Here is a 53,247-nt window from a genome sequence, read left to right as displayed (position 1 = left end):
CGTGGTTCCAGGCCTCTGGTCCCTGGTTTCGACAGGCTCAACCACCGGAACTCAGGGCTCAGGGCTAGACGGGCTCGACTACCGGGGGCTCTGGGTTCTGGGCTCGACGGGCTCGAGCACCGGGGTGGGAGCCTTCGGGTGGCGGTGCATCGGGTCTCGGCAGGCTCGAGCACCGGGACGGGAGCCCTCGGGGCGGGCTGCTCCGGTGATGGGCGACGGAGAGGCGTAACTTGGGCTGCATGAGCAGCGTCATTGAGACTCGAGGACTGGAGAAGCGATTCGGCCGAGTTCGGGCCCTCGACGGACTCGACCTCACGGTCGCCCCCGGCGAGGTGCACGGCTTCCTCGGCCCGAACGGGGCCGGCAAGTCCACCACCATCCGCGTGCTGCTAGGCCTCTACCGTCCGAGCGGGGGAACCGCCGCGGTCTTCGGCCAGAATCCCTGGACGGATGCCGTCGCCCTCCACCGCCGCATCGCCTACGTCCCCGGCGACGTCAGCCTGTGGCCCAACCTGTCCGGCGGTGAGGCGATCGACCTGCTCTGCCGGTTGCGCGGCGGAACGGCGGATGCCGCTGCCTACCGGGCCCGCCGTGCGCACCTCGTCGACGCCTTCCAGCTCGACCCCACCAAGAAGGGCCGCACCTACTCGAAGGGCAACCGGCAGAAGGTCGCGCTGATCGCGGCCCTCGCCGCCCCGGCCGACCTGTTCATCCTCGACGAGCCGACCTCGGGCCTCGACCCGCTGATGGATGCCGTCTTCCGCCGGGAGCTGCAGGCGGCGACGGCGGATGGCGCCGCCGTTCTGCTCTCGAGCCACATCCTCTCCGAGGTGGAACACCTCTGCGACCGGGTGAGCATCATTCGGGCCGGCCGCACCGTCGAGACCGGAACGCTGGCCCAGCTGCGCCACCTCACCCGCACCGAGGTCGCCTTTGCGAGCACCGGCCTGACCGACGCCGACCTGGCCGGGCTGGCGGCGCGCATCCCGGCGGCCCACGACCTCGTGGTCGGTACCGGCGTCCCGCAGACCGCCACCACGCATGTCGGCACCGCGCGTGCCGGCACCGCTCGGGCCGGCGTCGACCGGGTGAGCTTCACGGCCGACAGCGACGCGCTGCCCGAGGTTCTGCCCGTTCTGGCCGAGCTGCGGGTGCAGGGTCTGACCGTCGCTCCGCCGTCCCTGGAGACCCTGTTCCTGCGCCATTACCGAGAGGATGCCCCGGCGCTGGCTCCGGCGCCCCTGCCGTCGACCGGACCTCACCTGTGATCCGCCGACGGCCTGGTCCGACGGAGGCCAGGTGAACACCCTCTTGCCGCTGCTGCGACTACGCATCCGCCGCGACCGGGTGCAGCTGCCGATCTGGATGGCCGTGTTCTTCGGGCTCGCCGCGTTCGTCGTCGTCGCGGTCGACTCGAGCTTCGGAACGACCGCCGACCGCCAGGCGCTGATGCGGATCGCGGTCGGCTCACCGACCATCCTCATCTTCCGCGGGGAGCCGCAGGGAGCGGATGCCGACGCGGTCGCTTTCTTCCTCATCTTCGCGTTCCTCGCCACGCTCGTGGCCTTCATGAGCACGTTCCTCGCCGTGCGCCACACCCGCGCCGAGGAGGAGTCGGGCCGCTCCGAGCTGATCGCTGCGACACCCGCCGGCCGGCTGATCCCGCTGCTGGCGACGGCGCTGCACGGGATCGCCGCGGCCCTGGCCGCGGGGGTGGCCGTCACGCTGGGCCTCCTCACCGCCGGTCTGGATCCCGCCGGTTCGATCACGTCCGGGGCCGCGGTCGCCGGTACCGGGATCGCCTTCCTCGGCGTCGGGCTTCTGGCCGGCCAGGTGATGCGCACCTCCCGTGGCGCGAACGGCCTGGGCGCGGCGCTCATCGGCCTCGCCTATACCCTGCGGGCCTTCGGCGATGCCGGCGGCACCGCATCCGCCGACGGGCTGAGCATGACCAGCGCGTGGCCGAGCTGGCTGTCGCCCATCGGCTGGGGCCAGCAGACGGCGGCCTTCACCACGAACCGTACGGCTCCGCTCCTACTCGACCTGCTCCTCGCGGCCGTGCTCCTCGCGGTGGTCGTGCTGCTGCAGTCGCGGCGCGACCTCGGCTCGAGCCTGATCGGCGAGCGGCCCGGTCCCGAGCACGCTCCGGGCACACTCGCCGGATCGCTCGGCCTGGCCTGGCGGTTGCAGCGGGCGCCGATGATCGGCTGGGCCCTCGTCGGCCTGGTCCTCGGCATCCTCGTCGGGACTCTGGGAGAAACCGTGGTCGAACTGGTCGAGTCGAGCTCTCAGATCGGCGACACGCTGGCCCGGATGGCGGGCGGCCGGGCGTCGATCATCGACCTGTTCACGGACACCATCTTCGGCCTGGTGGGCGTGATCGCTGCGGCGGCGGCAACCCAGGCGATGATCCGAATGCGTCAGGAGGAGGTCAACGGTTCCGCCGAGCTCCTGCTCGCCCTGCCGCTTCGCCGCGGCCGTTGGCTCGTCGACTACCTCCTCGTGGGCACCGGCGCCATGGCGCTGGTGCTGCTCGTGGCCGCCGGGGGCGCCGCGGCCGGGCTTGCCTCGTCGTCGGAGGCCGGTACCGCCGGCACCACCGATACGGCCGACCGGGTGGCCAGCGCCGTGGCCTCCGGGCTGGCCCAGGCGCCGGCCGCGTTGCTCGTCCTGGTGATCGCCGCGCTGCTCTTCGTTTTCGTGCCGCGGCTCAGCACCGGCCTGAGCTGGGGTGTGCTGTTGGGCGCGGCGTTCATCGGCGAGTTCGGCGAGCTGTTCGGCCTGCCCGACTGGCTGCTCACCCTGTCGCCGTTCACCCACACGCCGACGATCGGCGCCGCCGACGTCGAATGGAGCGGAGCCTGGTGGATGCTCGGCGTCGCCCTGGCCGGCGCGGTCGTGGCCGGGGTGGGCATCCGTCGCCGCGACCTGGCGCTGTAGTCGAAACGGGCTCGACCACCGGGTCTCGCCAGGGTCGACCACCGTCAAGTGCGAATAGGGTGGAGGTATGACTGACCAGGGGACCGCATCCGGAATCGACCGCGACGAACTCGACCTGGAGGTGCGTCCGCAGGACGACCTCTTCCGCCATGTGAACGGCAAGTGGATCGCCCGCAGTGAGATCCCGGCCGACAAGGCCCGCTGGGGCTCGTTCTACCTGCTCGCCGAGGAATCGGAGAAGGCCGTGCGAGAGATCATCCTCGAGGCCCGGACCGCCGCTCCCGGCACCGAGGAGCGCAAATTCGGTGACCTCTACGCGAGCTTCATGGACGAGACCCGCGTCGAAGAGCTCGGAGCAACCCCGCTCGCCGCCGACCTCGCCACCGTCGAGGCCGTCACCTCCCTCCCCGAACTGCTCGGCACCCTCGGCCGTCTCGAGCGCGCGGGCGTGTCCGGCGCCTTCGGTCTCTTCGTCGACAACGACCCGGGAGACCCCGAGCGCTACCTCGTCTTCGTCGAGCAGGGTGGGCTCGGTCTCCCCGATGAGTCCTACTACCGTGACGAGAAGTTCACCGCGATCCGCGAGTCCTACCAGGCGTTTCTGACTCGGATGTTCGGCCTCGCCGGCCTCGCCGCCGCCGCCGGCCGCGCCGAGCGCGTCTTCCTGCTCGAGACCGAGCTTGCCACCCACCACTGGGACAAGGTGCGCTCGCGCGACAGCGAGAAGACCTACAACCTCAAGACCTGGGGCCAGGTCACCGCGCTGGCCGCCGGCGTCGACCTGCACCTCTGGCTCGACGGGCTCGACGGCCCGGCCGGCGCTCTCGATGAGGTCGTCGTGCGCCAGCCCAGCTTCGTGACCGGCCTGGCCGAGATGCTCACCGAGGACCGGCTCGAAGGCTGGAAGGACTGGTTGCGGTGGCAGATCATCCGTTCCAGCGCCGCGTTCCTGTCGAGCGAATTCGTCGAGTCCAGCTTCGACTTCTATGGCCGCACCTTGACCGGCACGCCCCAGCTGCGCGAGCGCTGGAAGCGCGGTGTCTCGCTCGTCGAGGGAGCGCTCGGCGAGGCCGTCGGCCGCATCTACGTCGAGCGTCACTTCAAGCCCAGCGCCAAGGAGAGCATGGACGTGCTCGTGGCCAACCTGGTCGAGGCCTACCGGCGGAGCATCACCGAACTCGACTGGATGACCGCGGAGACGCGCGCCCGGGCACTGGACAAGCTCGCCACGTTCACGCCCAAGATCGGCTACCCCGTCAAGTGGCGGGACTACTCGACCCTCGCGGTCGACCCGGCCGATCTGATCAAGAATGTACGTGCCACGAGCGAGTTCGAGTTCCAGCGGGAACTGGGAAAGATCGGCAACCCGCTCGACCGCGACGAGTGGTTCATGACCCCGCAGACGATCAACGCGTACTACAACCCGGGCTTCAACGAGATCGTCTTCCCGGCCGCCATCCTGCAGCCGCCGTTCTTCGACGACGCCCGCGATTCCGCCGCCAACTACGGCGCGATCGGCGCCGTCATCGGCCATGAGATCGGCCACGGCTTCGACGATCAGGGCTCCAAGTACGACGGCACCGGGTTGCTCACCGACTGGTGGACCGAGGAAGACCGCACGGCCTTCGACGAGCGCACCCGCTCCCTGATCGAGCAGTTCAACGCGCTCGCCCCGAAGCAGATCCCCGACCACCGCGTCAACGGTGCACTCACCATCGGCGAGAACATCGGCGACCTCGGTGGCCTCTCAATCGCCTGGAAGGCCTACCTGATCTCGCTGGACGGCCAGGAGCCGCCCGTGATCGACGGCCTCACCGGTGCCCAGCGATTCTTCCTCTCCTGGGCTCAGGCCTGGCAGCTCAAGATGCGCGACGAGGAGGCCCTCCGCCTGCTCTCGATCGACCCGCACTCGCCCAACGAATTCCGCTGCAACCAGATCGTGCGCAACATCGACGAGTTCTACACGGCGTTCGGCGTCACCTCGGACGACGCTCTCTGGCTGGACCCGGAGAAGCGCGTTACGATCTGGTGACCTCAGCGCAACCGTGACAACGCCGTGCGACCGCAACGTCGTGTGGCCGGGGTCCAGCATCCCGAATCAACGTAAGGACCTGACGACTGTGGCCATGCCATCCCAGGATTCAGAGCGTCGGTCACGCCACTCGTCGGCGCGCCGCGGCAAGCACGGCGGCGCGGATGCGACGGCGAACTTCGGCCGCGGGTTCCAGGCGCTCGGCGACCTCGCCGTCGACGGGGTGCAGGTGTCGGCCCGCGCCACCGATCTGGCCACCGGCCGGGTGCTCTTCTCCGTGGACGACCACGTCGTCATGCCCACGGCCGGCATCGGCACGGTGCTCCTGCTGATCGAGGTCGCCGCCAGGCTCCGCGACGCCGACTTCGGCGCGTTCACGATCCTCGACCGCACCGTGGCCGATTCGGTTGCTGGGTCCGGCCTCTGGCAGCACCTGCAGGCACCCGCACTGCCCGTCGCGGACCTCGCGGCCCTGATCGGCAGCGCGAACGACAACCTGGCCACCAATGTGCTGCTCCGCGCGGTCGGTCTCGACGCCGTGCGGGCCCGCGCCGAACAGCTCGGACTCAACCGCACCGCCCTGCTCGACCTCGTTCGCGACCGGCGCGGGCCCGATAACGCCCCGCAGCTCTCGGTCGGCAGCGCCAAGGAACTCACTTGGCTGTTCACGGCGCTCGCCCGTGGTGAAGTCGTCGACGCGGAGGCGAGCGAACGCGTCATCGGCTGGCTGTCACTCGGCACCGACCTGTCCATGGTCGCCAGCGCGTTCGGGCTCGACCCGATCGCCCACCGATCCGGCGACCACGGCCTCCTGCTGGTCAACAAGACCGGGACGGATGCCGGAGTGCGCAGTGAGATCGGCATCCTCCGCGGCCCACGGGCCGGGGTGACCTACATGGTTTCGATGTCCTTCGCCGACACCCGCCTCTCGTCCCGGCTCGCGGTGCTCGACGGGATGCGTGCGGTCGGCCTCGACCTCCTGGAGTACGTGCACTGACCGGCGTCGCCCGCGCAAGCACCCAAACAGAACTGCCCCCGCGACGGAATTCGTCGCGGGGGCAGTTCTGCGTGGTGGCGCAGCCGGTCAGCAGCACCGACCCTGGGGGTTGATGTCCTGGCGGTCGGTCTGGTCGCGCCAGAATTCGCGTTCCGTCATCATCCGTGGACCGTCGCAGACTGCGGCATCCGGGTCATGATGAGTGTCCCGGTGGGCGTCACGCAGGGCCTGGTGGTGGGCCTTGTACTTGTCGTACGCGTCGTCACCCATGACCCCCCTCATGAACCAGGCGAAGCCCTTCGCGCCCTGGCGAACACTGGCGAGGAGACTCATCGGCGAGTCGTCTTCCCTGCCTTGTCCAGCTTGGCCTGGGCGAGCTGGGCGTCCCAGCGTGTCGCCAGCTTCTTCTCCTCCGGGGTGGCCATGAAGCCGGACGGGGCGAACATCTGCGATGCCACCGCGTCATCCTCGTTGGTGCCGAAGCTGCGCGACTTGTAGGACTTCCAGGTGGCCTGAACGGCGGTGATCATCACGATGATGGCCAGCACGACGAACAGGATCGAGAGCACGCCCTGCACCATCGTGTTGCGCACGACGGCCTCCATCGCCTCGACGGTCTTCGCCGTGCCGAAGCTGGTGAGTCCCTCATCCAGCGCGTTGGAGAACGCGCGGTTCTGGGCGAAGTAGCCCACGGCGGGAACGGTCGAGAAGATCTTCAGGAACGACGCGTAGATGGTCACGACGGCGGCGAAGGTCAGCGGCAGGGCCACGATCCAGAGGTACTTGAACAACCCGCGCTTGGCCACGATCGCCAGGCAGACGGCCAGGGCGATGGCTGCCAGCAGCTGGTTCGCGATTCCGAACAGCGGGAACAGGGTGTTGATGCCGCCGAGCGGGTCGGTGACGCCCATTACGAGCACGGCACCCCAGGCGGAGACCATGATGCCGGTCGTGACCCAGGCACCCAGGCGCCAGGAGGTGTTCTTGAACTTCGGGAAGAAGTTGCCGAGGCTGTCCTGCAGCATGAACCGGGCCACGCGGGTGCCGGCGTCGACGGCGGTGAGGATGAACAGCGCCTCGAACATGATGGCGAAGTGGTACCAGAACGCCATCATGCCTGAGCCGCCCGCGACCTGCTGCATGATGTTGGCGAGGCCGACCGACAGGGTCGGAGCGCCGCCGGTGCGGGACACGATGGTCTCCTCGCCCACGTTCTTCGCGGTCTCGGTGAGCATCTCGGGGGTCAGGTTGACGCCGGTCAGGCCGAGGCTGTTCACGAACGTGACAGCACCCTCGACGGTGCCGCCGGTCAGAGCCGGCGAGGAGTTCATGGCGAAGTAGATGCCGCGGTCGATCGACAGCGCGGCGACGAGGGCCATGATGGCGACGAACGATTCCATCAGCATGCCGCCGTAGCCGATGAACCGGGTCTGGCGTTCCTTCTCGATCAGCTTCGGCGTCGTGCCGGAGGCGATCAGGGCGTGGAAGCCGGAGAGGGCGCCGCAGGCGATGGTGACGAAGAGGAACGGGAAGAGCGAGCCGCTCACCACGGGGCCGCCGCCATTCACGAACTCGCTGGTGGCCGGCACCGTGATCTCGGGGCGGACGATGATGATGGCGATGGCCAGCATCCCGATCGTGCCGATCTTCATAAACGTGGACAGATAGTCCCGGGGGGCCAGCAGCAGCCAGACCGGGAGGATGGCCGCCACGAAACCGTAGACGATGATGCCGATCGCGAGAGGCAGCGGGTCAACGGCGAAGAAGGTCGAGCCCCACTCGGTGTCGGCGATCATGCCGCCGCCGATGATGGCGGCCAGCAGCAGGATGAAGCCGATGATGGAGACCTCGGTGACCGCGCCCGGACGGAAGAAGCGCAAGTAGACACCCATGAACAGGGCGATCGGGATGGTCATCCCGACCGAGAAGACGCCCCAGGGGCTGTCGGCGAGGGCGTTGACGACGACGAGGGCGAGGATGGCCACGATGATGACCATGATCGCCAGGGTCGCGACGAGGGCGGCCGTGCCGCCCACCTTGCCGAGCTCGTCCCTGGCCATCTGGCCCAGGGAACGTCCGCCGCGGCGCATCGAGAAGAACAGCACCATGTAGTCCTGCACCGCGCCGGCGAACACGACGCCGACGATGATCCAGATCGTGCCGGGCAGGTAGCCCATTTGGGCGGCCAGCACGGGGCCGACGAGCGGTCCGGCGCCGGCGATCGCGGCGAAGTGGTGACCGAAGAGAACACGGCGGTCGGTGGCCGCGAAATCCTTACCGTCGGCCTTGTACTCGGCCGGTGTCGCGCGCCGGTCATCGGGGTGCAGCAGGTGCTTCTGGATGTAGTTGGAATAGAAGCGGTAGCCGATCAGGTACGTGCAGATGGCGGCGAACACGAACCAGATGGCGTTGACGGTTTCGCCGCGAACCACGGCGAGCATCACCCAGCTGAGACCGCCGAGCAGCGAGATGCCACCCCAGATAGCTATCTTCAGGGGGCTCCAGTGGGCCTCTTCGGCATCGTGCGTGGTCTGATCGAGAGCAACGGGCAACAGGAGGGGATCCCGGTCCAACTCCTCACCCCGCTTCGGCGAATCGTGTGGCGTGCGGGGCTTGGTGCCCATGATCTCTCCTTCGAGGTGCCCCGCAAGGACTGCGGAATTCCTTAGCAAGGCTAACAGCTTGGCGGCAGTTTCCGCGCGGACGCCTAAAATGGACTGAGCGCCGGGCGGTTTCCGTCTGTTCGTGCTTTCCAGTTCTTCCGCCCCCTCGACCATTGGAGCCCCGTGGCCGCCCTCTCCCGCCTCGATTCCGTCATCGCCCTTGCCCGCCATCGCGGGTTTGTGTTCCAGGCCGGTGAAATCTACGGTGGATCCCGGTCCGCCTGGGACTACGGGCCACTCGGCGTGGAGCTCAAGGAGAACATCAAGAAGCAGTGGTGGCGCTTCATGGTCACCAGCCGCGACGACGTCGTCGGCCTCGACTCCTCGGTGATCCTTCCCCGCAAGGTGTGGGAGGCATCCGGTCACGTCGAGGTCTTCAGTGACCCTCTGGTCGAGTGCACGAGCTGCCACAAGCGCTTCCGCGCCGACCACCTCGAGGAGGAGTTCGAGGAGAAGAAGGGTCGCCCGCCTGAGGGCGGCATCGACGGGATCCCCTGCCCGAACTGCGGCAACCGGCACATCTGGACCGAACCGCGCGCCTTCTCCGGCCTGCTCAAGACCTACCTCGGCCCGGTCGACGACGAGGCCGGCATGCACTACCTGCGCCCCGAGACCGCGCAGGGAATCTTCGTGAACTTCGCCAACGTGCTGCAGGCTGCCCGGATGAAGCCGCCGTTCGGCATCGGCCAGATCGGCAAGAGCTTCCGCAACGAGATCACCCCGGGAAACTTCATCTTCCGCACCCGCGAGTTCGAGCAGATGGAGATGGAATTCTTCGTCGAGCCGGGTACGGATGAGACGTGGCACCAGTACTGGATCGACCAGCGGATGGCGTGGTACACGGGCCTCGGGATCAACATCGACAACCTGCGCCTGTTCGAACACCCGGCCGAGAAGCTCTCGCACTACTCCAAGCGCACCGTGGACATCGAATACCGCTTCGGTTTCAGCGGCAGCGAATTCGGAGAGCTCGAGGGTGTCGCCAACCGCACCGACTTCGACCTCAGAACGCACGCGGAGGCATCCGGCAAGGATCTCTCCTACTTCGACCAGACGAAGAACGAGCGCTGGGTTCCCTATGTGATCGAGCCCGCGGCCGGACTGACCCGCTCGCTGATGGCGTTCCTGGTGGACGCGTACCACGAGGAGGAAGTGCCCAATGCGAAGGGCGGCGTCGACAAGCGCACCGTGCTGAAGCTCGACCCGCGCCTGGCGCCGATCAAGGTCGCCGTGCTGCCCTTGTCCCGCAACGAGGCGCTCTCGCCGATGGCCAAGTCCCTCGCGGCGCGGCTGCGCGAGTCCTGGAACGTGGACTTCGACGACGCCGGCGCGATCGGCCGCCGCTACCGCCGCCAGGACGAGATCGGCACCCCGTACTGCGTCACCGTCGACTTCGACTCCCTCGAAGACCAGGCCGTCACCGTGCGCGACCGCGACACCATGGCGCAGGAGCGCGTGTCGCTGGACAAGCTCGACGCATACCTCGCCGTGCGCCTCCGCGGCGCCTAGCCGAGGCTGCTGCTCGCTGGCCTGCCGATGGCAGCCGGCGGGCTGCTCTGTGCCGCGGTCGGTGCTGATCGGGGCCGCCGGCCACGTACGCGTTCGGGCGTGGCCGGCAGTTTCTGTGTATAACTCTTGCACTTTCTGCCGTCCCGGCCGCATGCCCGTGTGTTTCTGCGGCGCAGCTCGTCGCCGGCGACGAATTGCAGGAGTTATGCGCGCGCCCGGCAGCGGAACGGCACGGGTCCGGGCTGACCGGGTGCCGCTGGGCTGCCGGTGGGGCTAACTCAGGAGAAGTCCCGCGGGTGAGCCTCGGCGACCCCGGAACGACGGCACGGCGGTGGCCGGGCGCACCGGTTCTCCTGAGTTAGCCACACGGAGGCAGCGAAACGGATGCCTGGAGCGGCTACGCGAGTCGCCGGGCGAGTTCAGCGGCGGTGATCGTCCGCGGTCAGGATGCCGCGGGGCCGATATCGGCGACCGTGTCCGCAGACCCGGCGGCGGGAAGCTGAACCTGCACGCCGAAGAGGGCATCGAGCCCGGTCAGGAACGCGGCCTGCTCGCCCGCCCGGGCCAGCTCGCGGGAGCGCACCATCGGGGTGTGCAGCAGCACGCCGGCCAGGTGACGCAGCGCCGCCTCAGTCTGTTCGCTGTTGTCGCCTCGGTTGCGGGCGCGTTCGATCTCGCCGTCGAGGAGGTCGAAGATGTAGCTGCGCAGGGCCACGACGGCCGGGGCGAGGCTTTGCTCTTCGGCGACCGCGGAGAACTTGCGGGCGGCTCGGCCCACCAGAAGGCGGGCGTCGCTGGTGGCGTTGAGCTCCTCGAGCGGCGCGTGGATGCGGATGGTCTCGAGGTCGAGCAGCTCCACGCCGGCCAGGTCGGTGACGTCCGGGTCGACGTTACGGGGCAGGCCCAGGTCGATGATGAGCCGGCGCGGGATCTCGGACGGGGCATCCGTCACCGGACAGGAGGGGAGCATGAGCGCTTCCGTGGCCGGAAGCTGCAGGGAGAGCGCCAAGCCCGAGTGGAGCAGGGCCGCATCGATCACATGGGTGTCGGCGGTCGTGCAGGTGAGGATCAGGTCGGCCTCGGCGGCTTCGATGGCGAACTCGGCCTCGGCGACGGGGGTGATCTGGTGCGAGGTCGCGAACTTCGCGGCGCGGCCGGACGGCGAGTACACCCGCACGTTCTCGGCGCCGAGGTCGCGCAATGCGGCGAGGGATGCCCCCGCGTAACGGCCGGTGCCGACCAACAGCACGCGGGTCTGGGCCCAGTCCGTGATGCGGCTTTCGGCCAGCTCGAGGGCCAGACGCACGAGCGAACGTCCCGCGGCGCCGATGCCGGTACGGTTCTTGACGCCTCGAGAGGTCTGCGAGGCGCGCTGAAAGAGGCGCTCGAGTTCGGGACTGGTGGTGCGGGCGAGCCGGGCCTGCTCGAGCGAGCGGCGCACCTGGCCGGCAATCTCGCCCTCGCCGACGACCACCGACTCGAGGCCGCTCGTCACGGCGAAGAGGTGTTCGGCCACGCCGCTGCCGTGCACGAGATCCAGGGTGTTCCGCAGAACGTCGACGGCCACGCCGCTACTCGCGCTGACGCCGTCGATGGCGGCGTGCACGGCCTGGAGAGGAGAGGAGCCCACGGGCTCGTCGAGGTCGAGGTAGGCCTCGAACCGGTTGCAGGTGGCCACGACAACGGCGCCGACCAGAGTCGGGTGCCGACCGAGAATGCCACCGGCGGTGTCGTTCGCACCGACAGACAATTTCTCCAGCACGTCGAAGCTGGAGTTCTTATGGCTGGCGGACAGACAGATCAACACTCAACGAGTCTACGACCTGAGGCTGAGCGCCCGAATCGCCCGAATGTCGGAAGTTTGACAGAATCAAACCAATGAACCTCGACGCGCAACACCCACTCGCAACCGGACTCACCGCCGATTCTCGCCTTATCCGCGCCTACCAGGGCACCCGGCCAGACGCCACCCCCGTCTGGTTCATGCGCCAGGCGGGCCGTTCGCTGCCCGAGTACCGGTCGCTGCGCGTCGGCACGCGCATGCTGGACGCCTGCCTCGACCCGGAGATGGCGAGCGAGATCACGCTGCAGCCCGTGCGCCGGCACAACGTCGACGCCGGCATCCTCTTCAGTGACATCGTCATCCCGCTCAAGCTCGTGGGCGTCGACGTCGAGATCGTCGCGGGCACCGGCCCGGTCCTCGGCACGGCCGTGCGCACGGCGAAGGATGTCGCACAGCTCATCGAGCTCGACCCGGCCGTACTCGATGAGACACTGGCCCCGATCACCGCCGCGGTCGCACGCACCGTGGCCGAGCTCGGCTCGACGCCGCTGATCGGCTTCGCCGGCGCCCCGTTCACACTGGCGGCCTACCTTGTGGAGGGCGGCCCGTCGAAGGACCACATCCATGCCCGCACGCTCATGCACGCCGACCCCGACGCCTGGGCCGCCCTGATGGACTGGACGGCCGAGGTCACCGGGCGATTCCTGCGCGCGCAGGTTCTCGCCGGCGCCAGTGCCGCCCAGCTGTTCGATTCCTGGGCCGGCGCGCTCTCGCTGGCCGACTACACGCGCTTCGTTGCTCCTGCCTCCACCGCGGCGATCGCCCATGTGCGGGACCTCACTTACGACGAGGGTGCCGCGGGCACGGATGTCGCACACACGGATGCCGACGACGCGGACGCCGCATCCGTGCGCCGCAACGTGCCCGTCGTGCACTTCGGTGTGGGCACGGGTGAGTTGCTCAAGGAGATGCACGCCGTGGGTGCCGACGTCGTCGGAGTCGACTACCGGGTGCCGCTCGACGAAGCCAACCGGCGCCTCGGCGGGCTGGTTCCGGTCCAGGGCAACGTTGATCCGGCGCTCCTCGCCGCACCGTGGCCGGTGCTCGAAGCGCATGTGCTGGACGTGCTCGAGCGCGGGCGCACGGCACCGTCCCACGTGCTCAACCTGGGGCACGGCGTTCCGCCGATGACCGACCCGAACGTGCTGACCCGACTGGTGGCCTTCGTGCACGAGGTCACCGCGGTCTTCGCCGACGCGACCGGCTCCGTCCCGGAAGCCCCGGTCAGCGCGCCGTCCGCGTCCTGACAACCGCACGAAGGCTCGGGGGAAGCGAATGAAGGACGTCATCGTCATCGGCGGAGGGGTGGCCGGTCTGATCGCTGCCCGAGCCTGCGCCCGGGTCGGGCTCAGCGTGACCGTGCTCGAAGCCACCGGCGTGCCGGGCGGAGCGCTCGGTAGCCACGAGGTGGCCGGCCTCACCCTCGACAGCGGTGCCGAGAGCTTCGCCGTGCGGCGCAATGCGGTGGCCGAGTTCATCGCCGACCTCGGCCTGTCCGACGAGGTCGTCGCGCCGAACCCCGCCGGCGCGTGGCTGCAGCTGCCCGACGACCGTGTGCCGGGTGGTTCGATCAGCGTTCCGCTGCCCAAGGCCGGCGTGCTCGGCATCCCCGGTTCCCCTCTCGCCGACGACGTGCGCCGGGTGATCGGCTGGAGCGGCGCTTGGCGCGCCTACGCCGACCGGCTCATGCCGGTGCTGACGATCGGCCGGGAGCACAGCCTCGGCGAGCTCGTGCGCAAGCGGATGGGACGCCGGGTGCTCGAACGGCTCGTCGAGCCCGTGACCGCCGGGGTCTACTCGTCCTCGGCCGACGACCTCGAGATCGACGTCGTGGCCCCGGGCCTCAACTCCGCCCTCACGGTGACCGGTTCGCTGTCCGGAGCCGTGCTGTCGTTGCGCTCCGGCGCCCCGGCCGGCTCAAACGTGGCCGGGCTCCGCGGCGGCATGTCCCGGCTCGTGGCGGCCCTGGTCGCCGACCTAGCGCACTTCGACGCCGAGATCGTGACGGATGCCCCGGTCACCGCGCTCCGCCGCTCCGGCACCGAGGACGCACCTACCTGGACGGTCACCTGCGCCGCGCCGCCCGCGGACGCCCCGGACGCCCCGGATGCTCCGGCAGCGGCGACCACCCTCGCCGCGCGGTTCGTGATCATCGCGACCCCCGGGGCGCAGGCGCTCGCCCTGCTGGCCGATCTGAGCCCGGCCCATGCGGCGCTCGCCGAACTCGACTGGCCGCAGCCGACGGCCATCGAACTGGCCACGATCGTCATCGACGCACCCGAGCTGGACGCGCACCCGCGCGGCACCGGTGTTCTGGTTGCGGCCGCGACCCCCGGGGTCAGCGCCAAAGCGCTCACGCATGTGACCGCGAAGTGGGAATGGCTGGCCGCGGCCGCCGGACCGGGCCGACACGTCATCCGTCTGTCCTATGGACGTGCCGGCCAGGACAACCCCACCGCCGGTCTGCGGGATGACGAGCTGCTCGCCCTGTCCCTGGCGGACGCCCGCACCATCCTGGGCGTCGACCTCGATGCGGCAGCGGTGCGCGGTTTCGCCCGCACGGTCTGGGGCGATGCCCTCTCGCCGGCGACCGTCGGTGCGCCCGAGCGGGTCAGCCAGGTGCGCGAGATCGTGACCGCCACCCCGGGGCTCGAACTCACGGGTGCGTGGCTCGCCGGAACAGGACTGGCCTCGGTGATCCCGGATGCCGTCGCCGCCGCCTCCCGCACCCGGCACGAGGCCCTCGGCATCTGAAGCACGGTCACCGGAGCGGGCGCCGATCAGTCACCTGATCAGTGGCCCGATCCACGGGTCACCCGCCGCGCCCACCTGACTCCATCCCTAATGGGGGATACTCTGAGAGATACGTGCATCTTGAGGAATGGAGTAACAATGCGGGGAAAGCTTCTGTTCATCACGGGCGGACTCGTCGGGTACGTCCTGGGCGCTCGCGCCGGACGCAAGCGCTACGACCAGATCGCGGCCGCCGCAGAGAACCTGTGGAACGCGCCGCCCGTGCAGCGCCGAGTAGACGAGGCCCGCGACTTCGCGCTCGAGCGGGTCGGGGATGTGCCGTCGGCACTCCTCGCGACCGGCAAGAAGCTCGTCTCCGCCGTGCAATCCAAGTCGCGCGGGACCCGCTACACCGTGCCGACGCCTGCCGCAACGCCGGCCGCAACGCCTGCCGCAACGACACCGGCCGCAACGACGCCGGCCGCGACGCCTGCCGCAACGACGCCCACCGACGACACCGCCGCCAAGTAATCGCCGCGACACTCCCAACGAAGGGGACTCTGTGAGAAACAGCGACTTCAATCCGAAAAGCCGGAAATCGACATTCGAGCTTCTCGGTGAGCTGCCCGGTCAGGTCATCGCCCTGGTCAAGGCCGAACTCGACGCGGCCAAGGCGGAATTCGCCGGCAAGGCCAAGAACATCGGGCTGGGCATCGGGCTGTTCGTTGTGGCGGCCGTGTTCGTGTTCTTCGCCGGCATGGTGCTGGTCGCAGCCGCGGTCATCGCGCTCGACCTCGTACTGCCGCTCTGGCTCGCGGCCGTGATCGTGGCGCTCGCCCTGCTGCTGTTGGCGCTGCTGTTGGCGCTGATCGGCAGAAACCGGGTGAAGGTCGGCACGTCATCGGATCCGGACGGCGTGACGGAGAGCATCCGTCGGGACGTCGATGCCCTTAAGGGAGTTGGCAAGTATGAGCACTGAAGTGACCCAGAAGACGAATGAGGCCGTGAGCGGGAGCGCCGTCGCGGTCACGGGCGAGGTGGTCAAGGCCGTCTCGCTCTCCAAAGCCGAGCTGCGGGCCGAGGCCGCCCGGGCCCGCACCGAGCTCGCGCAGACTCTCGACGCGATCGAGTACAAGCTCAACCTGCCCCGGCAACTGCGCGTGCGTTCCCGCCTGGTCAACGTCCGCTTGCGTGAACTCGGCGAGAAGAACCCCCTCGCACTGGCCGGCATCGTCCTGGGTGCGGCCTCGGCCGCCGTGGGTGCAATCTGGCTCGGTGTCAAGGTCGTGCAGCGCCGCTGAGGTCCGGTAGGACCGGCCGTCGGCCGTGCAGTTTTGGCTCTCGCAGCAAAGAAGTAGAGACTAGTAGTTATGACTCACCCGGCTGCCGGAGAGGCAGTAAACCCACCTCACTCCACCACCTCTGCCGAGACCCACGGAATGACCGACGCGCCAGGCGCATCACCGGAGGGTTTCACCCTGTTCGCGGTTCTGCGCAAGGACCCGAGCAACCCGGACGACCTCGACGGCCACGACGTGCCCCGAGCCGTGCTGGAGCTCGACGACGTCGTATCCCTCGTTGAGGCCGAGGGCGTCACCCTGCGCGGGTTCTACGACGTCTCCGGACTCCGCGCCGACGCCGATGTGATGATCTGGACCCACGCGCCGGACGCCGAGACCCTGCAGTGGGCCCACCGCCAGCTGCGTCGCAGCCGACTGCTCAAGAGCCTCCTGCCGACCTGGAACGCCATGGGCGTGCACCGCGACGCGGAGTTCAACAAGAGCCATGTGCCCGGGTTCCTGCGGGGGGTCGAGCCGAAGGCCTGGCTCACCGTCTACCCGTTCGTGCGCAGCTTCGACTGGTACCTGCTGCCGGAGGTCGAGCGCAGCGCCATGCTCGCCGACCACGGTCGCAAGGGCGCGGCCTTCCGCGGCGCCATCGCCAACACGGTCTCCTCGTTCGCGCTCGGCGACTACGAGTGGCTGCTGCCGATCGAAAGCGACGAACTCACCGAGCTCGTCGACCTGATGCGCGAACTGCGCAACACCGAGGCGCGCCGCCATGTGCGCGAAGAGGTCCCGTTCTACACCGGCCGTCGCATCTCGACGGCCGAACTGGTGGAGGTTCTGCAGTAATGACTACCTATGACGCCATCCTGCTCGCCGGTTTCGGCGGCCCCGAGGGCCAGGACGATGTGATCCCGTTCCTGCGCAACGTCACCGGCGGACGTGGCATCCCCGAGGAGCGCCTCGAAGAGGTCGCCAAGCACTACCGCCACTTCGGCGGTGTCAGCCCGATCAACGACCAGAACCGCGTGCTCCGCGCCGCGCTCCAGGCCGAGCTCGAACGCCGCGGCATCGACCTGCCCGTGCTCTGGGGCAACCGCAACTGGGCACCGTACCTGCGCGACACCATCAGCGAGGCCAACGACAACGGCCAGACTCGGCTCCTGGCCATCGCCACCAGTGCCTACAGCTCCTACTCCGGCTGTCGCCAGTACCGCGAGGACTTCGCCGCCGCACTCACCGCGACCGGGCTGGAGGGTGTGGTGCACATCGACAAGGTGCGCCAGTTCTTCGACCACCCCGGTTTCGTCACCCCGTTCGTGACCGCACTCCGGAAGGGGCTCGCGGACGTCGAGGCTCAGGTCCCCGGCATCGACCTGGCCACCGAGGTCGAGATCCTGTTCTCGACCCACTCGATCCCGATGACCGACGCCAACAAGAGCGGTCCGGCCGACCGCGGCTTCGGTGAGGGCGGCGCCTACGCGGCGCAGCACCTGGCTGTCGCCCAGAAGGTCATGGTCGGCGTGGACACCCCGTGGCAGTTGGTCTTCCAGTCCCGCAGCGGCCCGCCCAGCATGCCGTGGCTCGAGCCCGACATCAACGACGCCATCGCCCTGCTGCCGGAGCGGGGCATCCGTGCCATCGTCATCGTGCCGCTCGGCTTCGTCAGCGACCACATGGAGGTCATGTGGGACCTCGACAACGAGGCCACCGAGACCGCCGGGGAACTCGGCCTGGTGTCTGTGCGCGTGCCGACGCCCGGTGTCGACCCTGCCTTCGTCAGCGGGCTCATCGACCTGGTCGAGGAGCGACTGAACGACACCCCCGCCGAGGCTCGCCCGCACGAGACCGATCTGGGTCCCTGGTACGACGTATGCCGCCCCGGGTGCTGTGAGAACGTGCGCCTGGGCTTCAAGCCGGCCGTTGCCGGGATGGCTCCGTGAGCCTGATCCGTATCGGAACCCGTGGCAGCGCGCTTGCCCTGGCGCAGACCACAGCGATCGCGAACCGCATCGCGACCGCGTCCGGCTCCGAGGTCGAGATCGTCACGATCACGACTCACGGCGACACCTCCCGCGAGTCGCTGTCGTCCCTGGGCGGCACGGGCGTTTTCGCCAGCGCCCTGCGCGAGTCGCTCCTGGCCGACGAATGCGACGTCGTCGTGCACTCCTTCAAGGACCTGCCGACGGTCGCCTACCCGGGTCTGCGCATCGGGGCCACCCCGAAGCGGGCGGATGCGCGCGACGTGCTCTGCGCCCGCGACGGTCTTAACCTGGCCACGCTGCCCGACGGCGCGCGGGTCGGCACCGGCTCACCGCGCCGGGCCGCCCAGCTGCGGTCCCTGCGCCCGGACCTGGATGTCGTGGACATCCGCGGCAACGTGGAGACCCGCCTGGGTCGTGTTGCCGAGGGTGACCTCCACGCGGTCGTGCTCGCCGCCGCCGGCCTCAGCCGTCTGGCGCTGCTCGAGTCCGTGGACGGTGAGTACCTGGAACTGTCCGACTGGCCGACCGCACCGGGCCAGGGCGCGCTCGCGCTCGAGGTGCGCGACGGGAAGCTCGACCGCACCCTCGCCACGGCCCTCACCGCGATCAACCACGCGACCAGCCAGGCCACCGTGATGGCCGAGCGTTTGGTGCTGGCCCGGCTCGAGGCCGGCTGCGCGGCGCCGATCGGCGCCATGGCCGCGATCGACGACGGGCTCCTGTTCCTCACCGCCACGGTGTACAGCCCGGATGGCTCCCGCAGCGTCGTGAGCTCCCATGCGGCGACCCCCGACTCGCATTCCATTGCGCACCTGGCCGAGGCCGCGCAAGATGTGTCTGACCGTGTTTCGCATGACCTGCTCGCCGGCGGCGCTGCCGACTTCGCCCCGATGAAGGTGACTTCGTGATGAACTCGCGCTACAAGACCAAAACCAGCCTCGCCAAGCCGCTCACCGGCTGGCGTGTGCTCGTGCCGCGCGGCGGCCCGTGGGGCGACCACGTCGCCGCCGACCTGCGCTCCAAGGGCGCTCAGCCGATCGTGGCCCCCATGATCAACTTCGCCCCGACCGATGACGCCCCCGCGCTCGAGGCCGCCCTGGCGCGCCTCGCGGCCGGCGATTTCGACTGGATGACCGTGACCAGTGCCACGACCGTCGACGTCCTGTCGTCGCACCGGGCGCTCGTGGCCGCGTCCACGCGCATCGCGGCGGTCGGCGAGACCACCGCTGCGGCCCTGACCGCGGCCGGATACCGGGTCGACATCGTGCCCTCCGAAGACAACTCCGCCCGCGGACTCCTCGAAGAGTGGGAAGCCGCCACGTCGGGCCAAGTGCCACTGCGCATCCTCACCCTGCGTTCGGAAATCGCCAAGCCGCTGCTGACCGAAGGACTGCGCCGGATCGGCCACGACGTCGAATCGGTCGTCGCGTACCGCACCATCGGCGTGCCCGTGGACCAGCGGGTCGTCGCGGATGTCGCGGCCGGCACGGTGCAGGCGCTGCTCGTCACCTCCGGAAGCGTGGCGCAGCAGGTGCAGGACCAGCTCGGGCCGATCCCCGCATCGATTGTGGTGGCCTGCATCGGGCCGCGCACGGCGAAGGATGCGGCGGCCATCGGCCTGCGCGTCGACGTCGTGGCCGACTCACCCAGTGCCGAATCGTTGATCCAGGCTCTGGTCCACGTCGCCCAGACCCGCTGACGGTTCACGCGTCCAGCCCTGCGACGTAGGGTTGACTGGTGATAAACCCCGTCATCCGCCCGCGACGGTTGCGCACCACTCCTGCGCTCCGTCGCCTGGCCAGCGAAATCCGTCTGCATCCCTCCGAACTGGTTCTCCCGATGTTCGTCCGGGAGGGCAGCGGCGACCCGATGCCGATCCAGTCGATGCCCGGGGTGGTTCAGCACACCATTGACAGCGCCCGGCGGGCGGTCAACGAGGCCGCGGAAGCCGGCATCGGCGGGGTCATGCTCTTCGGGGTGCCGGCCGTGCGCGACGCTGTCGGATCCGGGGCCACCGATCCCGACGGCATCCTCAACGCGGCCACCCGCGCGCTGGCCGACGAGGTCGGCGACGCCCTCGTCGTGCAGACCGACCTCTGCCTGGACGAGTTCACCGACCACGGCCACTGCGGCGTGCTCGGCGCCGACGGCAGCGTCGACAACGACTCCACTCTCGAGCGATACTGCGAGATGGCTCTCGTGCAGGCGGCCTCCGGCTCGCAGCTGCTCGGCCTGAGCGGAATGATGGACGGTCAGGTTGCCGCCGTGCGCCAGGCACTCGACCTGAACGGCTACGTGGACACGGCCGTGCTCGCCTATTCGGCCAAGTACGCGTCGGCCTTCTACGGTCCCTTCCGCGACGCCGTGGAATCTACCCTCGAGGGTGACCGGCGCAGCTACCAGCTCGACCCGGCGAACCGCCGGGAGGGCGTGCGCGAGGCTCTGCTCGACATCCAGGAGGGTGCCGACATCGTGATGGTGAAGCCCGCCATGAGCTACCTCGACGTGCTGGCCGAGGTCGCTGCCGTCAGCGACATTCCGGTCTGGGCATACCAGGTGTCCGGTGAGTACGCGATGATCGAGGCCGCGGCCGCGCACGGCTGGATCGACCGCCGCCGGGCCGTCGAGGAGTCCGTTCTCAGCATCCGTCGCGCCGGAGCGGATGCCGTGCTCACCTACTGGGCGGTCGAACTGGCCACCTGGCTGAACGAAAGGCAGGCCCGATGATGTCCCGCAACGACGATCTCTTCGCCCGCGCCCAGCGCGCCATCCCCGGCGGCGTCAACTCGCCCGTGCGCGCCTTCCGCTCGGTCGGCGGCACCCCGCTGTTCCTGGTCAAGGCGAAGGGCGCCTACGTGACCGACTCCGACGGCCGCGAATACGTCGACCTGGTCAGCTCCTGGGGACCGGCCATCCTCGGCCACGCCCACCCGGAGGTCGTGCAGGCGGTGCAGGATGCCGCCGTGCTCGGTCTGTCCTTCGGCGCCTCCACCCCCGGCGAGACCATCCTGGCCGAGCTGATCGAGGAGCGCGTCGGCGCGGTCGAGAAGCTGCGCCTGGTCTCGACCGGCACCGAGGCCACCATGACGGCCATCCGTCTGGCCCGCGGGTTCACGGGTCGTGACCTGCTGATCAAGTTCGCCGGGCACTACCACGGCCACTCGGACGGGTTGCTGGCCCAGGCCGGGTCCGGTCTGGCCACGCTGGCGCTGCCCGGTTCGGCCGGGGTGACGGCGGCGACGGCCGCACAGACCCTCGTGCTGCCCTACAACGATCTGGATGCCGTGCGGGTCGCCTTCGAGGCGCACCCGGGCCGGATCGCGGCCGTGATCACCGAGGCCGCGGCCGCGAACATGGGAGTCGTGGCCCCCGACGCCGGTTTCAACGCTGCGCTCACCGCCCTCGCGCACGAGCACGGTGCGCTCCTGATCATCGACGAGGTCCTCACCGGCTTCCGAGTGCACCCGGCCGGCTACTGGGGGCTGGACACTTCGGGGTCGGGCCAGGCGGACTACACGCCGGACCTGTTCACCTACGGCAAGGTCATCGGCGGTGGCCTGCCGGTGGCGGCCCTCGGCGGTCGCGCCGACGTGATGGACTTCCTGGCGCCGAACGGCCCGGTCTACCAGGCCGGCACGCTGTCCGGCAACCCGGTGGCGGTCGCCGCCGGCATCGCGACCCTGCGGGCACTGGACGAGCGCGTGTACGAGCACATCGACGCCACCGCACTGGTGCTCTCCGAGGCCGTTTCCGCCGCCTTCTCGGCCGAGGGCGTCGCGCACAGCGTGCAGCGGGCCGGCAACCTGTTCAGCTTCGTGTTCGGTGCCGAGGCCGCGGCCAGCGCACCCCGGAACTACGCCCAGGTGCAACGCCAGGAGGCCTTCCGCTACGGACCGTTCTTCCACTCCATGCTGGACCAGGGCGTTTCCCTGCCGCCGTCGGTGTTCGAGGCCTGGTTCGTCTCCGACGCCCACGACGAGAGCGCGGTCGGTTGGATCCTCGACGCCCTGCCTGCCGCAGCGAAGGCCGCGGCAGCCGCCACCCCACAGGCGTGACCCACAGGCGTGACCCACAGGCGTGACGCGCGGGCGTGACCCGGCACAGCCGGGAGTTATTCCTTTGTGCGGTTCCGACAAACCGATTTCGGTCCGGAACAGGCAGACTAGACGCATGGCTTCCTTGCACGTTCACCCCGACCGGCTGGAGATCCACCTCTCGAAAGCGGAGAAGACCCTGGCCCTGCGGCGCGACGACATCGTCGTGCCACGGGAGAACATCCGTTCGGTGACGATCACGGACGACCCGTGGATCTGGATCCGCGGGATCCGTTCGCCCGGGCTGGGTCTGCCGCTGGTGGTCGCGGTCGGCACCTGGAAGTTCCACGGCGGCAAGGACTTCCTGGCGCTCAAGCGCAAGCGCCAGGCAGTCGTCATCGACCTCATCGACGACGAGTTCTCCCGGGTGCTCCTGTCCACCAGCCACGCCCCGGACCTGATCGCGTCCCTCAAGCTCGGTGCGTGACCGACCCGCCGGTTGACCGACTCGGTGTCGTTCGGCCCCGAACTCACCCGTGACCTCGACGGGCGCGTGCTAGCGGCGCACGTCGACGACGGTCCGACCGTGCACGGTGCCCGCGAGGATGCCGGCAGCGGCGTCGAAGGCCGCCTCCAGCGGAATGACCTGGGTGAGGTGGTCGAGCAGGCTCAGGTCGAGGTCCGTGGCCAGCCGGCGCCAGGCCTCCTCGCGCTGGGGGAGCGGGGCCTCGACCGAGTTGATCCCGATCAGGCTGACGGCGCGCAGGATGAACGGCATGACCGTGGCGGGGAGGTCGGCTCCCTGGGCCAGGCCGCAGGCGGTGACCGTTCCGCCGTAGTTCGTCTGGGCGAGCACGTTGGCAAGGGTGACGCTGCCGACCGAATCGACGGCCCCGGCCCAGCGCTGGCCCTGCAGCGGCTTCCCGGCCTCGCTGAGGGTGGCGCGGTCGACGAGTTCGACGGCGCCGAGCCCGCGCAGGTAGTCGCCGAGCTCGTCGATGCGGCCGGTCGACGCGTGCACCTGGTAGCCGCGGGCGGCGAGCAGCACCACCGCGACACTGCCGACTCCGCCGGCCGCGCCGGTCACCAGCACGGTGCCGGATTCCGGCGTCACCCCGCCGCGTTCGAGGCCGATCACGGAGAGCATGGCGGTGAAGCCGGCCGTGCCGATCGCCGCGGCCTGAACGGCGCTGATACCCTGTGGCAGCCGGACCAGGAAGTCTCCCGACACGCGGGCCCGCTCGGCCAGCCCGCCGTGGTGGCTCTCGCTCAGGCCGGCCCCGTTCAGGATGACCGGGTCTCCGACCGACCAGCGCGGGTCGGCGCTCTGCTCGACCGTTCCGACCAGGTCGATGCCGGCGATCAGCGGCCAGGCGCGCACGACCCCGGGGCGGCCCATCAGGGCCAGGCCGTCCTTGTAATTGATGCTCGAGTAATCGACCGCGATGGTGACGTCGCCCGGCATCAGGAAGCCGTCGTCCACCACGCGGAGGGCCGCGCTCTGTGCCTTCTTGCCCTCGGCGTTTTCGGTGCGGTCAACCACGATGGCCCGGAACTCAGTCTCAATACCCATGCGTCGAGACTACGTGGGCGCCCGGGTCACCTGGCCCGTGGTCAGGTGACGTCGCGCTTCCAGCTGACCGCATTCCCGATCACGGTCGCCGCGACCGCGTAGGCCAGGAGCACCAGCCCGCCCTGCCACCACTCGAGCATCGCAGCCGGGGAGCCTCCCGGTGCGGCGAGGGTGAAGAAGCTCGCGCCGACCAGGGCGTCGGAGGCGGCGCCGGGCAGGTAGTTGCCGATGCCCTGCGTCACCTCGGTGAACAACGACGCGAAGCGCAGCAGCGGTTCGACGAACTGGGTGAAGGCGAGCACGATGACGATCGACGCCACCTGGCTGGGCACGAGCACGCCGAGGCCGACCCCGATGGTCGACCAGACGGCCATGGCGAGCACCGTGCGGCCGAACAGCGCCCAGGTGGCGCTATCGGCCAGCAGTGGGTCGACGTCGAACGCGTTGATGACGAGCGCGCCGACGCCGACGGATGCGAGCAGCGCGACGACCCCGAAGAACGCACCGACCACGAAGAGAGTGACCGTCTTGGCGCCGAGCACCTGGGCCCGCCGGGGATTGGCGAGGAACGTGGGGGTGAGGGTCTGGTGCCGGAACTCGCCGGTGGTGGACAGAGCCCCGAGCAGAACCGGGAAGACATAGCCGACGGATGACGCGAAGCTGTAGATCAGGGGTGGGAGGCTGCCGAACCCGGCGAGTCCCTGGGATCCGGTACCGGCGGCATCCGGGCTGATCACGCCGCTCTCGATTCCCGCGAACAGTGCCGCGAGGCCGCCGGCGAGCAGGGCGATGTAGCCGAACATCACCGCGGCGAGGACCCACCACATGCGCGTTGTGCCGAGCTTGGCGAACTCGGCGCCGATGGCGCGGCTGAAGGAGGTCATCGTGACTCGCCTCTCTCTGTGCTGCTATTCCCGGTCCCGGTCCCGGTCTCGTTCACGAGGGCGAGGAAGGCATCCTCGAGCCCTTTTCTCTCACGGTGCAGGGCGCTGAGTTCCACGCCCGCCGAGAACGCGATGTGCCCGATCAGGGCCGCGTCGGGAGCGGCGGCGAGCAGCCCGGTGCGCCCGACGGAGAACTCGATGCCGGCCCGGCCGAGGGCGGCAGCGAGAGCCGGGCGGTCGGGGGAGTCGACCAGGATGCGCGGCGCCGCCTCGGTCTCGAGGCTCGACAGGGTGCCTCGGTGCACGAGGGCCCCGCCCGCGATGATGATCACGTCGTCGACGCTCTGCTGCACCTCGGACAGCAGGTGGGAACTGACCAGGACCGTGCGACCCTCGTCGGCCATGGACCGGAGGAAACCGCGGATCCACTTGATCCCTTCCGGGTCGAGGCCGTTGATCGGCTCGTCGAGCACGAGCACGCCGGGATCGCCGAGCAGGGTGAAGGCCAGGCCGAGCCGCTGCCGCATGCCGAGGGAATAGCCGCCGACGCGCTGGGAGCCGTGCGCACCGAGTCCGACCGTGTGCAGCACGGCGTCGATGCGCGCGGCGGGCAGGCCCGCGGCGGTGGCGTAGACCGCGAGGTGGTTCCGGGCGGTGCGGCCGGGATGGAAGCTGGCCGCCTCGAGGGCGGCCCCGACGGTCTGCAACGGCCGCGGCAGGTCCCGGTAGCGGATGCCGCCGATCGTCGCCGTGCCGGACGTTGGCGCGACCAGCCCGAGCAGCATGCGCAGCGTGGTGGTCTTGCCGGCGCCGTTGGGGCCGAGGAAGCCGGTGACCCGGCCGGGCTCCACCGTGAAGGACAGCCTGTCCACCGCGGTGACGCTGCCGAATGTCTTGGTGATGCTACTGAACTCGATGACCGCGCCGACCGGCATCCGTTCCCCCTCCGTTGCTGAGGATCCCGCGCTGGTGATCGCACGCCGGAATCTGGCTCCAGCCTAGGGCGGATGCCGCCCGTCGCCCGTCAGCCGCGGAGGAAGTCGCGCAGCGCGCCGAGCAGCCGGGCCACCTCGTCACCGGTGCTGTACGGAGCGAGGCCGATCCGCAGGCCGCCACCGTCGCCGAGCCCGAGGTGCCGGTAGGCTTCGAGGGCGTAGAACGAGCCGGCCGGGGCGAGGATGCCGCGCGCCGCCAGGTAGCGGGACGCATCCGCGGCGTCGTGGTCGGCGAACGTGACCAGCACGGTCGGCGTGCGCACCGCGGCCCGGGAGTGCAGTCGTATCCCAGGCAGCTCCGCCAGGCCGGCCTCGCATTCGCCTCGCAGGGTCTCCTCGTGGTGCTCGAGGGCCCGGGAGGAGCGGATCAGGCGGTCCCGCCGGGAGGTCCCGGCCGAGCCGCCGCCGCCTTCGCCGCCGTCCTCGCTCCCGCCCCCGCTCCCGGCGCCGCCACCCTCGCCGAGACCGGCGAGGAAGTCGACGGCGGCCGTGACCCCGGCCAGCGTCTCGTAGGGGAGAGTGCCCAGCTCGAACCGCTCGGGCACCTGGTCGCTCGAGGGCGCCAGCTTGTCGGGATGGATCGATTCGAGCAGGGCGGGGGCGGCCGCGAGGATCCCGCAGTGGGGACCGAAGAACTTGTAGGCCGAGCAGACGAAGAAATCCGCCATGGCGCTCCGGAACCCGGTGACGGCGTCCTCTGCGTTCTGCTGGGAGGGACTTCCGGTTCCCCGGATCGAGAGCGGCCGGTCCGGGTCGACGCGATCGCGGCCCCGACGCACAGCGGGGTCTGGGTGCCGCCCGGGCCGTCGAAGAAGGCCGTGCCGGTGGCGAGGGCGGGAAAGTCGGGTCGGATCTTCTGCGCATCAAAGGTCACACTGCATCCACTCACAGCCCCGCAGCGCGCCCCGGGGAAGCGGCCTGTGCACGGCGGCCGGTTTTAGGGCGTGGCCTTCGCGCGGGCCCGCGCATCAGCCTGGGCGTGGTCCGCGCAGGCCGGGGCCTCCGCGGCGACGCAGCCCGGGCAGACGACGAGCTGTTCCCGGCAGGAGACATCCCGGCAGTTGAGCATGTTCTTCGTCGGCTCGCCGCACACCAGGCAACGCCCGATCACGGCGGTGTGGTCGCTGAAGTCCAGGGACATCCGCTGGTCGAAGACGTAGAGCGAACCGTTCCAGAGGCCGTCGTCGCCGAAGGCCTCGCCGTAGCGCACCACGCCGCCGTCGAGCTGGTAGACCTCGCCGAAACCGCGCTCCGTCATCAGGGAACTGAGCACCTCGCAGCGGATGCCGCCGGTGCAGTAGGTGACGACGGGCTTGTCCTTGAGGTGGTCGTACTTGCCGCTCTCCAGCTCGGCCACGAACTCACGGGTGTTGGCGACATCCGGCACGATCGCGTTCTGGAAGCGGCCGATCCCGGCCTCGAACGCGTTGCGGCCGTCGAAGAACACGACGTCGTCGCCGCGCTCGCCGACGAGGGCGTGAAGCTCGGACGGGGAGAGCTTGGCGCCGCCGCCGACCACACCATTGGCGTCGACCCGCAACTCGCCGGGCGCGCCGAAACTCACGATCTCGTCCCGCACCTTCACGACCAGCCGAGGGAAGTCGAGGCTCAGGCCCTGCTCGTCGAGCCCGGTTCCCTCGCTCCACTTGACGTCGAGGTGCTTGAACGGGGCGTAGTCCCGGGTCTTGCGCAGGTAGCGCTTGATCGCGGGCAGGTCGCCGCCGACGGTGCCGTTGAGGCCGTCGGCGGAAATCAGGATGCGCCCACGCAGGCCCAGCGATTCGCAGAGGTCCCGCTGCCAGAGGCGCACGGCCTCGGGGTCGGCCAACGGGGTGAAGACGTAGTAGAGCAGGATCTTCGGAATGGCCACTGCTTCATTTTACGGAGTTCGCCGGCCGGGATCCCGCCGGAGGATCCCGCCGGCCGGGATCCCCCCGGTTGGAATGCCTCTGGGTGGTACCCGGGGTGGCCGGGTGGCTAAGCTTCTGGCAACCAATTGGAGGCCCCGTGGCCCAGAACGACCCTCTCTCCCGGTTCGGCGCAGTTCCGCTGTTCGTCCTGACCAGCACGGACATGACCGACGGCGCGCCCCTCTCCGCCCCGCAGTACGGCACCGCCTCCGACGGCCGGAACATCTCCCCGCAGCTGGAGTGGTCGGGATTCCCGGCCGACACGAAGAGTTTCGCGGTGACCATGTACGACCCGGATGCCCCGACCGGTTCCGGATTCTGGCATTGGGCCGTCTTCAACCTGCCGGCCGGCTGCGCGGCGCTGCCGGCTGATGCCGGCGCTCCGGGCGGGCGGCTGCTGCCGACGGATGCCGTGACCCTGCCCAATGAAGGGCGCCAGTCGGCTTTCGTCGGCGCGGGCCCTCCGGCCGGCACCGGCACGCACCGGTACCAGTTCATCGTGCACGCGGTCGATGTGCCCCGGCTCGACATCGATCCGGACTCCACGCCGGCCGTGCTGGGGTTCAACCTGCACTTCCACACCCTGGCCCGCGCGGTGCTCGAGGCCACCGGCGTGCACGGGGGAGCCGCCCTTAACCCCTGAGCCATGTCATCCCTAACCTGAGGTCTTCTCAGGTTGTTCACGGGCGGGCCTCCTACGGTTCTCGGGTGATCCAGAACTGCGACCCAGCCCGATGAGCCACCCGTCCCAGCCTCAGAAGCCCATCCAGCCGCAGGAGCACCGGGAAACCAGCCTGTCCCGGGTTCCGGTCTGGGCGTGGCGGGCGCTGATGCACCGGATCTCGACCGGCGAGCTGCACCGCTTCAACGCGGAGCCCATCGACGCCGTCGACTACCACTTCGACCTCGACTACGTGGGTGACGGCATCCGTGACCATCGCCTGGACGTGCTGGTGCCGCACGAGGCGCCGGGGCCGCTGCCGGTCTACGTCTATTTCCACGGCGGCGGCTGGACCTCGGGCGACAAGGCGCCGTTGACCAAGTACGCGGCCAGCCAGGCGGTCGACGGCATGATCGTCGTCAACGCGAACTACCGGATGGCGACACGTTTCCAACTGAAGCACATGCTGGACGACGGGAACGAGGTGCTGCGTTGGGTGGCGCGCCACATCGAGGAGTTCGGCGGCGACCCTCGCCGGATCGTGTTGGGCGGGGATTCCGCCGGCGGCCACATCGCGGCGCTTCTGGCCGCGTCGGCGTTCGACCCGGTTCTCGCGTCCTACTACGACCTCCGTCCCCAGGTGGCGCGGGAAGACCTGCGGGGACTGGTGCAGCACTGCAGCATCGCCGACATCTCGGTGATGTTCGAGCGCGGATTCGTGCTGAGCCTCAATTTTCTGCGGATCCTGCTGCCCGAGCGCGGCCGCGGGGTCGTGCTGCGCACCGCGGCCCGGTTCATGTCCCCGATCGAGTGGCTCGACAGCGGATTCCCGCCGGTGCTCGTGACCACCTCGGAGCGCGACTATTTCTACCGGGCGAACCTCAACTTCATCGCCGCGCTGCGCCGGCGCTCGATCGCGGTCGACACGCTGATCTATGACCGGAAGCAGGCCAACACCCGCCACACCTGGCAGCAGGACGCGGCGCATCCGGAATCGCAGGAGGTCTACCGCCGGCTGGGCGCCTTCGTGCGCCGCGTCGCCGGGGTGCCGGCCGCCGCGGCGGCTGTGGCGGCCGTGGCGGTAGCGGAGCGGCCCGCGGCGCTCCCTGCCGCCTAGCGGCCGCGGAGCCGTGCCGCCCTCGTGCCGAGAGTGACCCGCGGAACGGGCACGCTCGACCGGAACGGGTACACCGAGGCATGTGGGGCGTCTGCTGTGGCAATCGTGCAGGTTCCGGGCATGTGGGGCCGGATGCTTGTGGCTCGCGACAGCCGATGCGCCCCCGGGGCCACCGGTGGCTAGCATCTCAGGATGCATATGCTCTGGCGCACCCTCCTGCATTCTGTTCTGTCCCGCTTCGGGCCGCGCCTCGGCCACTACGACGTGGCCGGCACCCGGTTCGTCACTCTGCCGACCGATCAGGACATCCTGCGGCATATGAACAACGGCGTGTACCTGTCGATCATGGACATCGCCCGCTTCGACATGCTGCACCGCACCGGTATCTGGGCCATCTTCCAGAAGCGCGGCTGGTACCCGGTGGTGGTGTCGGAGACGATCAGTTTTCGCAAGTCGCTGACCCTCGGCCAGAAATTCACGGTGGAGTCGCGCATTCTGGGCTTCGACGCGAAGGCCGTCTACGTCGAACAGCGGTTCGTGCGGCCGGACGCCGACGGCATCCCGGAGATCTACGCGCAGGGGTTCATCCGCGGCCGGTTCCTCAAGCGCAGCGGAGGAGTCGTCGGGATCGATGAGCTCGTCGACGCCGTGGGCGCGGTGCCCGACGACGTGACCGTGCCGGCCTGGCTGCTGGACTGGAGCACGGATGTCGCCATGCCCGCCACCCGCGCCGCCGCCCCCAGTCACTGGAGCTGAGCGGGCGCCGCGCGAAATCCAACCGCCGCGTCTTGTGGGTCCGATGCCCTGCGGCAAGTCCGCCCCAGCCCGAACGAATTCGGCTGCGGCTCTGACCCTCCCGAGTCTTCCGGGAGCGGCCCCGCTAGGTGGTGGGCTCGGTGGCCTTCTTCGGTGGGATCAGCTCGCTGTAGTACTCCACGTGCGGCTGGTAGTGGGTCCGGTCGGGCAGGGGCTGGCCCGTGCGCGCCGCAACGAGGCGGTCGAAGTAGTGGTCCCAGAACGGGCCGACTCTGGCGGCCTCCGCGGCGGAGTGCAGGCGCTGGCCGAACGTGAGGGTGGTCATCCCGGCTCCCTCGACGAGGTGCAGGATCACGTGACGAGAGGCGTCGCCTTCACCGATGTCGGCGGTGAACCGCTTCGGCGGGATGCACTTGATGATGCTCACGTACTCCCACTCGGCATCCGGTTCGTCCAGCTTGAACCGCACGGCGCTGGTCTCGGGAGCGCCCGTGTAGGTTCCGATCCAGCCGTGGAGACCGGCGGACCTGCTCACGCTCGCCCACACGTCTTCCTTCGACGCGGTGAAGAGCCGGTCGAGCATGAAGTACAGGCCGTCTTCGCGATAGGCGAGGCGTCCGGTTGGCTTGAATGACATGCGAACCTCCACGGTGAGTGAGGCACGGGCCTCACGACAAAACTATGCCCTTCTCCGGGCCGGGGCCAGCAGCCACGCCCTCCGTCCCGGCCCGCCGCCTACCCCTCGAGCACCGCCATCGCCGCGTTGTGTCCGCCGATTCCGCTGACGCCGCCGCCGCGCCGGGCACCGGCCCCGCAGACCAGGATTCGCGGATGCCGCGTCGCCACCCCCCAGCGCTCGGCCGCGGTGGATCGCGGCTCGTCGTCCTCGAGGAACGGCCACTCCAGCGGGCCGTGGAAGATGTTGCCGCCGGGCAGGTTGAGGGCGTGCTCCAGGTCGAGCGTGGTCTTCGTCTCGATGCAGGGCCGACCCGCGGCATCCGTCAGCAGCAGGGTCTCGATGGGCTCGGCCAGTACGGAATCCAGCGACGCGAGAACGGCGGCCTGGAGCCGGTCGCGCATCTCGTCGTTGTTCTCCTCGGTGAGCCAGCGGTGCGGGGCGTGCAGAGCAAACACCGTGAGGGTCTGCGCGCCGGCGGCGACGAGCTCGGGGGAGAGGATGCTCGGGTCGCTGAGCGAGTGGCAGTAGATCTCGCAGGGCAGCAGCTCGGGGAGGCCGTCGTGGGCCGCCTGATCATAGGCGCTCTCCAACTGGGTCAGCGTCTCGTTGATGTGGAAGGTGCCGCCGAACGCGGCCTCGGGGGAGACGGACGTGTCACGCAGCAGCGGCAGCCGGCGGAGCAGCAGGTTCACCTTGACCTGCGCGCCCTCCGGTTTGGCGCCCGCCCCATCGCCCGCTCCGGCTTCGGGGCGCACGGATGCCGGCGCGGCCTCGTCGAGGAGGCCTCGCAACACCCACGGGGCCACGTTGGCCAGCACGTGCGCACCCTGAACGACATGCTGGGCTCCGCCGTGCCGGTAGCGCACCTCGCCCTCCGGCGTGACGCCCATGACCTCCGCCTCCGTCACGATCCGGGCGCCGGCCTGCCGGGCGGCCTTCTCCAGCTCGCTGGAGACGGCGCCCATGCCGCCCACCGGCACGTCCCAATCCCCGGTGCCGTTGCCGATGACGTGGTAAAGGAAGCACCGGTTCGCGTCGAGCTCCGGACTGTCCAACGACGTGAAGGTGCCGATCAGGCCGTCGGTGGCGACCACCCCGCGCACGAGGTCGTTCTGGAAGCGATCACGGAGCGCGCCGCCGAGCGGCCGCTCGAAGAACTGCTCCCAGATCACGTCGTCACCGAGCAGGGCCTTCGCCTCGGAGCGCGTGGGCAGCGGTTCGCAGACCGTGGGGAAGAGCGCCCGGGCGGTGCTCTCCGTGTCGCGGTAGAAGGCGTTCCAGGCCGGGAAGTCGGCGGCCGCACCGACCCGGTCGAAGCTGCCGCGGGTGGCCGGCTCGTCACCGCGGTCGACCAGGAGTCCCGAGCGGGTGTCGGCCGGGTCGGGGGTGTACGAGGAGTAGCGGCGGCGTGCCAGCTCGATCTCGAGCCCGAGCTCGTCGATGATCCGCTGCGGCAGCAGGCTGACCAGGTAGGAGTAGCGCGAGAGCCGCGCATCGACGCCGGGGAACGCCTGGGCCGAGATGGCCGCGCCGCCGACCTGCTCCTCCCGCTCGAGCAGGAGCACGCTCTTGCCGGCCAGGGCCAGATAGGCGGCGGCGGTCAGGCCGTTGTGTCCGCCGCCGACGATCACGACATCGTGTGTGGGTTCGCTCATGCACCGACACTACTCATGCGCCGGCCCGGCGGGGTCAGTTCGTGCGTTGGAGTGTGCCGATCTCGTCCCCGCCGTCGTCTTGGATGGTCATGGTCGACCCGTCCACGGTGGCGGTGCTGGCCCCGTTCAGCCAGGTGTCCACGCCCTCGCAGGCCATCAGGGTCGACGCGAACGTGCCGAACTCGATGGTGTCGCCGTTCATCGACCAGGTGCCGACCAGCCGGTTGCAGCCGTCGGTCCCGGTCACGGACTCGTCGTCTTTCAACTCCAGGCCGGGCGTGCCCGTGGCGTCGGGGGTGCCCCAGGTGCCCGTCACGTCCGCGCTGCCGGCACCGGCACCGGCAGCGCATCCGGCCAGACCCAACGCGAGGGCGACGGCGGCGAACGCGAGCAGGGTGATTGGCTTGGGCATGGGTGGGGCTCCGTTCGCGGGTGTCGGCGCGGGTCGCCGGACGCGCCCATTCAACGATCAAAACCGGGGAAGGTCAACCTTTCGCCGGGGCGGCGACCAGGTCCACGGCGCGCGCCAGGGCGTCGCGCACGGCGAGCACGCCCGGCCGTCTGGCGCTGGAGCACCGGGCGGAGGAGAACACGGTGCGCAGCGGGCTCCCGGGCAGTTCGACACCGCGCACCGTGGGCGTCTGCCCGGCCCAGATCAGGTCCGGCAGGATGCCGACGGCGGTGCCCGATTCGATCAGACGGATGTGCGCGATCAGGTCGGCGGTCTCGAACCGCACGTCGGGCTCGAATCCGGCCGACCGGCAGAGCTGGGTTGCCCAGTGCCGCGCGGCGGTGCCCTCCGGCTCCATCACCCAGGGCAGGTCGGCGGCTTCGGCGAGCGACGCGGTCGGGCCGCGGCCGCGGCGCGGGGGTGGAACGGCCAGCCGGAGCGCATCCGTCGCCAGGTTCACCCGGTCGAGATCGGGCCAGCGCGCCCGGGTGTGCCCGGGATACTGCTCGGCGAGCACGAGGTCGAAATCGCGCGCGGAGACCTCGAACAGGCCGCGCTCCGGCTCGCGCTCGGTGACCTCGACCCGCAGCTCGGGGAACTCCTCGGCGAGGAGCGTGAGGGCCCGGGGGATGAGGGCGTGCGCCGCGGACTGGAACAGGGCCACGCGCACGGTGCCGGAGACGGTCGTCAGCGACGCGGTCATCTCCGCCTCCGCCAATTCCAGCCGCTCGAGCAGGTAGGTCGTGTGCAGCACGAGTACCTCGGCCTGCGGGGTGAGCCGCACCCGGCGCCCGACCTTCTGCAGCAGCGGGACGCCGGCCTCTTTCTCGAGCAGCGAGAGCTGCTGCGACACGGCGGACGGGCTGTAGGCGAGGGCCTCGGCGACCCCGGCCAGGGTGCCGCGGATCTTGAGCTCGCGCAGCAGGCGCAGTCGGCGCACATCCAGCATCCGTCACCCTCCTCGATTGACTCCCTATTGATCATAAATGCTAATCAATATCGATCATAAAGATTCGCTTTTGCTAAAGGAACGAAAACCACACACTGAAATCAGCCGTCCGCCGTGAACGAAAGAACTAGCCTCGTGACCATGACCAACTCCACTCCATCCGTGCAGCACGATTTCAGCGCCGATGTGGTCGCCCTCGTGCAGAAGTGGCTCGCCGACAGCGCCACGATCCCCGCCGACGTGTCGGCCCAGCGCCTCGCCGGCGTGCTGAAAGACCCGAACGGGCTCGACTTCACGGTGGGCTTCGTCGACGGCGTCATGCGCCCGGAGGACCTCATGGTCGCCGGCTACAACCTGGCGAAGGTCGCCCGGCAGGCGCCCGGCTTCCTGCCCTCCTACATGCGCGGGGCCATCGGTCTCGGCGGCGTGCTCGGCCCGGTGCTGCCCTGGGTGGTCATCCCCGCGGCGCGCAAGGTGTTGCGTCAGATGGTCGGGCACCTGGTCGTGGACGCCACGCCCGAGAAGCTCGGCCCGGCGATCGCGCACCTGCGCGAGCCCGGCAACCGGCTCAACATCAACCTTCTCGGCGAGGCCGTGCTCGGGGAGAAGGAGGCGCTGCGCCGCCTTGAGGGGACCCGCTCCCTGCTCGCCCGCGACGACGTGGACTACGTCTCGATCAAGGTCTCCTCTATCGCCAGCCAGCTGTCGATGTGGTCGTTCGACGAGGCCGTCGACCGGGTCGTGGAGCGACTGACCCCGCTGTACGAGCTGGCCGCGGGGGTCTCGACAGGCGGGGCCACCGGAGGAGGCCGGGCCACCGGGGCCAAGTTCATCAACCTCGACATGGAGGAATACCGCGACCTCGACCTCACCATCGCGGTGTTCGAGCGCATCCTCGACCAGCCCCAGCTGCTGCACCTGGAGGCCGGCATCGTGTTGCAGGCCTACCTGCCCGACGCACTCGGGGCGCTGCAGGGGCTGACCCACTGGGCACAGGGTCGCCGGGCCGCGGGCGGAGCGCCGATCAAGGTGCGGGTCGTCAAGGGCGCCAACCTGGCCATGGAGCACGTCGACTCGGCCGTGCACGACTGGCCGCTGGCGACCTATTCCACCAAGCAGGACAGCGACACGAACTACAAGCGCGTGCTCGACTGGGCGTTCACCCCGCAGAACACGGATGCCGTCAAGATCGGCGTCGCCGGTCATAACCTCTTCGACGTGGCGTGGGCCCACCTCCTCGCCACGAAGCGCGGCGTGGACGACCGGGTCGAGTTCGAGATGCTGCTCGGCATGGCCACCAGCCAGGCCGAGGCGGTCCGCAAGGACGTCGGCCGCCTCCTGCTCTACACGCCCGTGGTGAACCCGGCCGAATTCGACGTGGCCATCAGCTACCTGATCCGCCGTCTCGAGGAGAACGCCAGCCAGGACAACTTCATGTCGGCGGTGTTCGAGTTGACGAGTTCCCCGCAGCTCTTCGACCGCGAGAAGGAGCGGTTCCTGGCCTCACTCGACGGCCTCGACCTGGTCGTCCCGCAGCCGAACCGCCGCCAGGACCGCACCCAGGCCGCCCAGCTCGACGCGGCCGACCACGACGGCGGGTTGCCCGGCGGCGGCGACGAATTCGACGACGAGTCCGGGGACGAGTCCGGCATCGGGCTCACCGCGGCCGTGCTCGGGCTCACCCGCGGCTCGATCGCGAGCCTGCCGCACACCGGTTTCCACAACGAACCCGACACGGACCCGTCCCTGCCCGCGAACCGGGACTGGGGCCGTCGCATCCTGAGCCGGGTCGAGACCTCCACGCTCGGCGTGGACGCCATCCGTGACGCCCGGGTCGGTGACCGGGCCGAGCTGGACCGCCTGATCGAGACCGCCGCGGCCAGCGGCGCCGCCTGGGGCCAGCGCACCGGCGCTGAGCGCGCCGCCGTGCTGCACCGGGCCGGGCTCGCGCTCGCCGCGAACCGCGACCGCCTGATCGAGGTGATGGCCGCCGAAACCGGGAAGACCATCGCCGAGGGTGACCCTGAGGTCAGCGAGGCGATCGACTTCGCCCACTACTACGCCGAACGCGCCCGCGACCTCGACGCCGTGCAGGGCGCCATCTTCGTGCCCTCGAAGCTGACCGTGGTCACCCCGCCGTGGAACTTCCCGGTCGCCATCTCGGCCGGCGGCGTTCTCGCCGCCCTCGCCGCCGGCTCCGGCGTCATCGTCAAGCCCGCCAAGCTCGCCCAGCGCTCCGGTGCCGTCATGGTCGAGGCGCTGTGGGAGGCCGGCGTGCCGCGCGACCTGCTGGTGCTGGTGGACCTCGCGGACCGGGAGCTGGGCACCCGCCTGATCTCGCACCCGGCCGTCGACCGGGTCATCCTGACCGGGGGCTACGAGACCGCCCAGCTGTTCCGCAGCTTCCGCGAGGACCTACCCCTCCTGGCCGAGACGAGCGGCAAGAACGCCATCATCGTCACTCCCTCCGCCGACCTCGACCTCGCCGCAGCCGATGTCATCAGGAGCGCCTTCGGGCACGCCGGGCAGAAGTGCTCGGCCGCGAGCCTGGTCATCCTGGTCGGATCGGTCGCCAAGTCGGAGCGCTTCATCAGCCAGCTGACGGATGCCGCGACGTCCCTGCGGGTCGGCCGCCCGGCCGACCCGGTCACCCAAATGGGCCCCATCATCGAACCGGCCGAGGGCAAGCTGCTGCACGCCCTCACCACGCTGGGCGTCGGTGAGAAGTGGCTGGTCGAGCCCCAGCAGCTCGACGAGTCCGGCGCGCTCTGGTCGCCCGGCATCCGCACCGGGGTGCTGCCCGGATCCTACGTGCACCTGACCGAATTCTTCGGGCCCGTGCTCGGAGTGATGCACGCCCGCACCCTGGCGGAGGCCATCCGTTTCCAGAACGCGGTCGACTACGGCCTCACCTCGGGGCTGCACTCGCTCGACCCGGCCGAGCTCGCCGAATGGCTGGACACGATCGAGGCCGGAAACCTCTACGTGAACCGCGGCATCACCGGCGCGATCGTGCAGCGCCAACCCTTCGGCGGCTGGAAGCGCTCGGCCGTGGGCCCGGGCACCAAGGCCGGCGGGCCGAACTACCTGTACGGGTTCGGCAGCTGGGTGAGCGAACCCGGCCGCAACAGCTCGACGCTGCACCTGCGCGGCCTCGACCAGGCCGTCACCGACCTGATCGAGGCGGCGCAGACCGTGCTCGACTACGCGGACTTCGACGTGCTGCGCCGGTCGGCGCTGAGCGACGCGCTGGCCTGGCGGGAGGAGTTCGGCGCCGTGAAGGATGTCTCTGATCTCGGTCTCGAACGCAACCTGTTCCGCTACCGCCCGCTCCCCGTCACCGTGCGGCTGACCGAGTCCGGCACTCTCTCCGACCTGCTGCGGGTGATCATCGCCGCGACCCTGTCGACGGCGCGGTTCGAGGTCTCCAGCGCCATCCCGGTTCCGCCGATGGTGCGCAATGTGCTCGCCGAACGTGAGATCGCGGTCGCGGTCGAGAGCGACGACGAATGGCTGGAGCGGGCCCAGACCGGCGGCATCCGCACCAGCCGGGTGCGCCTGATCGGCGGGGACCGCCTGCAGGGGGCGAATGCGGAGGCCTCCCGTCTGGCCCACGCGCTCGGCGGCAGCCCGGACATCGCGGTGTACGCGCACCCCGTGACCCAGGCCGGCCGGGTCGAGCTTCTCCCGTTTTTGCGCGAGCAGGCGATCTCGATCACCGCGCACCGCTTCGGCAATCCGAGTACCCTCTCCGACGGGCTGATCTAGCGGCCGGGCTGCGGCCGGGCCGAGGCCCGTGCTGCGGCCCGTGCGCCTGCGGCGGGCCAGACGACTAAAATGGGACTTTGGTGGCCGCAGTCGGCGGTCGGCTGCTCACAGCAGGTGTGCGGACAACAATCAGGCTTCTGGTGCACAATGTCGGGGGCCTGACTGCCCACTGCTGCAATTCGACAGGGGATCCACAGTTGGACGGTAACGCAACGACGACACACCGGAACGTCGCCCTGCTGTCGGTGGCGAGCGAGCTGGCCCCGCAGATCACGACCTCGGTGGACATCGATCGGCGCCTGCAGCCGGCCCTCGCACGGCTGAGACTGCCCAGCGGTCTGCTCCAGCGGGTGGCCGGCGTGAACGAGCGCCGCAACTGGGCTCCCGGCCAGGCCTTCGACGACGCGGCCGTCACGGCCGGCAAGCGCGCCCTGGCCGCCGCCGGCATCGAGCCGGGCCAGGTCGGTCTGATGATCAACACCTCGGTGACCCGCAAGCACCTCGAGCCCTCGGTGGCCGTGCGCATCCACCACGGGCTCGGCCTGCCCTCCTCGGCCACGAACTTCGACATCGCGAACGCCTGCCTCGGTTTTGTCAACGGCATGACCCTGGCCGCCCAGCTGATCGACTCCGGCCAGGTGCAGTACGCCGTGATCATCGACGGGGAGGACGCCGACGAGATCCAGACCAACACGATCGAGCGCCTCGGCCGCCCGGATATCAACCGCAAGGACTTCATGAGCGAGTTTGCGAGCCTGACGCTCGGCTCCGGTGCGGCCGCGGCCGTGCTCGGGCGGGCCGACCTGCATCCGGAAGGCCACCGCATCCTCGGCGGCGTGACCCGCGCCGCCACCGAGTTCAACGGCCTCTGCGTCGGCAGCGTCGACGGCATGTTCACCGACGCCAAGGCGTTGCTCAAGGGCGGAATGGAGCTCGTCGTCTCGGCCTGGACCGAGGCCAAACGCGACTGGAACTGGTCGGGCATGGACCGGTACATCCTGCACCAGGTGTCGGACGTGCACACCAACGCGATCGTGAAGGCGACCGGGCTGGACCGCAGCCGGGTTCCGCTCACCTACCCGCTGTACGGCAATGTGGGGCCCGCGTCGATCCCGATCACCCTCGCCGAGGAAGCCTCCCGGCTCACGAAGGGCGACCGGGTGCTGCTGATGGGCGTCGGCAGCGGCCTCAACACGGCCATGATGGAACTCGCCTGGTGAACCGCGGCTCCAGCCCCGTGTCCTACCGCCTCCCGCGCGCCGCCGCGACGCCGGCGCCCGCGTCCCTGCCGCCGGCCGGGCTGGCGGGCCTCGATGCCGCGTTCTCGCGGTTGGTGCCGGTCGTGTCGCCCGCCTCCGGGCATCCGGTCACCCGCACCTGGCACCTGCTCGACAACGGGGAGCGCCTCGCCGAACTGGGCGTCACCCCGGTGGGCACCGTGCTCTGCGTGCACGGCAATCCGACCTGGTCCTACCTGTGGCGCGAGTTCGTCACCGCGGCGACGGATGCGGCCGCGAACGGTTCAGAGGCCTGGCGCGTGATCGCCGTCGACCAACTCGAGATGGGGTTCTCCGAGCGGTCGGGGGCCCCGCGCCCGCTCGCCACGCGCGTGCGTGACCTGGCCGAGCTGACCGACACCCTCGGCCTTGTCGGCCCTGTGGTCACCTTCGGTCACGACTGGGGCGGCTCGATCTCGCTCGGCTGGGCCGTCGACCATCCGGAGCTGCTCGCCGGTGTCATGCTGCTGAACACGGCCGTGCACCAGCCGGAGGACGCGCCCGTGCCGGCCCCGCTGCGGCTGGCCCTGCGGAGCAGCGTGCTCGGCTCCGGAACCGTGGCCACGCCCGCGTTCCTGGAGACGACGCTGGCGCTCGCGCATCCGCCACTCCCGGCCGCGGTCAAACAGGGCTACCGCGCGCCCTACCGCGGCGCGGACCGCCGCGGCGGGATCGGGGCGTTCGTCGCCGACATCCCGGTGCACGAAGCCCACGAGAGCGCGGCCGAACTCGCCCGGATCTCCGGCGGCATCCGCGACCTTGGCGTGCCTGCCCTGATGCTCTGGGGCCCGACCGACCCGATCTTCAGCGATCGCTACCTCGACGACCTGCTGGACCGCCTGCCGCACGCGGACGTGCACCGCTTCGAGGGGGCCGGGCACCTCGTCATGGAGGACGTCGACTACGCCGCCGCCGCACTGACCTGGCTCGGCGACCGCGCGGTGCCTGCCGCTGGTGCCGCCGGTGCCGGTGCTGCTGCCGCTGCCCCAGCCGCCGGTGCTGCTGGTGCCGGTGCCCCTGCCGATCAGGTGCCCGCTCAGGTGCCCGTTCCGGTCGAGAGTGCCCGTTCCGCGGGTCACTCACGACCGGAACGGGCACACTCGCGCGGCGCGAGAGGCGGCGAGGGTGCGGGCGGCTGGGCGGCCAGCGAGCGGCATCCGCTCTGGCACTACCTCGACGACCTGCAGAACAGCGACGAGACCGCGCTGATCGACATGGCTCCACTCGGCGGCGGCGCTCCCCGCGTCGTCAGCTGGCGGCTGCTGTCCCGGCGGGTGCGGCAGCTCGCCTGCGGCCTCGACCGCTTGGGCGTTCGGAAGGGTGACCGCATCTCGTTGCTCATCCCGCCCGGCGCCGACCTGACCGCGGTGCTCTACGCCTGCGTGCGGATCGGCGCGGTCGTCGTGGTGGCGGATGCCGGCCTCGGCCTGCGCGGGCTGACCCGCGCCGTGCGCGGCGCGCGCCCCGATCACGTGATCGGAGCCGCCGCCGGGCTGCTCGCCGCCCGGGTGCTCGACTGGCCCGGCCGGAAGATCTCCGTGGCCCGGTTTCCCCGCGCCGCAATGCGTGCCCTCGACATCTCCGCCACCCTGGCCGAACTGATCGCGCTCGGCGCGGACGAGGAGCTGCCGCCGCCGCCGGAACCCGGCGACACGGCCGCCGTGCTGTTCACCTCCGGCTCGACCGGCCCGGCCAAGGGTGTCGTCTACACGCACAGCCAGCTCGCGGCGGTCAGCCACGCGCTGTTCGCCCAGTACGGCGTCGGCCGCGGCACCGGCCTGGTGGCCGGCTTCGCCCCGTTCGCGCTGCTCGGCCCGGCACTCGGCGCCCGCTCGGTGACTCCCGACATGGACGTGACGAAACCGAAGACCCTGACCGCCGCATCCGTCGCCGCCGCGGTCGCCGCCATCGACGCGACTGTGGTGTTCCTGTCGCCGGCGGCGCTGGCCAACGTCGTCGCCACCGCAGGCAGCCTCACCGCCGCCGACCACGTCAGCCTCGCCGGCGTGCGGAGCTTCCTCTCCGCCGGCGCACCGGTGTCCGAGCCACTGCTCGCCGCGGCGGCCCGGCTGATGCCGGCGGCCTCCGCGCACACGCCCTACGGCATGACCGAGGGGCTGCTGATGGCCGACATCACGCTCGACGGCATCCGCGAGGCGATGGCCGCAGCGGGCTCGACGGCGGCGGCCTCGTCGCCGGACTCCTCGGCGTGGTCCGCCATCGCGGTGACGGATGCCCCGGCCGGCCCCGGCGGCGTCTGCGTGGGCCGCGCGACGGCGACCACGCGCATCCGCACGAGCGCCCTCGACGCCCAGGGCAACGCCACCGGCGAGCTCTCCGAGGCGGCCGGGATCACCGGGGAGATCGTGGTTTCCGCCCCCCACGTCGAGGACCACTACGACCGCCTGTGGCTGACCGACCGGGCCGCCCGCCGCGGCGCCGTGCCTGGGGAACGCTGGCACCGCACGGGCGACGTCGGGCACCTCGACTCCGCCGGACGCCTCTGGGTGGAGGGGCGCCTGCCGCACGTGATCACCACGGCGGCCGGTGTGCTCACCCCGGTCGGGCCCGAGCAGCGCGTCGAGTCCGTCGCCGCGGTGGAACGGGCCGCCGTCGTCGGGATCGGGCCGGCCGGCACCCAGCAGGTGGTCGTCGTGGTCGAGACCGTCCTGCCCGTCCGCCGGGTCGCCCTGGCTGACCCCGAGCTGGCCGCCGCCGTGCGCGCCGCCGCGGGGCTGCCGCTGGCCGCGGTGCTGGTGGTGCCGCACCTGCCGACGGACATCCGTCACAACTCGAAGATCGACCGCAGCCGTCTGGGCCGCTGGGCCGGCGGCATCCTCTCCGGCGCACGGATGTCCCGACCGTGACGCGCTCGCTGCCGACGGTGCTGCCGTGAGGGTGCTCGTCACCGGGGCGAGCGGCTTCCTCGGCCGGGCCGTCGCGGCGGAGATCGCGGCCGCCGGGCACGAGGTGCGCGCCTTCCAGCGCCGCCCCTCGGGCGTGCCCGGCGTGACCGACGTGCTCGGCTCGGTCACCGAGCCTGCCGAGGCCCGGCGCGCCGTCGCCGAAATGGACGCGGTCGTGCACCTGGCCGCAAAGGTGTCCCTCGCCGGCAGCCCGGCCGACTTCGCCGCCGTGAATGTGGGCGGCACGCGCACCCTGCTGGCTGCGGCCACGGATGCCGGTGTCTCCCGTTTCGTCTTCGTGTCGTCGCCCTCGGTGGCCCACGCCGGGGCATCCATAGTCGGCAGCGGCGCCGAACCGGCCGACCCGGCCCGCGCCCGCGGACCCTACGCCCGCACCAAGGCCGAGGCCGAACTCCTCGCGCTGGCCGCGGACTCGGCCGAGCTGCGCGTGGTCGCGGTGCGTCCGCACCTGGTCTGGGGGCCCGGCGACACGCAGCTCGTGGCCCGCATCGTCGAGCGTGCCCGGGCCGGACGCCTCCCGCTGCTCGGCCACGGCGCCGCCCTGATCGACACCACCTACATCGACAACGCCGCCTCGGCCATCGCGGCCGCCCTCGAGCAGGCCGACGCCGTGCACGGCAATTCCTACGTGATCACGAACGGGGAGCCGCGGCCGGTCGCCGAGCTGCTCGCGGGCATGTGCCGGGCCGCCGGCGTGCCCGCGCCGGCCTGGCGGGTGCCGGCCAGGGTCGCCCGCGGGGCAGGCGGCCTGATCGAGGCGGCCTGGCGCATCCGCCCGGGGGTCGACGAGCCGCCGATGACCCGGTTCTTGGCCGAGCAGCTCTCGACCGCGCACTGGTTCGACCAGCGCCGCACCCGGTCCGAGCTGCGGTGGACGCCCGCGGTGAGCCTCGACGAGGGCTTCCGCCGTCTCGCGGCCTCCTACGCCCGGTAGCCGACTCTCGCCGTTTCTGCCGAGAATCGCCTTTGTGGGGGCGATTCTCGGCGCAAACAACGACTCTCGCCAGGCGGGAACCGGCGGCTAGGAACGGATGCCCAGGGCCGCCCGCACGATCGCCAGCGCCTCCTCCGCGGGCAGGCCGAGGGCGCGCATCCGTTCGGCGTAGGCGACCGCGGCCAGCTGCGCCTGCCGGTGCGTGGCATCCCCGGTTGGTGCGATGAAGGAGCCCAGCCGGCCGCGGGTCTCGATCACCTCGTCCTGCTCCAGTTCCCGGTAGGCGCGCGCGACCGTATTCGGCGCCAGGCCGAGGTCTTCGGCGAGCCGCCGCACGGTGGGCAGCTTGTCGCCCGGCGACAGCGCGCCGGTGCGCACGCCCTCGATCACCTGCACGCGTAGCTGCTCGTACGGCGGGGTGGGCGAGTGCTGGTCGACGGTTAGTTCCATGCCGGGCATCCTTTGTCTGCGTTACGTACCAAGCTAGCGGCGCCCGACCCGGTCGCGGCGCCCGACCCGCTAGCGGCGCCCGACCCGCTAGCGGCGCCCGACCGGTCGCGAAAGCGGGTGAATCGTCGGTATGGCGCACGAAAACTGACGATTCAGCCGCACTCGCGAAACGCACTCGCGAAACGCACTCGCGAAACGCACTCGCGAAACGCACTCGCGAGACGCACTCGCGAGACGCACCCGGGAAACGCACCCGGGAAACGCACCCGGGAAACGCACCCGGGAAACGTGAGCGCGAAACGCACCCGCGAAACGGAGGCGCGGACGGATGTGTGAGCCGCGAACGGATGCGCGTGGCCGGACGGGCGCGGTGGCTCGCTAGGCTCGACACGTGACCTGGCCCCGCGACCTCCCCGCCCAGCTGGCCGGACTGGCGCCGACCCTGCTGGGCATCGCACTGCTCATCGGGATTGTCACGCTGGTGCTGCGTACGTACCGGGTGGCGCATCCGTTCGCGCCGGCGCTCGCCGTGCTTCGTGGGGCCCTGCAGCTCGCCGTGATCAGCCTGATCCTCAGCGGCATCATCTCCGACCCGTTCTGGGTCGGCGTGGGTCTGGTGGTCATGTTCACCGCGGCGGTGGGCACGGTCACCCGCCGGATCGGCGCCACCCGGCGGCACTTCGCCTGGGTGGCCGCCTCGATGGGCCTGGGTGTTCTGGTCACCCTCCTCGTGGTCTTCGGTACCGGCGCGCTCGAGTTCACGCCGCGCTACGTTCTGTCGTTCGGCGGCATCATCATCGGCAACGCCATGTCGATCGCCACGCTCTCCGGCCGGCGCTTCACCGAGGGCGTCACCGAGCACTGGGAGGAGGTGGAGGGCTGGCTGGCCCTCGGCGCCACTCCGCGCCAGTCCACCCGGGAACTGGCCCGCCGCGCGGTGTACTTCGCCCTGATCCCCTCGACGGACCAGACGAAGACCACCGGGCTGGTCACCCTGCCCGGGGCCTTCGTGGGTGCGATTTTCGGTGGCGCCTCGCCGCTCGAGGCCGGGCGATTCCAGATCGTGGTGCTCGCCGGCATCCTCTGCGCCGGATCGATCGCGGCGGTCGCCCTGATCCACCTGCTCGCGCCCGTGCAGCGCCGCCCGGTCCCGGTCCCCGGCTAGCCGAGTGGGCGCTCGTGCTCGTGGCCGTGGGCACCTCGAGCCGTGCCGCCGGCCTAGTGCAGCACCAGGAACTTGGCCAGGATCAGCACGCCGGCGACCAGCACGGTTCCCGCCGCCACGAGCACGAGCGGCCAGCCACGGATGCCGCGGAGCCGCAACCCGCCGACGGCCACCACTGCCAGCAGCACGGTGGCCGTGATCATGCCGATCAGTGTCGCGATGCCCGTGTCGAACCCGAGGGCAAGCAGGGCCAGCACGGTCAGCAGCGGCACGAACGCCGCCGAGATCATCGGGGCGCTGACGCGGAGGTGATGGCGCACGTGCGTCCAGCCGATCTCGGTGTCGCCGATCGAGTAGGCGAAGACGTGGGTGGCGAAGTACACGAGGTTGGTGATCATGACGACGATGATGATGGTGCCCGCGGAGCTCCGGCCGAGCCCGATCAGGGTGCTGGCGGCCACGAGCAGGCCGTACGCGCCCGCGCTGATGCGCTCGGCGCCGGCCGGACCGATCCTGTTGGGAGCATGACGGCTTTGAGGGGAGACCACCCCCACAGTGTGGCGGGGGTTAGGGCCGAGGGAAAGGGCCCGGCCCCGAGCGGCGCGCCTCGCGGCTCTGTGCCCCGCGTCGCAGCGCCCGCGGCTACTCGGCGGTGCGGTGGATCAGCCGGGACAACACGATCGCGCTGCGGGTGTGGTCCACGTTGGGGGCCAGGCGCACCTTCTCCAGCGCCGCCTCGAGACCGGGAATGTCCCGGGCCCGGATGTGCACGATGGCGTCGGCGCTGCCCGTGACGGTGCCGGCGTCCACGACCTCCGGCACCCCGGACAGGATGCGCAGCAGTTCCTCGGGCGCCACGGTGCCGCGGCAGAACAACTCGACGTAGGCCTCGGTGCTCATGCCGTCGATGGCCGGGTCCACCTGAATGGTGAAACCGCGGATGACGCGGTCCGCCACGAGCCGGTCGACCCGGCGTTTCACCGCCGACGCGGAGAGGCCGACGACCGAGCCGATATCGCCGTAGCCCGCCCGTGCGTTCTGGCGGAGCAGGTCGAGAATGCCACGGTCGAGGTTGTCCATGCGGAGAGTCTAGGGGGCGTCGTTGCGCTGGCGCACGCCTACACGCAGATAACCCGCGCCCGATGGCGGGAATCAGTGGTTAGCTGCGTGGTGGCCGACGGATGCCCGGGCGGGCGCCGGGCATCCGTGAATGTCTGTCATGGCGGAAAGCTGCGTCGAGGGTCGAAGGCGCGCACATTTTCGGCGCATATGGGGGTGCACATCCGATTCGCGCTGTGTAAAACTAGGAACGGCGTCTCTGCCCGGGCGTTTCGTGCCGGCAGAGCTCTCGTGAGTGACCTGGTCCGCCATCCACCCCGCCAGCCGACCTCACCCGACGAGGGCGGATGGCCGCCGAAGGAGACGCCATGTCGACCAACCTCACCGCCCCTGATCTCACCGCCCCCAACCCGGAGGAGCTGGTCTCGCCGGCGATCCCGATGCGTACGCCGGTCAAGCGCACGATTTTGATGTGCAAGCCCGATTTCTTCTCCGTCGTCTACCGCATCAACCCCTGGATGGACCCTGCCATCCCGACCGACACCGCGCTCGCCGTCGCCCAGTGGCAGACGCTCTACGACACCTACGTCGGCCTCGGCTTCGACGTGCATTTGATCGACCCCGTCGACGGCCTGCCGGACATGGTCTACGCGGCCAACGGTGGCTTCGTCATCGACAACATCGCCTACGGTGCGGCGTTCACCTATGCCGAGCGCCAGCCGGAAGGTCCGGCCTACATGGACTGGTTCGGCGCCAACGGCTTCGACGTGCGCGTGCCGGCGGAGATCAACGAGGGGGAGGGCGACTTCCTGCTCGTGGGCGACGTGATCCTCGCGGGCACCGGTTTCCGCAGCGCGTCGAACAGCCATGAAGAGGTGGCGACCATCTACAACCGTCCGGTGATCACGCTCAACCTGATCAACCCGAGCTTCTACCACCTCGACACGGCCATCGCCGTGCTCGACGGGTCGCCGGCCACGGGCAACGGCGAGATCGCCTACCTGCCGAGCGCGTTCGACGAGCCGAGCCTGGCCATCCTGCGCGAGCGCTTCCCGGACGCCATCATCGTGACCGAAGAGGACGCTGCCATCCTCGGCCTCAACTCCTATTCCGACGGCTACAACGTGGTCATCGCGGCGCGGGCGAAGGGCTTCGAGGCCCAGTTGCGCGCCCGCGGCTTCAACCCGATCGGGGTCGACCTGTCCGAGCTGCTGCTCGGTGGAGGAGGAGTGAAATGCTGCACCCTGGAACTGCGCCGATGACCGACCAGATCATCGCCCCGGTCACGGCGCCCGACCAAGCCGCGTACATCGCGCTGGAAGACGAGCACGCGGCCCACAACTACCACCCGTTGCCCGTGGTCGTCGCGTCCGGTGACGGCGCCTGGGTGACGGATGTCGACGGCAAGCGCTACCTGGACTGCCTGGCCGCGTATTCCGCGGTCAACTTCGGGCACTCCAACCCGCTCCTGCTGGACGCCGCCCGCGAGCAGCTGGGCCGCATCACGCTCACTAGCCGCGCCTTCCACAACGACCAGCTCGGCCCGTTCGTGACCGCGCTCGCCGAACTCTCCGGCAAGGACATGGTCCTGCCGATGAACACGGGCGCCGAAGCGGTCGAGTCCGGCATCAAGGTGGCCCGCGCCTGGGGCTACCGGGTCAAGGGCGTCGCCGCCGGGATGGCCAACATCATCGTGGCCGGGGAGAACTTCCACGGTCGCACCACCACGATCATCAGCTTCTCCGACGACGAATCGGCGCGCAAGGATTTCGGGCCGTTCACGCCCGGGTTCCGCACGGTTCCCTACGGGGACTCCGCTGCCCTCGAGGCCGCGATCGACGCGAACACGGTCGCGGTGCTGCTCGAGCCGATCCAGGGCGAGGCCGGCATCGTCGTGCCGCCGGCGGACTACCTGCCGGCCGTGCGCGAGATCACGACCCGCCACAAGGTGTTGTTCATCGCCGACGAGATCCAGTCCGGCCTCGGTCGCACGGGAGCGACCTTCGCCTGCGACCTGGTGGGCGTCGTTCCCGACCTCTACCTGCTCGGCAAGGCGCTCGGCGGCGGCATCGTGCCGGTCTCCGCGGTCGTCGGCAACCGGGACATCCTCGGCGTGCTCCGCCCCGGCGAGCACGGCTCGACCTTCGGCGGCAACCCGCTGGCGGCGGCCGTCGGGCTCGCCGTCGTCAAGCTGCTGGCCACCGGCGAGCAGCAGGAACGCGCCCGCGTGCTCGGCGCCCGCCTGCACGCCGGGCTGACCGGGTTGATCGGCCAGGGCGTCGTGGCCGTGCGCGGCGCCGGTCTCTGGGCCGGCATCGACATCGACCCCAAGCTGGCCTCCGGCCGGGCGGTCTGCGAGGCCCTCCTGGCGCGCGGCGTGCTCGCGAAGGACACCCACGGATTCACGATTCGACTGGCCCCGCCGATCGTGGTCTCCGAGGCCGACCTCGACTGGGCGGTCGAGCAGCTCGCCGCCGTGCTCGCGGAGCTCGCCGCAGCGTAGCCGGTCCGCCGAGTTATCCCGTTTGTGCCGAGTTGACCCGCTGAAGCGGGCCAGCTCGGCACAATTGGCGACACTCGGGCGGCTAGGACACTACAGGCCGACGGATGCCGCCACTGGCTGCGCGATGCGACCGAGGCGTGCGAGCTGCGTGACGTGGCCCGGGTCGAGCTCCTCCAGGCTGTTCACGCCGAGCAGCCGCATGGTGCGGGACACCTGCTCGGAGAGAATCTGGACGGCCCGGTCGACGCCGGCCTCGCCGCCCGCCATCAGGCCGTAGAGGTAGGCGCGGCCGATCAGGGTGAAGCGGGCGCCGAGAGCGACGGATGCCACGATGTCGGCGCCGCTCATGATGCCCGTGTCCAGGTGCACCTCGTACTCGTTGCCGACCTCGCGTACGACCTGCGGCAGCAGGTGGAACGGAATCGGGGCGCGGTCGAGCTGGCGGCCGCCGTGGTTGGAGAGGATGATGCCGTCCACGCCGAGGTCGGCGAGCGTGCGCGCATCCGACAGGCTCTGCACGCCCTTGACGACGATCTTGCCGGGCCACTGCGCCTTGATCCAGGCCAGGTCCTCGAAGGTGACGGTGGGGTCGAACATTGTGTCGAGCAGGTCGGCGACCGTGCCGCTCCAGCGGTCGAGGCTGGCGAAGGCGAGCGGTTCGGTGGTCAGGAAGTTGATCCACCACTCCGGCCTGGGCAGCGCGTTGATGACGGTTCCGGCGGTCAGGGCCGGCGGGATCGAGAAGCCGTTGCGCTTGTCGCGCAGGCGCGCGCCCGCCACGGGCACGTCCACGGTCACCAGCAGGGTGTCGTAGCCGGCCTTCGCGGCCCGGTCGACGAGCGCCATCGAGCGGTCGCGGTCCTTCCACATGTAGAGCTGGAACCAGTTGCGGCCGTGGGGGTTCGCGGCCTTGACATCCTCGATCGACGTGGTGCCCATGGTGGACAGGGAGAAGGGGATGCCGGCCCGGGCCGCCACGTGGGCGCCCGCGATCTCACCCTCGGTCTGCATCATCCGGGTGAACCCGGTCGGGGCGATGCCGAACGGCTGCGCCACGGGGGCGCCGAGCACGTCCCAGCCGGTCGAGACGGCCGACACGTCCCGCAGGATCGACGGGTTGAACTCGATGTCTTCGAAGGCCTGCCGGGCGCGGCCCAGCGAGAGCTCGGCCTCGGCGGCGCCATCGGTGTAGTCGAACGCGGCCTTCGGGGTGCGCTTCTTGGCGATGTCGCGCAGGTCGTAGATGGTCAGGGCGCTCTCGAGGCGGCGCTTTTTCGCGTTCAGCTCGGGGGTCTTGAAGTGCATCAGCGGGGCGAGGTCTTTGATCTTCGGGATGCGTCGTTGAACCATGGTCGAAGGGTCCTTTCTATCGGCCCACCGGGTGCCCGGTGGCATCCGTGTGGTCGTCGGCGTAGTTGTCGGGCAGGTGGTTGGCGAGGTGGGTTTCGGCGTAGTAGCCCGCGATGTGGGACTGCACGAGTCTGCGGGCGGCCGGGGGATCGCCGGCCTCGATGGCGTGGATGATCGCTCGGTGTTCGGCGCGCAGCCGGGTGGAGGTGTCGGGCCACGAGGCGAGGCCCGTCGCGCCCGCCCGCACATAGCCCTCGATGGCGCTGCGCAAGCCCGCCATCGTGGCGGTCACGACCTGATTGCCCGACGCGGTCGCCAGTGCCAGGTGGAACTCGGCGTCGAGGGCGAGGAACTCCGCCTCGCTCAGGGCGGGGGAGTCCATCGCGCCGAGCAGCAGCGCGGGCGTCGACAGGTCAGGGTGCAGGGCGGCGTTGGCGTCCATGGTCGCGGCGGCCCGGGCGGATGCCTCCGCCAGCTCGGTCACGACCGACGCCTCGAGCACGAGCCGGGTCTTGACCACGTCAGCGACGGGGAACCCCTGCGCCGCCACCTGCAGGCGCATCAGAGCCGACATACCGCCGCCGGGCAGAGCCACGATGATCGCTCCCGACGTGGGCCCCGATCCGGCGGAGGTACGGAGCAGCCCGAGCACCTCGAGCACCCGGATCGCCTCGCGCACGCTGGACCGTCCGACGCCCAGTTCGGCGGCGAGGGCCCGCTCGGGCGGCAGGTGGTCGCCCGGTCGCAGCCGCCCGCTGAGGAGATCCAGCTCGATGCTCTGTAACACGACTTCCCAGGCGCGATGCTCGATGCTCATGGGCTCCTCCTCGACGTTGGGGTGGGGTGGGCTGATGCGGCGGCGCGCTGTGGCGCACGATGGTGTGGTCTGACCACATGCTACAGGAGATCGCCGCTCCCGCGGGATAAAGTTCTGATTCAGCCCCGGGAGGCCGCCAATGACAGGCAACACCGCTCCGCTCCTGATCGACCTGCTGTTGCCGCCCGCGCCGGGTGGAAGCACGGGGCTGATGGCGGTGCTCGGCATCCCGGTCGGCACCGGGCCCTGGCCCGCCGTCGTGCTCGTGCACGAGGCCTTCGGACTCAATGATGTGATGCGGCGCCAGGTGGAACGGATGGCCGCGGCCGGCTACCTGGCCCTGATGCCGGACCTCTTCACCGAGGGTGGGGCGCGCAAATGCCTGACGCGGACGTTCCGCGCGCTGCAGGCCGGGGAGGGCCGGGCCTTCGCCGACATCGAATCCGCCCGGCGGTTCCTGATCGACCGGGACGACTGCACCGGCGCGGCCGGCGTGCTCGGATTCTGCATGGGCGGCGGATTCGCCCTGGCGGCCGCGACGCGCGGGTTCGACGCGGCATCCGTCAATTACGGCCGACTGCCGAAACAGCTCGATGACGCCCTCGCCGGCGCGTGCCCGATCGTGGGCAGCTTCGGCGCCACCGACACGTCACTCAGGGGCGCCGCCGCAACGCTCGAGGCCTCGGCGACCCGGTTGGGCATCGCGCACGATGTCAAGGAGTACCCGGGCGCCGGCCACGCCTTCCTCAACGACGCCGAGAGCGGCCCGGTGGCGCTGCGGTTCCTGCTGAAGCGCATCCTGGGGGCCGGGCCCAACCCCGTCGCAGCGGCCGACGCCTGGCAGCGGATCGAGGCCTTCTTCGGCGAGCACCTGGCCCCCGAACACCTGGCCCCCGAACGCTAGTTTCCGGTCGGGCTGCTGCACGGCGGTGAGCAGCATCGAGCCGCGGTAGAGCGCGGGCACCGTCCCGCGCCGGCTCGGCTCGGCTCGGCTCGGCTCAGACGAACAGCAGCACGATGCCGAGCACGCCGGATGCTGCGCCGATACCGAGCAGGATCAGTCCGGTCAGGCGCAGTGCCCTGCCCTCGACCTCCGGGGTGTGCGTACGGCACCGGGAGGGAGTCCGGAGGCTGAACCAGACCGGCACGTCGTCGCCGGGCGCGAGCCCGTGCGTCTCGTGCGTGTTCGCCGGGCACTCGTGCACCTCGCCGTCACGGTCGAACCAGCGGATGACCGTTCCGGCCCGGGAGGAGGCGATCACGCCATCCGTCAGAACCCAGCGGCCCTTCACGCCGCGGGCGACGAGGCCGGCCGCGAAGAGGGCCCCGCCCACAACCAGTCCGACCAGGGTCAGCACCTCGCTGAGGAGGGAAGCGAGCGAGTAGACGTCCACGTGGCCCCTTCTCGGTCGTCGCAACTGTACGGGCAAAATCGTACCGTGCCGCCGGGCCGGTCGCCGCGACCCGGCCGATGTCCCCAGGTTTGGGGGCGCGCGGTAAGGTCAATCAATGACCTCGGTTGTTGAACAAGCCCCCACCCGTGACGACCGAAGCTTCCTCGGCCAGCCTCGCTCCCTCGCCAACGTGTTCGGCGTCGAGATGTGGGAGCGCTTCTCCTTCTACGGGATGCAGGGCATCCTGCTGCTCTATTTGTACTACTCCGCGGCCGACGGCGGCCTCGGGATCCCGCAGTCCACCGCGGCCGGCATCGTGGGTGCCTATGGTGGCGGCGTCTACCTGTCGACCATCCTGGGGGCCTGGGTGGCCGACCGCCTGCTGGGCTCGGAGCGGGTGCTGTTCTACAGTGCGATCGTCATCGCGGTGGGGCACCTGGCGCTCGCGCTCCTGCCGGGCCTCGGCGGGGTGGCGACCGGCCTCATCCTGATCGCGCTGGGCAGCGGCGGTCTCAAGGCCAACGCGACCAGTGTCGTGGGCGCGCTCTACGCCAAGGACGACCCGCGGCTCGACGCGGGCTTCTCCCTGTTCTACCTCGGCATCAACCTGGGCGCCTTCTTCGGCCCGGTACTGACCGGCGTGCTGCAGACCACCCTCGGCTTCCACTACGGCTTCGGGCTCGCCGCCGTGGGCATGGCGATCGGCCTGGTGCAGTATTCCTTCGGCCGCAAGCGCCTGCCGGCCATCGTGCACGAGGTGCCGAACCCGCTGCCGGCCTCCCGCTACGCCGGTTACCTCTGGGGTGCGATCGCGGCGGTCGCCGTAATCGTGGTGCTGGTGCTGCTCGGGGTGATCACGGCATCCCGCCTGGTCACGATCGTGATCGCACTGACCCTGATCGCCACGGTCTCCTACTTCGTGGTCATCCTGCGCAACCGCCAGATCACCGCCCGCGAGCGAAAGCGCGTCTACGCGTTCATGCCCCTGTTCGTGGCCAGCGCCGCGTTCTGGTCCCTTTCGCAGCAGCAGTTCACGGTGGTCACGATCTACGCCGACGAGCGGCTCAACCGGGACGTGTTCGGCTGGGAGCTGCCGGTGTCGTGGGTGCAGTCGTTCAACCCGGTCTTCATCATCCTGCTGTCCGGCGTCTTTGCCGCGCTGTGGACCCGCTGGGGTTCGCGCCAGCCGTCCACCCCGGTGAAGTTCGCGCTCGGCACCGCGCTGATGGGGGCCGCGTTCCTCATGTTCCTCCCATTCGTCGACGGCGGCGCGAACTCGACGCCGCTGGCCGCGATGATCGCGATCCTCTTCGTGCTCACGGTGGCGGAGCTGATGATCGGGCCCGTCGGCCTGGCCGTCACCACGAGGCTGGCCCCGGAACCCTTCAAGACCCAGATGGTCGCGCTGTTCTTCCTGTCGATCGCGCTGGGCAGCGCGATGTCCGGCTGGCTCGCCGAGTGGTACACGTCGGTACCGGAGACGGTGTACTTCAGCGTGATCGGCGGAGTCGCGATCGTGCTCGGCGTGCTGCTCGCACTCATCGCGCGCCCGATCCTGCGGCTGATGGACGGCGTGCGCTGATCGCATCCGTCGACCGGCAGCTGTGGTCCGGCGGCTGTGGTCCGGCGGCTGTGGTCCGGCGGCTGTGGTCCGGCAGCTGTGCGCCGGCAGCTGTGGACTGACGGCTTTGAGGGGTAAGCGGATGGTGCCCCCCCCGCCCACCCCCCAGAGCTGTCGCCTCGCCGGGGAGCTGGTCAGCGCCGAGCCGGTCGAGCTCGTCTTGGAACTAATTCGACGGAGATTTTGGGTCGAACACCCGTTTTAGAGCCCAAACGCGGCCTCTAGATGTTCTTCCCACGGAGGTTGTGAGCGTGGCGTGAGCTAAAAAGGTGAGGACCTCCGGTATCGATTGGGTTACCACACTCAAGTCGATGCCACGGAGGCCCTCAT

The 53,247-nt window shown here is 70.3% G+C and carries 47 protein-coding genes; 29 read left to right on the top strand and 18 right to left on the bottom strand.

Going from position 1 to position 53,247, the window contains the following annotated elements; genetic code table 11:
- Positions 1 to 239 precede the first annotated feature (239 nt).
- The 4 genes from E3T28_RS04815 to E3T28_RS04800 all read left to right on the top strand — a co-directional run bounded on the left by E3T28_RS04815 (position 240) and on the right by E3T28_RS04800 (position 5,969).
- Positions 240 to 1,268 (top strand): ABC transporter ATP-binding protein, encoded by a 1,029-nt coding sequence (locus tag E3T28_RS04815; protein WP_134428459.1) that lies wholly within the window; start codon positions 240 to 242, stop codon positions 1,266 to 1,268.
- Between the two features lie 31 nt (positions 1,269 to 1,299).
- On the top strand, positions 1,300 to 2,940 hold the full coding sequence (locus E3T28_RS04810; RefSeq protein ID WP_134428457.1) for an ABC transporter permease: 1,641 nt from the start codon (positions 1,300 to 1,302) through the stop codon (positions 2,938 to 2,940).
- A gap of 67 nt (positions 2,941 to 3,007) precedes the next feature.
- Complete coding sequence (locus tag E3T28_RS04805) at positions 3,008 to 4,972, top strand: M13 family metallopeptidase (protein ID WP_134428455.1); 1,965 nt, start codon at positions 3,008 to 3,010, stop codon at positions 4,970 to 4,972.
- 88 nt (positions 4,973 to 5,060) lie between these two features.
- The gene (locus E3T28_RS04800) at positions 5,061 to 5,969 is read left to right on the top strand and encodes a serine hydrolase (RefSeq protein ID WP_134428454.1); all 909 of its coding nucleotides are present in this window, start codon (positions 5,061 to 5,063) and stop codon (positions 5,967 to 5,969) included.
- A gap of 87 nt (positions 5,970 to 6,056) precedes the next feature.
- Here the strand turns inward: E3T28_RS04800 and E3T28_RS04795 are convergent, their stop codons facing one another.
- Positions 6,057 to 6,302 (bottom strand): YbdD/YjiX family protein, encoded by a 246-nt coding sequence (locus tag E3T28_RS04795; RefSeq protein WP_134428452.1) that lies wholly within the window; start codon positions 6,300 to 6,302, stop codon positions 6,057 to 6,059.
- A complete protein-coding gene (locus E3T28_RS04790) occupies positions 6,299 to 8,593 on the bottom strand; it encodes a carbon starvation CstA family protein (RefSeq protein WP_134428450.1) in 2,295 nt (764 codons plus the stop codon). The genes E3T28_RS04795 and E3T28_RS04790 overlap by 4 nt, the downstream gene beginning before the upstream one ends.
- A 162-nt stretch (positions 8,594 to 8,755) precedes the next feature.
- Between E3T28_RS04790 and E3T28_RS04785 the strand changes: the two genes are divergently transcribed.
- On the top strand, positions 8,756 to 10,141 hold the full coding sequence (locus E3T28_RS04785; RefSeq protein ID WP_134428448.1) for a glycine--tRNA ligase: 1,386 nt from the start codon (positions 8,756 to 8,758) through the stop codon (positions 10,139 to 10,141).
- 442 nt (positions 10,142 to 10,583) lie between these two features.
- On the opposite strand, the gene E3T28_RS04780 is transcribed toward E3T28_RS04785, so the two are convergent.
- Positions 10,584 to 11,948 (bottom strand): glutamyl-tRNA reductase, encoded by a 1,365-nt coding sequence (locus tag E3T28_RS04780; protein WP_134428446.1) that lies wholly within the window; start codon positions 11,946 to 11,948, stop codon positions 10,584 to 10,586.
- Positions 11,949 to 12,019: 71 nt separating this feature from the next.
- Here E3T28_RS04780 and hemE point away from each other — a divergent pair, with 71 nt between their 5' ends.
- The 12 genes from hemE to E3T28_RS04725 all read left to right on the top strand — a co-directional run bounded on the left by hemE (position 12,020) and on the right by E3T28_RS04725 (position 22,509).
- A complete protein-coding gene (gene hemE, locus E3T28_RS04775; RefSeq protein ID WP_134428444.1) occupies positions 12,020 to 13,231 on the top strand; it encodes a uroporphyrinogen decarboxylase in 1,212 nt (403 codons plus the stop codon).
- A gap of 28 nt (positions 13,232 to 13,259) precedes the next feature.
- On the top strand, positions 13,260 to 14,738 hold the full coding sequence (gene hemG, locus E3T28_RS04770; RefSeq protein WP_134428442.1) for a protoporphyrinogen oxidase: 1,479 nt from the start codon (positions 13,260 to 13,262) through the stop codon (positions 14,736 to 14,738).
- A 138-nt stretch (positions 14,739 to 14,876) separates the two neighbouring features.
- Positions 14,877 to 15,248, top strand: coding sequence for a hypothetical protein (locus E3T28_RS16760; RefSeq protein WP_166786921.1), 372 nt, complete (start codon positions 14,877 to 14,879; stop codon positions 15,246 to 15,248).
- Between the two features lie 31 nt (positions 15,249 to 15,279).
- On the top strand, positions 15,280 to 15,696 hold the full coding sequence (locus tag E3T28_RS16755) for a phage holin family protein (RefSeq protein WP_166786920.1): 417 nt from the start codon (positions 15,280 to 15,282) through the stop codon (positions 15,694 to 15,696).
- The gene (locus tag E3T28_RS04760) at positions 15,686 to 16,018 is read left to right on the top strand and encodes a DUF3618 domain-containing protein (RefSeq protein WP_134428438.1); all 333 of its coding nucleotides are present in this window, start codon (positions 15,686 to 15,688) and stop codon (positions 16,016 to 16,018) included. The genes E3T28_RS16755 and E3T28_RS04760 overlap by 11 nt, the downstream gene beginning before the upstream one ends.
- A gap of 138 nt (positions 16,019 to 16,156) precedes the next feature.
- Positions 16,157 to 16,852 (top strand): hydrogen peroxide-dependent heme synthase, encoded by a 696-nt coding sequence (gene hemQ, locus E3T28_RS04755; RefSeq protein ID WP_134428436.1) that lies wholly within the window; start codon positions 16,157 to 16,159, stop codon positions 16,850 to 16,852.
- Positions 16,852 to 17,946, top strand: a complete 1,095-nt coding sequence (locus E3T28_RS04750) for a ferrochelatase (protein WP_134428434.1) — start codon at positions 16,852 to 16,854, stop codon at positions 17,944 to 17,946. The genes hemQ and E3T28_RS04750 overlap by 1 nt, the downstream gene beginning before the upstream one ends.
- Complete coding sequence (gene hemC / locus E3T28_RS04745; RefSeq protein WP_134428432.1) at positions 17,943 to 18,896, top strand: hydroxymethylbilane synthase; 954 nt, start codon at positions 17,943 to 17,945, stop codon at positions 18,894 to 18,896. The genes E3T28_RS04750 and hemC overlap by 4 nt, the downstream gene beginning before the upstream one ends.
- Positions 18,896 to 19,687 (top strand): uroporphyrinogen-III synthase, encoded by a 792-nt coding sequence (locus tag E3T28_RS04740; protein WP_134428475.1) that lies wholly within the window; start codon positions 18,896 to 18,898, stop codon positions 19,685 to 19,687. Before hemC ends, E3T28_RS04740 begins: the two co-directional genes overlap by 1 nt.
- Before the next feature lie 41 nt (positions 19,688 to 19,728).
- A complete protein-coding gene (gene hemB / locus E3T28_RS04735; RefSeq protein ID WP_370259728.1) occupies positions 19,729 to 20,715 on the top strand; it encodes a porphobilinogen synthase in 987 nt (328 codons plus the stop codon).
- Positions 20,715 to 22,043: a glutamate-1-semialdehyde 2,1-aminomutase gene (gene hemL, locus E3T28_RS04730; protein WP_134428473.1), complete on the top strand. Its 1,329-nt coding sequence runs from the start codon at positions 20,715 to 20,717 to the stop codon at positions 22,041 to 22,043. The genes hemB and hemL overlap by 1 nt, the downstream gene beginning before the upstream one ends.
- Positions 22,044 to 22,158: 115 nt before the next feature.
- Positions 22,159 to 22,509, top strand: coding sequence for a hypothetical protein (locus tag E3T28_RS04725; protein ID WP_134428428.1), 351 nt, complete (start codon positions 22,159 to 22,161; stop codon positions 22,507 to 22,509).
- 69 nt (positions 22,510 to 22,578) lie between these two features.
- Here E3T28_RS04725 and acuI read toward each other — a convergent pair whose 3' ends face one another.
- From acuI to trhO, 5 genes are all read right to left on the bottom strand, one after another.
- Positions 22,579 to 23,595: an acrylyl-CoA reductase (NADPH) gene (gene acuI, locus E3T28_RS04720; RefSeq protein ID WP_134428426.1), complete on the bottom strand. Its 1,017-nt coding sequence runs from the start codon at positions 23,593 to 23,595 to the stop codon at positions 22,579 to 22,581.
- A 41-nt stretch (positions 23,596 to 23,636) separates the two neighbouring features.
- The gene (locus E3T28_RS04715; protein WP_134428424.1) at positions 23,637 to 24,479 is read right to left on the bottom strand and encodes an ABC transporter permease; all 843 of its coding nucleotides are present in this window, start codon (positions 24,477 to 24,479) and stop codon (positions 23,637 to 23,639) included.
- Entirely contained in the window at positions 24,476 to 25,414 is a 939-nt protein-coding gene (locus tag E3T28_RS04710) for an ATP-binding cassette domain-containing protein (RefSeq protein WP_134428422.1), read from the bottom strand. The genes E3T28_RS04715 and E3T28_RS04710 overlap by 4 nt, the downstream gene beginning before the upstream one ends.
- 89 nt (positions 25,415 to 25,503) lie before the next feature.
- Positions 25,504 to 26,142, bottom strand: a complete 639-nt coding sequence (locus E3T28_RS04705; RefSeq protein WP_338145384.1) for an aminotransferase class V-fold PLP-dependent enzyme — start codon at positions 26,140 to 26,142, stop codon at positions 25,504 to 25,506.
- A gap of 269 nt (positions 26,143 to 26,411) precedes the next feature.
- Positions 26,412 to 27,344, bottom strand: a complete 933-nt coding sequence (gene trhO, locus E3T28_RS04700) for an oxygen-dependent tRNA uridine(34) hydroxylase TrhO (protein WP_134428420.1) — start codon at positions 27,342 to 27,344, stop codon at positions 26,412 to 26,414.
- Positions 27,345 to 27,481: 137 nt separating this feature from the next.
- Between trhO and E3T28_RS04695 the strand changes: the two genes are divergently transcribed.
- From E3T28_RS04695 to E3T28_RS04685, 3 genes are all read left to right on the top strand, one after another.
- Positions 27,482 to 28,027: a YbhB/YbcL family Raf kinase inhibitor-like protein gene (locus E3T28_RS04695; RefSeq protein WP_338145383.1), complete on the top strand. Its 546-nt coding sequence runs from the start codon at positions 27,482 to 27,484 to the stop codon at positions 28,025 to 28,027.
- Between the two features lie 91 nt (positions 28,028 to 28,118).
- Complete coding sequence (locus tag E3T28_RS04690) at positions 28,119 to 29,162, top strand: alpha/beta hydrolase (RefSeq protein WP_241979165.1); 1,044 nt, start codon at positions 28,119 to 28,121, stop codon at positions 29,160 to 29,162.
- 192 nt (positions 29,163 to 29,354) lie between these two features.
- On the top strand, positions 29,355 to 29,918 hold the full coding sequence (locus E3T28_RS04685; protein WP_134428418.1) for an acyl-CoA thioesterase: 564 nt from the start codon (positions 29,355 to 29,357) through the stop codon (positions 29,916 to 29,918).
- A gap of 124 nt (positions 29,919 to 30,042) precedes the next feature.
- On the opposite strand, the gene E3T28_RS04680 is transcribed toward E3T28_RS04685, so the two are convergent.
- The 4 genes from E3T28_RS04680 to E3T28_RS04665 all read right to left on the bottom strand — a co-directional run bounded on the left by E3T28_RS04680 (position 30,043) and on the right by E3T28_RS04665 (position 33,652).
- The gene (locus E3T28_RS04680; RefSeq protein WP_134428416.1) at positions 30,043 to 30,555 is read right to left on the bottom strand and encodes an SRPBCC family protein; all 513 of its coding nucleotides are present in this window, start codon (positions 30,553 to 30,555) and stop codon (positions 30,043 to 30,045) included.
- Positions 30,556 to 30,653: 98 nt separating this feature from the next.
- Positions 30,654 to 32,252: a phytoene desaturase family protein gene (locus E3T28_RS04675; protein WP_134428414.1), complete on the bottom strand. Its 1,599-nt coding sequence runs from the start codon at positions 32,250 to 32,252 to the stop codon at positions 30,654 to 30,656.
- A 34-nt stretch (positions 32,253 to 32,286) separates the two neighbouring features.
- On the bottom strand, positions 32,287 to 32,664 hold the full coding sequence (locus tag E3T28_RS04670; protein ID WP_134428412.1) for an META domain-containing protein: 378 nt from the start codon (positions 32,662 to 32,664) through the stop codon (positions 32,287 to 32,289).
- A gap of 73 nt (positions 32,665 to 32,737) precedes the next feature.
- The gene (locus E3T28_RS04665; RefSeq protein ID WP_134428410.1) at positions 32,738 to 33,652 is read right to left on the bottom strand and encodes a LysR family transcriptional regulator; all 915 of its coding nucleotides are present in this window, start codon (positions 33,650 to 33,652) and stop codon (positions 32,738 to 32,740) included.
- Between the two features lie 141 nt (positions 33,653 to 33,793).
- Here E3T28_RS04665 and E3T28_RS04660 point away from each other — a divergent pair, with 141 nt between their 5' ends.
- The 4 genes from E3T28_RS04660 (at position 33,794) to E3T28_RS04645 (ending at position 42,558) form a co-directional block, all read left to right on the top strand.
- Positions 33,794 to 37,420, top strand: coding sequence for a proline dehydrogenase family protein (locus tag E3T28_RS04660; RefSeq protein ID WP_134428409.1), 3,627 nt, complete (start codon positions 33,794 to 33,796; stop codon positions 37,418 to 37,420).
- A 197-nt stretch (positions 37,421 to 37,617) separates the two neighbouring features.
- Positions 37,618 to 38,640 (top strand): 3-oxoacyl-ACP synthase III, encoded by a 1,023-nt coding sequence (locus E3T28_RS04655; protein WP_134428407.1) that lies wholly within the window; start codon positions 37,618 to 37,620, stop codon positions 38,638 to 38,640.
- Positions 38,637 to 41,564, top strand: a complete 2,928-nt coding sequence (locus tag E3T28_RS04650) for an alpha/beta fold hydrolase (RefSeq protein ID WP_241979164.1) — start codon at positions 38,637 to 38,639, stop codon at positions 41,562 to 41,564. Before E3T28_RS04655 ends, E3T28_RS04650 begins: the two co-directional genes overlap by 4 nt.
- Before the next feature lie 25 nt (positions 41,565 to 41,589).
- Positions 41,590 to 42,558, top strand: a complete 969-nt coding sequence (locus tag E3T28_RS04645) for an NAD-dependent epimerase/dehydratase family protein (protein ID WP_134428405.1) — start codon at positions 41,590 to 41,592, stop codon at positions 42,556 to 42,558.
- A gap of 87 nt (positions 42,559 to 42,645) precedes the next feature.
- Here E3T28_RS04645 and E3T28_RS04640 read toward each other — a convergent pair whose 3' ends face one another.
- Positions 42,646 to 43,008 carry a GntR family transcriptional regulator gene (locus tag E3T28_RS04640; protein ID WP_134428403.1) on the bottom strand — a complete coding sequence of 121 codons (363 nt, stop codon included), beginning with the start codon at positions 43,006 to 43,008 and terminating at the stop codon, positions 42,646 to 42,648.
- A gap of 391 nt (positions 43,009 to 43,399) precedes the next feature.
- Between E3T28_RS04640 and E3T28_RS04635 the strand changes: the two genes are divergently transcribed.
- Positions 43,400 to 44,173, top strand: coding sequence for an ABC transporter permease (locus E3T28_RS04635; RefSeq protein WP_174776798.1), 774 nt, complete (start codon positions 43,400 to 43,402; stop codon positions 44,171 to 44,173).
- Positions 44,174 to 44,226: 53 nt separating this feature from the next.
- Here E3T28_RS04635 and E3T28_RS04630 read toward each other — a convergent pair whose 3' ends face one another.
- Together E3T28_RS04630 and E3T28_RS04625 are read right to left on the bottom strand one after the other, a co-directional pair.
- On the bottom strand, positions 44,227 to 44,721 hold the full coding sequence (locus E3T28_RS04630; protein ID WP_134428401.1) for a hypothetical protein: 495 nt from the start codon (positions 44,719 to 44,721) through the stop codon (positions 44,227 to 44,229).
- 94 nt (positions 44,722 to 44,815) lie between these two features.
- Positions 44,816 to 45,253 (bottom strand): Lrp/AsnC family transcriptional regulator, encoded by a 438-nt coding sequence (locus tag E3T28_RS04625; RefSeq protein WP_134424017.1) that lies wholly within the window; start codon positions 45,251 to 45,253, stop codon positions 44,816 to 44,818.
- A gap of 419 nt (positions 45,254 to 45,672) precedes the next feature.
- Here E3T28_RS04625 and ddaH point away from each other — a divergent pair, with 419 nt between their 5' ends.
- Complete coding sequence (gene ddaH / locus E3T28_RS04620) at positions 45,673 to 46,494, top strand: dimethylargininase (RefSeq protein ID WP_134428463.1); 822 nt, start codon at positions 45,673 to 45,675, stop codon at positions 46,492 to 46,494.
- Complete coding sequence (gene rocD, locus E3T28_RS04615) at positions 46,491 to 47,735, top strand: ornithine--oxo-acid transaminase (RefSeq protein ID WP_134428461.1); 1,245 nt, start codon at positions 46,491 to 46,493, stop codon at positions 47,733 to 47,735. Before ddaH ends, rocD begins: the two co-directional genes overlap by 4 nt.
- 90 nt (positions 47,736 to 47,825) lie before the next feature.
- Here rocD and E3T28_RS04610 read toward each other — a convergent pair whose 3' ends face one another.
- Both E3T28_RS04610 and E3T28_RS04605 read right to left on the bottom strand, forming a co-directional pair.
- Positions 47,826 to 49,085, bottom strand: coding sequence for an alpha-hydroxy acid oxidase (locus tag E3T28_RS04610; protein ID WP_134428399.1), 1,260 nt, complete (start codon positions 49,083 to 49,085; stop codon positions 47,826 to 47,828).
- Positions 49,086 to 49,101: 16 nt separating this feature from the next.
- On the bottom strand, positions 49,102 to 49,902 hold the full coding sequence (locus E3T28_RS04605; protein ID WP_134428397.1) for a FadR/GntR family transcriptional regulator: 801 nt from the start codon (positions 49,900 to 49,902) through the stop codon (positions 49,102 to 49,104).
- Between the two features lie 139 nt (positions 49,903 to 50,041).
- Here E3T28_RS04605 and E3T28_RS04600 point away from each other — a divergent pair, with 139 nt between their 5' ends.
- Positions 50,042 to 50,806: a dienelactone hydrolase family protein gene (locus E3T28_RS04600; protein WP_134428395.1), complete on the top strand. Its 765-nt coding sequence runs from the start codon at positions 50,042 to 50,044 to the stop codon at positions 50,804 to 50,806.
- A gap of 94 nt (positions 50,807 to 50,900) precedes the next feature.
- Here E3T28_RS04600 and E3T28_RS04595 read toward each other — a convergent pair whose 3' ends face one another.
- Positions 50,901 to 51,296: a sortase gene (locus E3T28_RS04595; RefSeq protein ID WP_134428393.1), complete on the bottom strand. Its 396-nt coding sequence runs from the start codon at positions 51,294 to 51,296 to the stop codon at positions 50,901 to 50,903.
- Positions 51,297 to 51,411: 115 nt separating this feature from the next.
- Between E3T28_RS04595 and E3T28_RS04590 the strand changes: the two genes are divergently transcribed.
- A complete protein-coding gene (locus E3T28_RS04590; RefSeq protein ID WP_134428391.1) occupies positions 51,412 to 52,878 on the top strand; it encodes a peptide MFS transporter in 1,467 nt (488 codons plus the stop codon).
- Positions 52,879 to 53,247: the final 369 nt, after the last annotated feature.

Origin of the sequence: Cryobacterium sinapicolor (genome assembly GCF_004403465.1) — a bacterium.
Taxonomy (GTDB): domain Bacteria; phylum Actinomycetota; class Actinomycetes; order Actinomycetales; family Microbacteriaceae; genus Cryobacterium; species Cryobacterium sinapicolor.
Note: the sequence above shows the minus strand (reverse complement) of the source record. Positions and strands in the feature narration are given on the sequence as shown.

What these genes read in the sequence shown, in the direction of transcription:
- E3T28_RS16760 (WP_166786921.1), top strand. Translation starts at nt 14,877, where the DNA reads ATGCGGGGAAAGCTTCTGTTCATCACGGGCGGACTCGTCGGGTACGTC.
- hemL (WP_134428473.1), top strand. Translation starts at nt 20,715, where the DNA reads ATGTCCCGCAACGACGATCTCTTCGCCCGCGCCCAGCGCGCCATCCCC.
- rocD (WP_134428461.1), top strand. Translation starts at nt 46,491, where the DNA reads ATGACCGACCAGATCATCGCCCCGGTCACGGCGCCCGACCAAGCCGCG.
- E3T28_RS04675 (WP_134428414.1), bottom strand. Translation starts at nt 32,252, where the DNA reads ATGAGCGAACCCACACACGATGTCGTGATCGTCGGCGGCGGACACAAC.
- E3T28_RS04725 (WP_134428428.1), top strand. Translation starts at nt 22,159, where the DNA reads ATGGCTTCCTTGCACGTTCACCCCGACCGGCTGGAGATCCACCTCTCG.
- ddaH (WP_134428463.1), top strand. Translation starts at nt 45,673, where the DNA reads ATGCGTACGCCGGTCAAGCGCACGATTTTGATGTGCAAGCCCGATTTC.
- E3T28_RS04665 (WP_134428410.1), bottom strand. Translation starts at nt 33,652, where the DNA reads ATGCTGGATGTGCGCCGACTGCGCCTGCTGCGCGAGCTCAAGATCCGC.
- E3T28_RS04705 (WP_338145384.1), bottom strand. Translation starts at nt 26,142, where the DNA reads ATGGCGGATTTCTTCGTCTGCTCGGCCTACAAGTTCTTCGGTCCCCAC.
- E3T28_RS04685 (WP_134428418.1), top strand. Translation starts at nt 29,355, where the DNA reads ATGCATATGCTCTGGCGCACCCTCCTGCATTCTGTTCTGTCCCGCTTC.
- E3T28_RS04690 (WP_241979165.1), top strand. Translation starts at nt 28,119, where the DNA reads ATGAGCCACCCGTCCCAGCCTCAGAAGCCCATCCAGCCGCAGGAGCAC.
- E3T28_RS04660 (WP_134428409.1), top strand. Translation starts at nt 33,794, where the DNA reads ATGACCAACTCCACTCCATCCGTGCAGCACGATTTCAGCGCCGATGTG.
- E3T28_RS04790 (WP_134428450.1), bottom strand. Translation starts at nt 8,593, where the DNA reads ATGGGCACCAAGCCCCGCACGCCACACGATTCGCCGAAGCGGGGTGAG.
- E3T28_RS04805 (WP_134428455.1), top strand. Translation starts at nt 3,008, where the DNA reads ATGACTGACCAGGGGACCGCATCCGGAATCGACCGCGACGAACTCGAC.
- E3T28_RS04640 (WP_134428403.1), bottom strand. Translation starts at nt 43,008, where the DNA reads ATGGAACTAACCGTCGACCAGCACTCGCCCACCCCGCCGTACGAGCAG.
- E3T28_RS04590 (WP_134428391.1), top strand. Translation starts at nt 51,412, where the DNA reads ATGACCTCGGTTGTTGAACAAGCCCCCACCCGTGACGACCGAAGCTTC.
- E3T28_RS04625 (WP_134424017.1), bottom strand. Translation starts at nt 45,253, where the DNA reads ATGGACAACCTCGACCGTGGCATTCTCGACCTGCTCCGCCAGAACGCA.
- hemE (WP_134428444.1), top strand. Translation starts at nt 12,020, where the DNA reads ATGAACCTCGACGCGCAACACCCACTCGCAACCGGACTCACCGCCGAT.
- E3T28_RS04680 (WP_134428416.1), bottom strand. Translation starts at nt 30,555, where the DNA reads ATGTCATTCAAGCCAACCGGACGCCTCGCCTATCGCGAAGACGGCCTG.
- E3T28_RS04605 (WP_134428397.1), bottom strand. Translation starts at nt 49,902, where the DNA reads ATGAGCATCGAGCATCGCGCCTGGGAAGTCGTGTTACAGAGCATCGAG.
- hemQ (WP_134428436.1), top strand. Translation starts at nt 16,157, where the DNA reads ATGACCGACGCGCCAGGCGCATCACCGGAGGGTTTCACCCTGTTCGCG.
- E3T28_RS04750 (WP_134428434.1), top strand. Translation starts at nt 16,852, where the DNA reads ATGACTACCTATGACGCCATCCTGCTCGCCGGTTTCGGCGGCCCCGAG.
- E3T28_RS04600 (WP_134428395.1), top strand. Translation starts at nt 50,042, where the DNA reads ATGACAGGCAACACCGCTCCGCTCCTGATCGACCTGCTGTTGCCGCCC.
- E3T28_RS04815 (WP_134428459.1), top strand. Translation starts at nt 240, where the DNA reads ATGAGCAGCGTCATTGAGACTCGAGGACTGGAGAAGCGATTCGGCCGA.
- acuI (WP_134428426.1), bottom strand. Translation starts at nt 23,595, where the DNA reads ATGGGTATTGAGACTGAGTTCCGGGCCATCGTGGTTGACCGCACCGAA.
- E3T28_RS04610 (WP_134428399.1), bottom strand. Translation starts at nt 49,085, where the DNA reads ATGGTTCAACGACGCATCCCGAAGATCAAAGACCTCGCCCCGCTGATG.
- E3T28_RS04670 (WP_134428412.1), bottom strand. Translation starts at nt 32,664, where the DNA reads ATGCCCAAGCCAATCACCCTGCTCGCGTTCGCCGCCGTCGCCCTCGCG.
- E3T28_RS04715 (WP_134428424.1), bottom strand. Translation starts at nt 24,479, where the DNA reads ATGACCTCCTTCAGCCGCGCCATCGGCGCCGAGTTCGCCAAGCTCGGC.
- E3T28_RS04740 (WP_134428475.1), top strand. Translation starts at nt 18,896, where the DNA reads ATGAACTCGCGCTACAAGACCAAAACCAGCCTCGCCAAGCCGCTCACC.
- E3T28_RS04760 (WP_134428438.1), top strand. Translation starts at nt 15,686, where the DNA reads ATGAGCACTGAAGTGACCCAGAAGACGAATGAGGCCGTGAGCGGGAGC.
- E3T28_RS04710 (WP_134428422.1), bottom strand. Translation starts at nt 25,414, where the DNA reads ATGCCGGTCGGCGCGGTCATCGAGTTCAGTAGCATCACCAAGACATTC.
- hemG (WP_134428442.1), top strand. Translation starts at nt 13,260, where the DNA reads ATGAAGGACGTCATCGTCATCGGCGGAGGGGTGGCCGGTCTGATCGCT.
- E3T28_RS04795 (WP_134428452.1), bottom strand. Translation starts at nt 6,302, where the DNA reads ATGAGTCTCCTCGCCAGTGTTCGCCAGGGCGCGAAGGGCTTCGCCTGG.